57 protein-coding genes (1 of these 57 only partly in view) are annotated in these 55,947 nt (G+C 61.6%); 32 read left to right on the top strand and 25 right to left on the bottom strand.

What is annotated here, in order from left to right; translation table 11 throughout:
- From J1G35_RS00285 to J1G35_RS00265, 5 genes are all read right to left on the bottom strand, one after another.
- Positions 1-98 carry the 5' end (the start) of a fimbria/pilus chaperone family protein gene (locus tag J1G35_RS00285; protein ID WP_053131301.1) on the bottom strand. Its footprint begins 604 nt before the window's first position, so the window shows 98 of its 702 coding nt (coding positions 1-98); the start codon lies at positions 96-98; the stop codon falls past the left edge of the window.
- A gap of 33 nt (positions 99-131) precedes the next feature.
- Complete coding sequence (locus J1G35_RS00280) at positions 132-758, bottom strand: DUF1120 domain-containing protein (RefSeq protein WP_223012882.1); 627 nt, start codon at positions 756-758, stop codon at positions 132-134.
- A gap of 89 nt (positions 759-847) precedes the next feature.
- Positions 848-1,468 carry a DUF1120 domain-containing protein gene (locus tag J1G35_RS00275; protein WP_053131295.1) on the bottom strand — a complete coding sequence of 207 codons (621 nt, stop codon included), beginning with the start codon at positions 1,466-1,468 and terminating at the stop codon, positions 848-850.
- Between the two features lie 38 nt (positions 1,469-1,506).
- Positions 1,507-2,127, bottom strand: coding sequence for a DUF1120 domain-containing protein (locus J1G35_RS00270; RefSeq protein WP_223012880.1), 621 nt, complete (start codon positions 2,125-2,127; stop codon positions 1,507-1,509).
- Between the two features lie 32 nt (positions 2,128-2,159).
- Positions 2,160-2,780 (bottom strand): DUF1120 domain-containing protein, encoded by a 621-nt coding sequence (locus J1G35_RS00265; RefSeq protein ID WP_223012879.1) that lies wholly within the window; start codon positions 2,778-2,780, stop codon positions 2,160-2,162.
- Between the two features lie 398 nt (positions 2,781-3,178).
- Here J1G35_RS00265 and J1G35_RS00260 point away from each other — a divergent pair, with 398 nt between their 5' ends.
- The 7 genes from J1G35_RS00260 (at position 3,179) to dacB (ending at position 10,402) form a co-directional block, all read left to right on the top strand.
- Positions 3,179-3,601, top strand: a complete 423-nt coding sequence (locus J1G35_RS00260) for an Hpt domain-containing protein (RefSeq protein ID WP_223012877.1) — start codon at positions 3,179-3,181, stop codon at positions 3,599-3,601.
- 207 nt (positions 3,602-3,808) lie between these two features.
- Entirely contained in the window at positions 3,809-4,444 is a 636-nt protein-coding gene (locus J1G35_RS00255; RefSeq protein WP_053131280.1) for a response regulator transcription factor, read from the top strand.
- Between the two features lie 97 nt (positions 4,445-4,541).
- Positions 4,542-5,012, top strand: coding sequence for a nuclear transport factor 2 family protein (locus tag J1G35_RS00250; protein WP_053131277.1), 471 nt, complete (start codon positions 4,542-4,544; stop codon positions 5,010-5,012).
- 36 nt (positions 5,013-5,048) lie between these two features.
- Positions 5,049-5,324, top strand: a complete 276-nt coding sequence (locus J1G35_RS00245) for a GIY-YIG nuclease family protein (protein ID WP_053131273.1) — start codon at positions 5,049-5,051, stop codon at positions 5,322-5,324.
- Between the two features lie 75 nt (positions 5,325-5,399).
- On the top strand, positions 5,400-6,335 hold the full coding sequence (locus J1G35_RS00240; protein WP_223012875.1) for a glutathione S-transferase family protein: 936 nt from the start codon (positions 5,400-5,402) through the stop codon (positions 6,333-6,335).
- 109 nt (positions 6,336-6,444) lie between these two features.
- Positions 6,445-8,862, top strand: coding sequence for a TonB-dependent receptor (locus tag J1G35_RS00235; protein WP_223012873.1), 2,418 nt, complete (start codon positions 6,445-6,447; stop codon positions 8,860-8,862).
- A 94-nt stretch (positions 8,863-8,956) separates the two neighbouring features.
- Positions 8,957-10,402: a D-alanyl-D-alanine carboxypeptidase/D-alanyl-D-alanine-endopeptidase gene (dacB, locus tag J1G35_RS00230; protein ID WP_223012870.1), complete on the top strand. Its 1,446-nt coding sequence runs from the start codon at positions 8,957-8,959 to the stop codon at positions 10,400-10,402.
- Between the two features lies 1 nt (position 10,403).
- On the opposite strand, the gene J1G35_RS00225 is transcribed toward dacB, so the two are convergent.
- A complete protein-coding gene (locus J1G35_RS00225) occupies positions 10,404-11,183 on the bottom strand; it encodes an IclR family transcriptional regulator (RefSeq protein ID WP_223012868.1) in 780 nt (259 codons plus the stop codon).
- A gap of 119 nt (positions 11,184-11,302) precedes the next feature.
- On the opposite strand from J1G35_RS00225, the gene hmgA reads away from it, so the two are divergent.
- The 4 genes from hmgA to J1G35_RS00205 are packed head-to-tail and all read left to right on the top strand — an operon-like array spanning position 11,303 to position 15,948.
- On the top strand, positions 11,303-12,586 hold the full coding sequence (hmgA, locus tag J1G35_RS00220) for a homogentisate 1,2-dioxygenase (protein WP_223012866.1): 1,284 nt from the start codon (positions 11,303-11,305) through the stop codon (positions 12,584-12,586).
- A gap of 3 nt (positions 12,587-12,589) precedes the next feature.
- A complete protein-coding gene (gene fahA / locus J1G35_RS00215) occupies positions 12,590-13,876 on the top strand; it encodes a fumarylacetoacetase (RefSeq protein WP_223012864.1) in 1,287 nt (428 codons plus the stop codon).
- 12 nt (positions 13,877-13,888) lie between these two features.
- Complete coding sequence (maiA, locus tag J1G35_RS00210) at positions 13,889-14,524, top strand: maleylacetoacetate isomerase (protein ID WP_053131255.1); 636 nt, start codon at positions 13,889-13,891, stop codon at positions 14,522-14,524.
- 53 nt (positions 14,525-14,577) lie between these two features.
- The gene (locus J1G35_RS00205) at positions 14,578-15,948 is read left to right on the top strand and encodes an aromatic acid/H+ symport family MFS transporter (RefSeq protein WP_053131252.1); all 1,371 of its coding nucleotides are present in this window, start codon (positions 14,578-14,580) and stop codon (positions 15,946-15,948) included.
- Positions 15,949-16,154: 206 nt separating this feature from the next.
- Here J1G35_RS00205 and J1G35_RS00200 read toward each other — a convergent pair whose 3' ends face one another.
- A complete protein-coding gene (locus J1G35_RS00200; protein WP_223012862.1) occupies positions 16,155-16,958 on the bottom strand; it encodes a transglutaminase family protein in 804 nt (267 codons plus the stop codon).
- A gap of 185 nt (positions 16,959-17,143) precedes the next feature.
- On the opposite strand from J1G35_RS00200, the gene J1G35_RS00195 reads away from it, so the two are divergent.
- Complete coding sequence (locus J1G35_RS00195; RefSeq protein ID WP_223012860.1) at positions 17,144-18,163, top strand: Glu/Leu/Phe/Val dehydrogenase dimerization domain-containing protein; 1,020 nt, start codon at positions 17,144-17,146, stop codon at positions 18,161-18,163.
- 55 nt (positions 18,164-18,218) lie between these two features.
- Here the strand turns inward: J1G35_RS00195 and J1G35_RS00190 are convergent, their stop codons facing one another.
- Positions 18,219-18,479, bottom strand: a complete 261-nt coding sequence (locus J1G35_RS00190; protein ID WP_012722374.1) for a YebG family protein — start codon at positions 18,477-18,479, stop codon at positions 18,219-18,221.
- A gap of 248 nt (positions 18,480-18,727) precedes the next feature.
- Between J1G35_RS00190 and J1G35_RS00185 the strand changes: the two genes are divergently transcribed.
- The gene (locus tag J1G35_RS00185; protein ID WP_053131246.1) at positions 18,728-19,216 is read left to right on the top strand and encodes a phosphate-starvation-inducible PsiE family protein; all 489 of its coding nucleotides are present in this window, start codon (positions 18,728-18,730) and stop codon (positions 19,214-19,216) included.
- Here J1G35_RS00185 and J1G35_RS00180 read toward each other — a convergent pair.
- Positions 19,213-19,530, bottom strand: a complete 318-nt coding sequence (locus J1G35_RS00180; protein WP_065924197.1) for a DUF3509 domain-containing protein — start codon at positions 19,528-19,530, stop codon at positions 19,213-19,215. The genes J1G35_RS00185 and J1G35_RS00180 overlap by 4 nt on opposite strands.
- Before the next feature lie 337 nt (positions 19,531-19,867).
- On the bottom strand, positions 19,868-21,244 hold the full coding sequence (locus J1G35_RS00175; protein WP_223012858.1) for an L-serine ammonia-lyase: 1,377 nt from the start codon (positions 21,242-21,244) through the stop codon (positions 19,868-19,870).
- A 137-nt stretch (positions 21,245-21,381) separates the two neighbouring features.
- On the opposite strand from J1G35_RS00175, the gene J1G35_RS00170 reads away from it, so the two are divergent.
- Positions 21,382-22,329, top strand: coding sequence for a LysR substrate-binding domain-containing protein (locus tag J1G35_RS00170; RefSeq protein WP_223012856.1), 948 nt, complete (start codon positions 21,382-21,384; stop codon positions 22,327-22,329).
- Positions 22,330-22,542: 213 nt separating this feature from the next.
- Complete coding sequence (locus tag J1G35_RS00165; protein ID WP_027604683.1) at positions 22,543-22,953, top strand: HPF/RaiA family ribosome-associated protein; 411 nt, start codon at positions 22,543-22,545, stop codon at positions 22,951-22,953.
- A gap of 51 nt (positions 22,954-23,004) precedes the next feature.
- Here J1G35_RS00165 and J1G35_RS00160 read toward each other — a convergent pair whose 3' ends face one another.
- Positions 23,005-24,516, bottom strand: a complete 1,512-nt coding sequence (locus J1G35_RS00160) for an MFS transporter (RefSeq protein ID WP_223012855.1) — start codon at positions 24,514-24,516, stop codon at positions 23,005-23,007.
- Positions 24,517-24,621: 105 nt separating this feature from the next.
- On the opposite strand from J1G35_RS00160, the gene J1G35_RS00155 reads away from it, so the two are divergent.
- Entirely contained in the window at positions 24,622-25,494 is an 873-nt protein-coding gene (locus J1G35_RS00155; RefSeq protein ID WP_223012853.1) for a LysR family transcriptional regulator, read from the top strand.
- 164 nt (positions 25,495-25,658) lie between these two features.
- Here the strand turns inward: J1G35_RS00155 and fecA are convergent, their stop codons facing one another.
- From fecA to J1G35_RS00140, 3 genes are all read right to left on the bottom strand, one after another.
- Complete coding sequence (fecA, locus tag J1G35_RS00150) at positions 25,659-27,998, bottom strand: TonB-dependent Fe(3+) dicitrate receptor FecA (protein WP_223012851.1); 2,340 nt, start codon at positions 27,996-27,998, stop codon at positions 25,659-25,661.
- Between the two features lie 90 nt (positions 27,999-28,088).
- A complete protein-coding gene (locus tag J1G35_RS00145; RefSeq protein WP_223012849.1) occupies positions 28,089-29,030 on the bottom strand; it encodes a FecR domain-containing protein in 942 nt (313 codons plus the stop codon).
- Positions 29,027-29,515, bottom strand: a complete 489-nt coding sequence (locus J1G35_RS00140) for a sigma-70 family RNA polymerase sigma factor (RefSeq protein ID WP_053133780.1) — start codon at positions 29,513-29,515, stop codon at positions 29,027-29,029. The genes J1G35_RS00145 and J1G35_RS00140 overlap by 4 nt, the downstream gene beginning before the upstream one ends.
- A 170-nt stretch (positions 29,516-29,685) precedes the next feature.
- Between J1G35_RS00140 and J1G35_RS00135 the strand changes: the two genes are divergently transcribed.
- Genes J1G35_RS00135 through J1G35_RS00115 form a run of 5 tightly spaced genes read left to right on the top strand, consistent with a single transcriptional unit; the run spans position 29,686 to position 33,448 of the window.
- Positions 29,686-29,988, top strand: a complete 303-nt coding sequence (locus tag J1G35_RS00135; protein ID WP_027604677.1) for a DUF3649 domain-containing protein — start codon at positions 29,686-29,688, stop codon at positions 29,986-29,988.
- A complete protein-coding gene (locus J1G35_RS00130) occupies positions 29,985-31,559 on the top strand; it encodes a PepSY-associated TM helix domain-containing protein (RefSeq protein ID WP_223012847.1) in 1,575 nt (524 codons plus the stop codon). Before J1G35_RS00135 ends, J1G35_RS00130 begins: the two co-directional genes overlap by 4 nt.
- On the top strand, positions 31,560-31,886 hold the full coding sequence (locus J1G35_RS00125; protein WP_223012845.1) for a DUF3325 domain-containing protein: 327 nt from the start codon (positions 31,560-31,562) through the stop codon (positions 31,884-31,886). It begins immediately after the preceding gene.
- Between the two features lie 9 nt (positions 31,887-31,895).
- Complete coding sequence (locus tag J1G35_RS00120; RefSeq protein WP_053133746.1) at positions 31,896-32,474, top strand: RNA polymerase sigma factor; 579 nt, start codon at positions 31,896-31,898, stop codon at positions 32,472-32,474.
- Entirely contained in the window at positions 32,471-33,448 is a 978-nt protein-coding gene (locus J1G35_RS00115) for a FecR family protein (RefSeq protein WP_223012843.1), read from the top strand. Before J1G35_RS00120 ends, J1G35_RS00115 begins: the two co-directional genes overlap by 4 nt.
- Here J1G35_RS00115 and J1G35_RS00110 read toward each other — a convergent pair whose 3' ends face one another.
- Both J1G35_RS00110 and yejK read right to left on the bottom strand, forming a co-directional pair.
- Entirely contained in the window at positions 33,449-33,799 is a 351-nt protein-coding gene (locus tag J1G35_RS00110; RefSeq protein WP_223012841.1) for a glutaredoxin family protein, read from the bottom strand.
- Positions 33,799-34,803: a nucleoid-associated protein YejK gene (yejK, locus tag J1G35_RS00105; RefSeq protein WP_012722392.1), complete on the bottom strand. Its 1,005-nt coding sequence runs from the start codon at positions 34,801-34,803 to the stop codon at positions 33,799-33,801. The genes J1G35_RS00110 and yejK overlap by 1 nt, the downstream gene beginning before the upstream one ends.
- A gap of 395 nt (positions 34,804-35,198) precedes the next feature.
- Between yejK and J1G35_RS00100 the strand changes: the two genes are divergently transcribed.
- Positions 35,199-35,480, top strand: a complete 282-nt coding sequence (locus tag J1G35_RS00100; RefSeq protein WP_003188840.1) for an HU family DNA-binding protein — start codon at positions 35,199-35,201, stop codon at positions 35,478-35,480.
- A 67-nt stretch (positions 35,481-35,547) separates the two neighbouring features.
- Here the strand turns inward: J1G35_RS00100 and rlmF are convergent, their stop codons facing one another.
- The 5 genes from rlmF to J1G35_RS00075 all read right to left on the bottom strand — a co-directional run bounded on the left by rlmF (position 35,548) and on the right by J1G35_RS00075 (position 42,285).
- Positions 35,548-36,564 (bottom strand): 23S rRNA (adenine(1618)-N(6))-methyltransferase RlmF, encoded by a 1,017-nt coding sequence (gene rlmF / locus J1G35_RS00095; RefSeq protein ID WP_223012839.1) that lies wholly within the window; start codon positions 36,562-36,564, stop codon positions 35,548-35,550.
- A gap of 238 nt (positions 36,565-36,802) precedes the next feature.
- On the bottom strand, positions 36,803-39,649 hold the full coding sequence (locus tag J1G35_RS00090; protein ID WP_053133722.1) for a valine--tRNA ligase: 2,847 nt from the start codon (positions 39,647-39,649) through the stop codon (positions 36,803-36,805).
- 149 nt (positions 39,650-39,798) lie between these two features.
- Positions 39,799-40,194 carry a DNA polymerase III subunit chi gene (locus J1G35_RS00085; RefSeq protein WP_082340980.1) on the bottom strand — a complete coding sequence of 132 codons (396 nt, stop codon included), beginning with the start codon at positions 40,192-40,194 and terminating at the stop codon, positions 39,799-39,801.
- 4 nt (positions 40,195-40,198) lie between these two features.
- Positions 40,199-40,627 carry a DNA polymerase III subunit chi gene (locus J1G35_RS00080; RefSeq protein WP_223012837.1) on the bottom strand — a complete coding sequence of 143 codons (429 nt, stop codon included), beginning with the start codon at positions 40,625-40,627 and terminating at the stop codon, positions 40,199-40,201.
- Between the two features lie 167 nt (positions 40,628-40,794).
- Complete coding sequence (locus J1G35_RS00075; RefSeq protein ID WP_223012835.1) at positions 40,795-42,285, bottom strand: leucyl aminopeptidase; 1,491 nt, start codon at positions 42,283-42,285, stop codon at positions 40,795-40,797.
- 283 nt (positions 42,286-42,568) lie between these two features.
- Here J1G35_RS00075 and lptF point away from each other — a divergent pair, with 283 nt between their 5' ends.
- The 10 genes from lptF (at position 42,569) to tadA (ending at position 52,913) form a co-directional block, all read left to right on the top strand.
- Positions 42,569-43,687 carry an LPS export ABC transporter permease LptF gene (gene lptF / locus J1G35_RS00070; RefSeq protein ID WP_053133709.1) on the top strand — a complete coding sequence of 373 codons (1,119 nt, stop codon included), beginning with the start codon at positions 42,569-42,571 and terminating at the stop codon, positions 43,685-43,687.
- Positions 43,680-44,759: an LPS export ABC transporter permease LptG gene (gene lptG / locus J1G35_RS00065; protein ID WP_053133706.1), complete on the top strand. Its 1,080-nt coding sequence runs from the start codon at positions 43,680-43,682 to the stop codon at positions 44,757-44,759. The genes lptF and lptG overlap by 8 nt, the downstream gene beginning before the upstream one ends.
- A gap of 152 nt (positions 44,760-44,911) precedes the next feature.
- Complete coding sequence (lepA, locus tag J1G35_RS00060) at positions 44,912-46,711, top strand: translation elongation factor 4 (RefSeq protein WP_027604664.1); 1,800 nt, start codon at positions 44,912-44,914, stop codon at positions 46,709-46,711.
- Positions 46,712-46,716: 5 nt separating this feature from the next.
- Positions 46,717-47,571, top strand: a complete 855-nt coding sequence (lepB, locus tag J1G35_RS00055; protein WP_053133703.1) for a signal peptidase I — start codon at positions 46,717-46,719, stop codon at positions 47,569-47,571.
- A 147-nt stretch (positions 47,572-47,718) separates the two neighbouring features.
- Positions 47,719-48,408 carry a ribonuclease III gene (gene rnc / locus J1G35_RS00050; protein WP_027604662.1) on the top strand — a complete coding sequence of 230 codons (690 nt, stop codon included), beginning with the start codon at positions 47,719-47,721 and terminating at the stop codon, positions 48,406-48,408.
- Complete coding sequence (era, locus tag J1G35_RS00045; RefSeq protein WP_010564067.1) at positions 48,401-49,303, top strand: GTPase Era; 903 nt, start codon at positions 48,401-48,403, stop codon at positions 49,301-49,303. Before rnc ends, era begins: the two co-directional genes overlap by 8 nt.
- Positions 49,304-49,444: 141 nt before the next feature.
- A complete protein-coding gene (gene recO / locus J1G35_RS00040) occupies positions 49,445-50,134 on the top strand; it encodes a DNA repair protein RecO (RefSeq protein ID WP_223012833.1) in 690 nt (229 codons plus the stop codon).
- Between the two features lie 52 nt (positions 50,135-50,186).
- Positions 50,187-50,930 (top strand): pyridoxine 5'-phosphate synthase, encoded by a 744-nt coding sequence (gene pdxJ / locus J1G35_RS00035; protein ID WP_053133697.1) that lies wholly within the window; start codon positions 50,187-50,189, stop codon positions 50,928-50,930.
- Positions 50,931-51,033: 103 nt separating this feature from the next.
- Entirely contained in the window at positions 51,034-52,416 is a 1,383-nt protein-coding gene (locus J1G35_RS00030; RefSeq protein ID WP_223012831.1) for a multicopper oxidase family protein, read from the top strand.
- Entirely contained in the window at positions 52,416-52,913 is a 498-nt protein-coding gene (gene tadA / locus J1G35_RS00025; protein ID WP_053133694.1) for a tRNA adenosine(34) deaminase TadA, read from the top strand. The genes J1G35_RS00030 and tadA overlap by 1 nt, the downstream gene beginning before the upstream one ends.
- Positions 52,914-52,993: 80 nt before the next feature.
- On the opposite strand, the gene cmoB is transcribed toward tadA, so the two are convergent.
- The 4 genes from cmoB to J1G35_RS00005 are packed head-to-tail and all read right to left on the bottom strand — an operon-like array spanning position 52,994 to position 55,773.
- A complete protein-coding gene (cmoB, locus tag J1G35_RS00020; protein ID WP_053133691.1) occupies positions 52,994-53,950 on the bottom strand; it encodes a tRNA 5-methoxyuridine(34)/uridine 5-oxyacetic acid(34) synthase CmoB in 957 nt (318 codons plus the stop codon).
- Positions 53,947-54,690 (bottom strand): carboxy-S-adenosyl-L-methionine synthase CmoA, encoded by a 744-nt coding sequence (gene cmoA, locus J1G35_RS00015; RefSeq protein WP_223012829.1) that lies wholly within the window; start codon positions 54,688-54,690, stop codon positions 53,947-53,949. The genes cmoB and cmoA overlap by 4 nt, the downstream gene beginning before the upstream one ends.
- Before the next feature lie 35 nt (positions 54,691-54,725).
- Positions 54,726-55,382, bottom strand: a complete 657-nt coding sequence (locus J1G35_RS00010) for a lysoplasmalogenase (RefSeq protein ID WP_053133685.1) — start codon at positions 55,380-55,382, stop codon at positions 54,726-54,728.
- Position 55,383: 1 nt separating this feature from the next.
- The gene (locus J1G35_RS00005) at positions 55,384-55,773 is read right to left on the bottom strand and encodes a protease inhibitor I42 family protein (protein ID WP_053133682.1); all 390 of its coding nucleotides are present in this window, start codon (positions 55,771-55,773) and stop codon (positions 55,384-55,386) included.
- Positions 55,774-55,947 lie beyond the last annotated feature (174 nt).

Here is a 55,947-nt window from a genome sequence, read left to right as displayed (position 1 = left end):
GAGGTGTCCGGGATCATGCCGTCGGCCTGCGCGCCTGTGCCAAACAGCAGGGTCAGGGCAAGCAGGCAGGTGGAGGGTTTGAACGATGTCGTCAGCATGACGGGGTTTTCCATTGGGGCAGCGTGAAGAGGTCAGAGGTAGCGCAGGTCCAGCACGATGGAGCCGTCCAGCGGTACCTCCTGATTCAGGGTCAGGTACTCGGCGAAATTGATGGAGGTGTCGATGCGCAGTTGGGTGCTCAACTGACCGATGAAGTCGGGCTGGCGATCACCGGGAGGCGCAAAGCCCACATAGGACTTGGGGTAGGCATTCGGTTCCGGCGACCAGGTTTCACCGTTGTCACTGGAGGCCAGCACCTGCATGGGCTGCGCATCACCGATGGGGTTGCGGTAGGACAAGGCTACGGATCCCAGGCGCTCGGCCGGCACATGAATGTTCCTGCCCAGGCCATAGAAAAAACCGGGGGCCAGTGACGACTCGGCACGGTTGTCGAGCCCCACCAGGGCAAACAGCATCGGCCTGCTGCATTGCACATTCAGTTGCAGCAACTGGCTGGGCAGCACCGTGAATTTGTTGGCATTCAAGCTGTGCGAGGGGATTTTTCCGTGATCGACCGTGCCTTCGTCTGAGAGCATGACGTGACAGGCGTCCGGCGTTAGCCGCCCGGTCACCGTAAGGTCGACGAAGGATGCGGCGAACACCGCAGGGATAATCGTCAGCAAGAGCAATACAGCCAAGCGTTGAGTGAGCGTGTTCATGGGGAGCGCCACGGGTCGAGTTGAATACGGGCGGTACAAAAACAACGCCCATGCCCGTGAGGGATTGCCAGGCATGGGCGCTCAGGGTGTTACAGGTACTTCACTTCCAGGGTGGCCGAGCCGTCGAGGGTGACCTCGTTGCTCAGGTCCAGGCCGTCGGTGCGGGCGATGTAGGTTTCAACCATTACGTCCAACGACAAGTCCTTGACCGGTACCGGTTGAGTGTCGTCGGCCATGCTGGCCACCGACATGTACAGGCCCGGGTCCCAGAATTTTTCGCGGTACCAATTGTCCCGTCCGTTGAAGGACGCTATTGACTGCACTGCGACACTGTCGGCGACCGGGTTGTCGAGTGTCAGGCCAAACCAGCCGAGCTTCTGGTTGCCGTTGATCAAGCCCAGGCCGTAGTAGGAAGGGGTGATGGACGAACCAGCCCGGTTGTCGACCGAGTGCAGGGCAAAGCTGATCGCGCTGTCGCAGCTGACGACCATGGTCAAGGTGTGGGTCCCGATATGCGTTGGGTTGTTTATGTTCAGGTCCTTGGCGGAAATCTTGCCGTGGTCGATCACGCCCCCGCTGGACAGCACGGGGGTGCAGGCGCTCGGTACGATCAGTCCCTTGACGGTCAGGTCGACGGTGGACGCGGCGTAGCTGGTGGCAGAACCGAGCAGCATCAGGCCGGTGGCGAGTACGGTAAACAGGGGCTTCATGGGCGACGAGTTCCTTTCGATTGAGTCTGAGTGGCGCATTACAGGTAGTTGACTTGGACCGTGGCGTGCCCGTCGACGGGGACTTCGTCGGTCAGGGTCAGGCCGTTGGCGGGGGCGATGTGGGTGAACAGGCGGATTTCGGCATCGAAGTCCTGCACCGCAATGGGCACGAGTTGGTTGCCCCTGGCGATTGCCGTCAGCGTGGAGTGGGTGAGCATGCTGGTGGGCAGCCATGTAACGCCGCCATCGACAGACGTAATGGCGCGTGCAGCGACGCCGTCCGCCACTGGGGCATATAGGTGGAAGGCGGCGCCGCCAAGTTTTTCACCGTCCGATGTCATGCCCAGGCCATGCCAGTTGGCGTGGTTGGCCGAGGAACCGGCGCGGTTGTCGATGGTGCTCAGGGTGAAGAAGGTCGGCGCCTCACAGCGCACACTCAACTGCATGGTTTGGTGGGGCAGTGAGGTGTACTGCTCGGCCTCGAGATCCTTGGCTGCCATTTTTCCGAAGTCCACCGTGCCACCGCCGGAAATCAGCGGCGCACAGGCACTCGGGGTGATGGTGCCTTTGACGGCGAGGTCGGTGGTGCTGGCGGCCAGTGCCAACGGCGAGGCCGCGAGTAACAACACTGCCAACGGGATTGCGTTGAAAACGTGCATGGCTGGAACCTTCCGTGTGAACGGGGTGGGAGTTACAGGTACATCACTTCCAGGGTCGCGGAGCCGTCGATGGGCGCCTCGTCACTGAAATCGAACTGGTCTGCACGGGCGATGCTGGTATTGACGCCCAGGTCCATCACCAGGTTTTTGATCGGCAGCAGTGTGGTGGCGTCATCCGCGGCCCCGGCACCCCATAGGGTTTGCAGTTCCCAGTTACGTTCGCCGTACCAGGTGCGGCCGCCGTCACTGGAGGCAATCGGCTGGGCACTGACGCCGTCGGCGCGCATGTTCAAGGGGGTCAGGTAAAACCGGCCCAGTCGCTTGTTGCCGTTGATCAGGCCCAGGCCGAAGTCCATGGTGCCGGTAGAGGTGCCGCTGCGGTTATCGATGGGCTTGATCGCGAAGGGAATGCTTGCATCGCAGGCGATGCTCAACTGCAGCGTCACTCGGGGCAATGACGTCGGGTTGTTCTGGACCAGGTCCTTGGAGGCCATTTTTCCGTGATCCACCATGCCGCCGGCCGAGACCGTCGGGGTGCAGGCATTCGGGGTGATCAGGCCTTTGACGGTCAGGTCGACGTTGCTGGCAGCAAAGGCGGGTGCAGCACTGGCGAGTAAAAGGGCGATGCTCGACAGCGTCAGGGACTTGCTCATTTCAATACGTTCCACTACAGGGCTGGCTGATAGAAGCGCGCCCGGCATCATCCGGCCTTTCTGTAAGGGCGGCGAGCAAGGCGGCAGGTTGTATTTGGCTGGGATCGCTGAAGATCGCGAGCCCGTTCCGTCTTTGCGGAGTGGCGGCAATTTAGCCGGGGGGTGGGGCGGGGGAAATACAACTATTACGACAATCGAGGTGACAAGTATTTGGGCTTGAGAACGTCAGAATTTATGTTCTTGTTATGTAAGAAAGTTGGGTTTTTCGTAGTTGTTGTATCGTCATTTTTATACCCAGAGGGATATTCATGGTTGCTTGTAGACAGTCTGTGAGTGCCTTGGAGTTTCGATGAACTCACGGGCTGAACAATCACTGTAAGCGCAATGAGGTGACCATGGTGACAAAGGTATTTTTCGATCAAGTACCTGTCCTGAAGTTGGCACCCTCGCCCCCGCCGCCCTGGGTGGCAGAGCCGGTTCATGATGCGGCGGGGATTACGTGGCCGACTCGCGCCAGACTGATCGAAATTTTCGGCAGTGATGAGCTGGTGAGCCGGATACTGGTCAGCCTGATGAATGAAGCCCGGGAGGACAATGCCTTGCTGGACCAGGCGCGGGCCAGTGCCGATGTGCCCCTGGTGGTGGAGCGACTGCATCGTCTGGTGGGCAGCCTGGCGTTCGTCGGTGGCGTCGACCTGGAGCGTGGCGGCGAGCAATTGATTGCTCGGGTCCAAGCCCTTGGGGTGGTGGAAACTGCCCCGCAGTTGCAGGCGTTTCAGCGTAATTTGCGGGTGTATATTGATTATTTGAGTCGGTTGTAAACCCTTTGAATGGAGAGGTTTGTAGGATGTTTTTCCATTGAATTGGAGGTTTTGGATGTAGGTAATTTCTTTTTGTTTTGTAGGTATAAATTTGTTGGCTATCAATTACTGGGCGCGGTGCTGAACAGGCCGCCTCGGGTGGTTGTTGAGGCTTGAGGACAAAGGTATTTTTGCGCCAATTCCAATTGCCATCATTCGTGGGTCTTTATGCTTCGTGTAATTATTGCCGACGATCACCCCATTGTGCGCATCGGTCAGCGCGTGGTGATTGAGGCGGGCGGCAGGTGCAAAGTGGTCGGCGAGGCCGATGGCCCCGATGAGTTACTGCGGTTATTGAGCACGGTGGCCTGTGATGTCCTGGTGACTGACTTCGCCATGCCGGGGGGGCAGCAGGCCGACGGGTATGGATTACTGGGCCTGTTGCGCCGCCAGTACCCGGCATTGCCGGTGATCCTGGTGACCATGTTTGCCAACGTGGCAACGCTGCGTGCGTCGTTTGCCCACGGGGCGCGGGCGATTGTCGCCAAGAGCGCTTCGGCCCGGGAGTTGCCCATTGCGATCAACGCGGTGGTCAAGGGCGAGACGTTTGCCAGTGAGTGCCTGCGGGCGCAACTGGTGGAGGCAGGCACCGGCGACCAGTCGCAACAGCCGCAGTTGTCCGATAAGGAGCGGGAGGTGGTGAGGATGCTGGCCAGCGGCATGACCGTCAGCCAGATTGCGGCACGGGTCAATCGCAGTATTTCCACGATCAGTAAGCAAAAAAGTACCGCCATGAGCCGGCTGTGCATTTCCACCGATGTGGACCTGTTTGCCTACGCGCGCAGCTGCGGCATGGTGCCCTAGGGTTTGTCCGGGCATTGCCACTGTGAATGCCGATAGAGTTTTGCCCGCGCGCAGACTATCTTTGACGGCTTACAACCCCCTGGTTTGGAACCTGCCCATGAGCGACGCACACAACGCCCTGATCACCGAGTTCTACAGCGCTTTCCAACGGCTGGACGCCGAGGCCATGGCGGCCTGCTACACCGACGATGTGCTGTTCAGCGACCCGGCGTTCGGTGAACTGCGCGGCCGCGACGCCGGCGATATGTGGCGCATGCTCACCACGCGGGCCAAGGATTTCTCCCTGACGTTCGACCATGTGCGCAGCGATGAAACTACCGGCAGCGCGCATTGGGTCGCGACCTATTTGTTCAGCGCCACCGGTAACACGGTAGTCAACGACATCGGTGCGCGGTTTGTGTTTCGCGATGGCAAGATCTGCGAACACCACGACCACTTCGATCTGTGGCGCTGGTCGCGCCAGGCACTGGGCTTGAAGGGGCTGCTGCTGGGTTGGTCGCCGGCGCTGAAAAACGCCGTGCGTGCCCAGGCGCGCAAAGGCCTGAAGGCATTTCAGGCCGGTCGTTGATAAACTTGGCATCCCCCTGGTTTGCCGAATTGACCTGTGACTGACCTTCCTGAATCCAAACCCTGGTTCGTCTACCTGGTGCGCGCCGCCAATGGCTCCTTGTATTGCGGCATCAGCAATGACCCGGTGCGCCGCTTTGCCTCCCATCAACGTGGCAAGGGCGCGCGGTTCTTTTTATCCAGCCCCGCAGTGGCGTTGGTGTACACCGAGCAATGCGCGAGCAAGGGCGAGGCGCTGCGCCAGGAGCGGCTGATCAAGAAACTCAAGAAGAGCGCCAAGGAATGCCTGGCAGCCAGTGGTTCATTGATCTGACTGATAGGGTCCCATAGTGCCCACATGCGGTTTGGCGGGCTAAGCTAGCCGCTCACCTATCGAGCGGAGCCTGGCATGTCTGAGTTGATTCTCCACCATTACCCGCAGTCCCCTTTTGCTGAAAAAGCCCGCCTGATGCTGGGCTTCAAGGGCTTGTCCTGGCACTCCGTGCGCATCTCGCCGGTGATGCCCAAGCCTGACCTTACGGCCCTGACCGGCGGCTATCGCAAGACGCCGGTGCTGCAGGTCGGTGCCGACATCTACTGTGACACCGCCTTGATCGCCCGACGCCTGGAGCAGGAAAAGTCCGCCCCGGCGCTGTTCCCCCAAGGCCTGGAACTGGTTACCCAAGGCTTCGCCGCCTGGGCCGACTCGGTGGTGTTTTCCCAAACCGTGGCGCTGGTGTTCCAGCCGGAATCCCTGGCGGTCAAATTTGCCCAGGTGCCGCCGCAAATGCTCCAGGTGCTGGTGGCTGACCGCAGCAAATTGTTCAGCGGTGGCACCGCCGCCCGCGTGCAACTGGACCAGGCCAGGCATCAATGGCCGGCGATCGTCAGCCGCATCGATCAACAATTGCAGCATGCCCCGGGGGACTTCCTGTTCGGTGAACCGTCGATTGCCGACTTTGCCCTGGCCCATCCGCTGTGGTTCCTCAAAGGCTCGTCGGTGACTGCGCCGTTGGTGGATGCGTATCCCGCTGTCGCGGCGTGGTTGGACCGGGTGCTGAGCTTTGGCCATGGCACTGCCAGTGAGATCAGCGCCGAGCAAGCGCTGGAGGTGGCGCGTAACGCAACGCCCGCTGCGCTGCCTGATGAGGTTTTCGAGGACTTGAACGGCTTCAGGGCCGGCCAGCAGGTGACCATCTCGGCCACTGACTACGGCACCGACCCCGTGGCCGGTGAGCTGCTGTTTGCCGGGCGCGAAGAGCTGATCCTGCGCCGTACCGATGAGCGCGCCGGCACCGTGCATGTGCATTTCCCACGCTTGGGTTTTTGCATTCAGGCGCAATAAATAAAAATATTTGCAAATAAAGGTGAGGTAAACCGTCAGCCCATCCGTGTAGTGCTTGAAACTGCGATCTATTCGCATTAACAGCGTTTTCTACACGGGTTCCTACAGCATGAAGTCGACGGCGGGCGGTTGGGTTAAACAGTGGCTGGGAGCCTCGGTATTGGCGGTGTCGGGGTTGGCGTTGCTGCCCCTCAGCGTGGCGCAGGCGCAGGAGCAGCAAAGCGCCCAGTTCACCTTTGCCCAGGCTGCCAAGCCGCTGCCTCAGGCGTTGAGTGATTTCAGCCGGGTCACCGGGATCAGCGTGATCTACACCGATGAGGCGCCCTATGGCCTCAGTGCCCCGGCGGTCAGCGGGCAAATGAGTGCGACCCAGGCCCTGCAACGCTTGCTGGCGAACAGCGGCTTTACCTTCCGCCAGATCGACGCCCGCACCCTGGCCCTGGAACCGATGCCCACCGATGGCGCGCTGAACCTCGGCGCCACCACCATCAGCGGTGTCGGCCAAACCGAGGACAGCACCAGCTACCAGCCCCCGCCCACCAGTTCGGTGATGCGCTCCCGTGCTTTGTTGCTGGAAACCCCGCAAACCGTCAACGTGGTACCCGCCCAAGTGCTGCGCGACCAGACCCCGCGCAACCTGGATGATGCCCTGGCCAACGTCAGCGGCATCACCCAGGCCAACACCTTGGCCAGCACCCAGGACGCGGTGATGCTGCGCGGCTTTGGCGACAACCGTAACGGCTCGATCATGCGCGATGGCATGCCGGTGGTGCAGGGGCGCGCATTGAACTCAACCGCAGAACGGGTCGAAGTGCTCAAGGGCCCGTCGTCGCTGCTGTATGGCATCCAGGACCCGGGCGGCGTGGTCAATATCGTCAGCAAAAAGCCGCAACTGACCCAGGCTACGTCCCTGACCGTGCGCGGCTCGACCTTCGGAGATGGCAAGAACGGCAGCGGCGGCAACCTCGACACCACCGGTCCGATTGGTGATTCGGGCTTGGCCTATCGCCTGATCGTCGACCATGAAGACGAAGACTACTGGCGCAATTTCGGCACCCACCGCGAGACGCTGGTGGCGCCGTCTCTGGCCTGGTTTGGCGATACCACCAAGCTGCTGTTTGCCTACGAACACCGCGAATTTCTCTCGCCGTTCGACCGCGGCACGGCCATCGACAAGTCCAACCACCCGCTGGACATCCCGGCCACCCGCCGTCTGGATGAGCCATTCAATAACATGGAAGGGCGTTCTGACCTGTACCGTTTTGAAGCCGACCACGACTTGAACGACGACTGGAAAGCCCATTTCGGCTACAGCTGGAACCGTGAGACCTACGACGCCAGCCAGGTACGCGTCAGCGCGGTAAACACCAACGGCACACTAACCCGCAAGATGGACGGTACCAAGGGCGCGATCACCACTGACCGTTTCGCCACAGCCAGCCTGGAAGGCAAGGTCAATGTGCTGGGCATGCAGCATGACCTGGTGTTCGGCCTGGACGACGAGTACCGCAAGATCTACCGTGCCGACCTGATTCGCCAGAACTCGCGCGGCACCTTCAACTACAACAACCCGGTGTACGGCAACGAAGTCGCGGGCACCAGCGTCAGTGCGGCCGACAGCGCCCAGACTGACCTGCTGCGCAGCGATTCGCTGTTCTTCCAGGACGCGATTCACCTGACTGACCAGTGGATCTTCGTGGCCGGGGCGCGCTATCAGATGTATGACCAGTACGCTGGCAAAGGCGTGCCGTTCAAGGCCAACACCAACGGCAATGGCCAGGCCTGGGTGCCACGTGCCGGTCTGGTGTATCGCTACACCGACGAGTTGTCGTTCTATGGCAGCTACACCGAGTCATTCAAACCCAACTCCACCATCGCTGCCTTGGCCGATGGCAGCACGCTGACCGGCGACCTCACGCCTGAGGAGTCCAAGTCCTGGGAACTGGGCGCCAAGCTCGACATCCCGGGGCGCATCACCGCCAGTGCGGCGTTGTTCAATATCGACAAGCGCAATGTGCTGGTGTCGGTGGGCTCCGGTGCCAACACCATCTACAGCATCGCGGGGCAGGTACGCTCCCGTGGCCTGGAACTGGACGCCACCGGCCAGTTGACCGACCAGTGGAGCCTGATCGGCAGCTACGCCTATACCGACGCCGAAGACATCAAGGACAACGACCCGACGCTTGAAGGCAACCGCCTGCAAAACGTGGCCAAGCACACCGGCTCGTTGTCGGTGGCCTACGACTTCGGCAACATTTTCGGCGGCGATCAGTTGCGTGTGGGCACCGGTGCGCGGTATGTCGGCGAGCGCGCAGGCGACGCCGCCAACGACTTCAACCTGCCGGGCTACACCGTGGCGGACGCCTTCGCCACCTACGACACCAAGATCGACGGGCAGAAGGTCAAGTTCCAGGTCAACGTGAAGAACCTGTTCGACCGCGTTTACTACACCTCTGCGGCCAGCCGGTTGTTTGTGTCCATGGGCGATGCGCGGCAGGTGTCGGTGTCCAGTACCCTGGAGTTCTAAAACCTGACGGGCTCCCTATGGCAAGCCCGCTCGCCACAAAGGTACGGAGCTGTTAGCGTTGCGGCCATTAATGGCTTTGCGGAACACAGTACTGATGCACTTTGGAAGATGGCTACACCTGCTGTGCCTGAGCGTTTTACTGGGCGGCTGTGCGAGTGTTTCGCCGCCGTCCACGCCTTCAACACTGGATCACCTGCTGGCCGATCCTGCCCTCAACGGCGCCACGGTTTCCGTCATGGTGCGCGACGCCCGCAGTGGCAGCACCCTCTATCAACACAACCCGCGCACGCGCCTGATCCCGGCCTCCAACCTCAAGTTGCTGACCACCGCTGCGGCGATGGATGTGCTGGGGCCGCAATACCGCTTCTCCACCCAACTGTTGAGCAACGGCACCCAGCAAGGTGGGCGCCTGGCCGGCAACCTGTACCTACGCGGTCTCGGCGACCCGACCACGCAGTTCGCCGACTTCCAGGCACTGGCCGCCCAACTGGCGAGCCAGGGCGTGCGCCAGGTGCAAGGCGACCTGGTGTTCGACGACACGTGGTTCGACGCCGAGCGCTTGGGCGTGGACTGGGCCCAGGACGACGAGAGCACTTACTACGGCGCACAGATTTCGGCGCTGACGGTGTCGCCCAACACGGATTTTGATGCAGGCACCTTACTCGTCACGGCAAAGGCTCCCGTCGCCCTCGGCCAGCCAGTGAACGTGGTGGTGAGCCCGTCAACCGACTACGTGCAACTGAGTAACCGCGCCATCAGCGGCCCCGGCAACAGCTACGCGATTACCCGCCAGCACGGCACCAACCTGCTGCAACTCAGCGGCGCGCTGGCGCCGGGCAAGCAAAGCCGGCAGTGGGTGAGTGTGTGGGAACCGACGCAATTGGTGGCCAATCTGTTTGAGCAGGCGCTGGCGCAGCAGGGTATCCAGGTGCTCGGGCGGCGCGTGATCGGGGGGGCCAGCCCTGCGACGGCGACGGTGTTGGCCGAGCATCAATCGGCGCCGTTGCAGGACTTGATCACGCCGCTGCTCAAGCTTTCGAACAACAACATGTCCGAAGCCCTGCTCAAGGCCATGGGCCGCAAAAGGGCCAATGCGGGCACTGCGGCAGCGGGCGTGGCGGCGGTGGCGGCGTTCATGCAGCGCCAGGGCCTGGACCCGGCGACGCTCAGCCAGGTAGATGGTTCCGGTTTGTCGCGACGCAACCTGGTGTCGGCGCAAAATCTCACGGATCTGCTGCTGGCCGCTTCAAAACAACCCTGGTTCGACGCCTGGTACAGCGCCTTGCCGATTGCCGGCAATGCCGATCGTATGAGCGGCGGCAGCCTGCGTTATCGCCTGCGCGGGACGGCTGCCGAAAACAACCTGCACGCCAAGACCGGCTCCATGGCCGGCGTGTCATCGCTGAGCGGCTACATCACCGACGCTGAGGGAAGGCGCCTGGTGTTTTCGATGATCAGCAATAACTACGTCAGCGACGCCGCCCCTATCCGCGCCCTGGAGAACCGCCTGGCGCTGGCCCTGGCCCAGTGGCACGACTAGTTCAGGGCTGGTAACCCATCCGCCAACTTACGGCCTGGGTCGCCGCCAGCAAGCGCTGCGCCGCCGGGCCATCTTCGTCGGCATGGAACAGCGAGGTGGGGCCCACCACGGTCATCACCGCCGCCACGTGCCCGACCGCGTTGAATACCGGTGCCGACAACGCATCCACCCCCGGCATCAGCAGGCCATGCACAAAGTGCAGGCCGCGCTGGCGGATTTGTTCGCAGGTGGTGGCGTAGGCCTGATCGTCCGCGAGGGCATGGGCGATACCGGCCTCGATCTCACGCTCACGCAACTCGACGGTTTCCCGCGACGGCAGGAAGGCACTGAACACCAGCCCGGTCGATGAGCTGAGCAGCGGTAACACTGAGCCCAATTGCGTCACCACCGTGACTGCGCGTACCGCCGGTTCGATCTGCACCACGGTCGCGCCCTGATTGCCCCATACCGCGAGAAAGCAGGTTTCATTCAGTTCGTCGCGCAGCTCGGCCAGGGGCAGGGCACCGACTTTCAGCACATCGATGCTGCCCAGCGCGGCCAGGCCCACGCGCAATGCTTCGCGGCCCAGGCCGTAATGGTTGGTGGCGGTGTTCTGTTCGGCAAAACCCGAAGCGATCAGCGCCTGCAAATAACGATGCACCTTGCTCGCCGGCATCTGCACATGGTCGGCCAGACGCGACAACGACGTGGCCGGCGACAGTTCGGCCAGGGCCTTGAGGATATCGGTGCCCACTTCGGCCGAGCGGACTTTCTGTTTACCGGTGTCGCGGGGCTTTTCCATGGAAGGGCGAGAATCCGAGAGATGAATGGGCGTCTTTATAGCTTGACGGTCGATAGTGATCAAATTACGTTATGCGTAACTGGATTACGATAAAAACAACTTCCGTCAGAGGATGATCCATGAACCTCGAATACCTGTCGGGCTTCGGCAATGAATTCGCCAGCGAAGCCCTGCCCGGCGCGCTGCCGGTCGGCCAGAACTCCCCGCAAAAAGCGCCCTACGGGCTGTACACCGAACTGTTCTCCGGCACGGCGTTCACCATGGCGCGCAGCGAAGCCCGCCGCACCTGGCTGTACCGTATCCAGCCGTCGGCCAATCACCCGGCGTTTATCAAGCTGGAGCGGCAGCTGGCCGGTGGCCCTCTGGGCGCGGTGACGCCCAATCGCCTGCGCTGGAACCCGTTGGATATTCCGACTGAGCCGACGGACTTTGTCGACGGCCTGGTCGCCATGGTCGCCAACTCAGGGTCAGAGAAACCCTCAGGCATCAGCATCTACGACTACTGCGCCAACCGCTCGATGGACCGCGTGTTCTTCAATGCCGACGGCGAGCTGTTGATCGTCCCCGAGCAGGGCCGCCTGCGCATTGCCACCGAATTGGGCGTGCTGGACGTCGAGCCGCTGGACATTGTGGTATTGCCCCGTGGCCTCAAATTTCGCGTGGAGCTGCTGGATGCACAAGCGCGCGGTTACGTCGCCGAAAACCATGGCGCGCCGCTGCGCCTGCCGGACCTGGGGCCTATCGGCAGCAACGGCCTGGCCAACCCGCGTGACTTCCTCACGCCGGTGGCCCACTACGAAGACCTCAAGCAACCGACCACGCTGGTGCAGAAATTCCTCGGTGAACTGTGGGCCTGTGAGCTGGACCATTCACCGCTGAACGTGGTGGCCTGGCACGGCAACAACGTGCCGTACAAATACGACCTGCGCCGCTTCAACACCCTCGGCACCGTGAGCTTCGATCACCCGGACCCGTCGATCTTCACCGTATTGACCTCGCCCACCAGCGTGCACGGCCTGGCCAACCTCGACTTTGTGATTTTTCCGCCGCGCTGGATGGTGGCCGAGAACACCTTCCGTCCGCCGTGGTTCCACCGCAACCTGATGAACGAGTACATGGGCCTGATCCAGGGCGCCTACGATGCCAAGGCCGAAGGCTTCGTGCCCGGCGGTGCCTCGCTGCACAGCTGCATGAGCGCCCACGGCCCGGACGGCGAGACCTGCACCAAGGCCATCAACGTGGACCTCGCGCCGCACAAGATCGATAACACCATGGCCTTCATGTTCGAGACCAGCCAAGTGCTGCGTCCCACCCGGTTCGCCCTGGAGTGCCCGCAACTGCAACCTTCTTATGACGCGTGCTGGGCTTCGCTGCCCGCCACCTTCAACCCGAATCGGAGATAACCCATGACACAGCCAACTCCTATCCGCAGCTGGGTAGCCTCTGCCAACGGCCACCGCGATTTCCCCCTGCAAAACCTGCCGCTGGGGGTGTTCAGCATCAACGGCTCGGCACCGCGCAGTGGCGTGGCGATTGGCGACGCGATCCTCGACCTGCACGCCGCCCTGGATGAGTTTGAAGGCGAAGCCCGCCGCGCCGTTGAAGCCACCGTGGGCGGTCAATTGAACGCCTTTTTCGAGCTGGGCCGTGGCCCGCGCGTGGCCTTGCGCGAGCGCCTGCTGGAACTGTTGGCGGAGGGCAGTAAACTGCAGACCCGTGAAGCGCAGGTGCTGCACCGCGCCGCCGATTGCCAGATGCACGTGCCGGCGAAGATCAACGACTACACCGACTTCTACGTCGGCATCGAGCACGCGCAGAACGTCGGCAAACTGTTCCGCCCGGATAACCCGCTGCTGCCGAACTACAAGTATGTGCCGATCGGTTATCACGGCCGTGCCTCGACCATTCGCACCTCGGGTGCCGACGTCCGTCGTCCCAAAGGCCAGACCTTGCCGGCTGGCCAGACCGAACCAACCTTCGGCCCCTGCGCACGCCTGGACTATGAGCTGGAGTTGGGCATCTGGATTGGCCAGGGCAACGCCATCGGCGAATCGATTGCCATCGGCGATGCAGCTGAGCATATCGCCGGTTTCTGCCTGCTCAATGACTGGTCGGCGCGGGACATCCAGGCCTGGGAATACCAGCCGCTGGGCCCGTTCCTGTCGAAGAGCTTCATCACCAGCATTTCGCCGTGGGTGGTCACGGCCGAAGCCCTGGAACCGTTTCGCAAAGCGCAGCCGTCGCGGCCCGAAGGCGATCCGCAACCGCTGCCGTACCTGCTGGATAACCGCGATCAGGCGGCCGGCGCGCTCGATATTGAGCTGGAAGTACTGATCACCACCGCTTCGATGCGCGAGCAAAACCTGCCGGCTCATCGCCTCGCCCTGAGCAACAGCCTGCATATGTACTGGACCGTCGCGCAGTTGGTGGCGCACCACAGCGTCAACGGTTGCCAACTGCAGGCCGGTGACCTGTTTGGTTCGGGCACCTTGTCCGGCCCTGAAGCCGGGCAGTTCGGCAGTCTGCTGGAGATGACCGAAGGTGGTAAGAAGGTCATCGAACTGCCTTGCGGCGAAGTGCGCAGATTCCTTGAAGACGGCGACGAAATCATCCTGCGCGCCCGTTGCAGTCGTGAAGGCTTCGCCTCCATCGGCTTCGGCGAATGCCGTGGCACTGTGGTCGCGGCGCGCTAAGAGGGCAGGGCGATGGAACTCTATACCTACTACCGCTCAACGTCGTCGTACCGGGTTCGCATCGCCCTGGCGCTCAAGGGCCTGGATTTCACCGCCGTGCCGGTCAACCTGCTGGTGCCGGCGGGCGGCGCCAATCGCCAGCCGGAGTACCTGGCCATCAACCCCCAAGGCCGGGTGCCGGCCTTGCGTACCGATGACGGTGAACTGTTGATTCAGTCGCCGGCGATCATCGAGTACCTCGAAGAACGTTATCCACAGGCACCGCTGCTTTCCAAGGACCTGGCCACCCGTGCCCACGAACGCGCGGTCGCCTCGATCATCGGCTGCGATATCCACCCGTTGCACAACTCCAGCACCCAGAACCTGTTGCGCCAGTGGGGGCATGATGAGGTGCAGGTGCTGGAGTGGATCGGGCATTGGATCAGCCAGGGGCTGGGCGCGGTGGAGCAGTTGATTGGCGATAAGGGCTATTGCTTTGGCGAGCAGCCGGGGATGGCGGATGCATTCCTGATTCCCCAGTTGTATGCGGCAGAGCGCTTCAAGGTGCCGTTGGTGGCGTATCCGCGCATTGCCAGGGTGGCGGCGTTGGCGGCGCAGCATCCGGCATTCGTCCAGGCTCACCCTGCCAACCAACCCGACACCCCCTGAGTGATCATTCCCACGCTCTGCGCGGGAACAATAATAAAAACAGGTACCTTGCGATGCACAACCAGATTGCCAGCTTTCGCGCGGCACTCGATGCCCGTCCGGTGTCGCGCTATCAGTGGTTGATTCTCCTGTTATTGGCGTTGCTGCTGGTGACCGATGGCTACGATGCCCAGGTGCTGGGCTATGTAGTGCCGGCCTTGGCCAAGGATTGGGGCTTGGAGAAGGCCGTGTTCGGCCCGGTGTTCAGTGCCAACCTGCTGGGGCTGACCTTGGGCTCGCTGCTCGTGACCCCCTTGGCGGACCGGTTTGGCGTACGCCGCATCTTGTTGAGCTGCGTGCTGATCTACGCCAGCCTCACGCTCTTGATGGTGTTCGCCAACTCGCTCACCACCCTGATGGCCGCACGGTTTATCTGCGGCATCGGCATGGGCGGTGCGATGCCCTGTGCGATGGCGTTGATGTCGGACTATTCCCCGCCTCGTTTGCGTACCTTGATGGTGACATTGGCCGCGTGTGGCTTTTCGTTCGGCGGGGCGGCCGGTGGGTTTGTGGCGGCGGGATTTATCGACGGCTTCGGCTGGCAGGCGGTGTTTCTTGCCGGCGGCGTGACACCGTTGCTGCTGTTCCCTTTCCTGGTATGGCGGCTGCCGGAATCCCTGCCGCGCCTGTTACGCGATGCGCCGCCGTATGCACGCTTGCACAAGGTCACCGCGCGCATGTTGCCGCAATGGCGTGCGCCTCTGGCGAGGGAGGAAGAAAACCGCCGCGAACAGGGTAGCCAACTGACGGTGGTGGAGCTGTTTCGCCATGGCTATGCACGCCCGACCGTGCTGATCTGGGCGACCTTTTTTGTCAGCCTGATCCTGTTGTATTTCATGATCAGCTGGTTGCCGTCGCTGCTGCTGGAAAGTGGCCTGGCGCTGAATGAAGCCAACCTGGTGACCTCAATGTTCCTGTTCGCCGGCACCTTGGGCGCCATCGGCATGGCCTGGTTTGCCGACCGCTTGCAGCGCAAGGTGCGGCTGCTGTCCGGCGTGCTGGCGGCGGCTGCGGTGTGTACTGTGCTGCTGGGTCTGAACCACGACAACCCGCGTTACCTGGTGGCCTGTGTGTTTGCCGCCGGGTTTTGCATCATCGGCGGGCAACTGACCCTTAATGCATTCGCCAGCAATTTCTATCCACCCCACGTGCGGGCGACCGGCACGGGCTGGGCGCTGGGTGTGGGGCGCTTTGGCTCAATCCTGGGGCCGCTATTTGGCAGCATGCTGCTGGCGATGCAGATTCCGGTGCAGCAGATTTTCTTTTTCTGCGCGATTCCGGCGGTGATCGCGGCGTTGTTGATTATCCAAGTGCGCTCGCCCGCGACTGACGCGCCGAAGAGCCCTTTGCATGGCGATATCCTCAAGGTGCCGGCCAATCACTGACAATATTGCATCTACATCGAGCAGGATCACTGTGGCGAGCGGGCTTCTGTGGAGAACGGGCCTCTGTGGTGAACGGGCTTCTGTGGCGAGCGGGCTTGCCCCGCGTTGAGCTGCGTAGCGGCCCCAGAAATCTTGGGAGCGCTTCGCACTCCAACGCGGGGCAAGCCCGCTCGCCACAGGGAAATATGCGCCTGAAAATAGGCTGTTCAATGCACCACGGAGTTGGGCGGCAGGTGTCCCAGACGTTCAGTCAGGCGCAGTCGCTGGATCGGGTCTTCGCTGAGCATCAGCGCGTGTTCCAGGTCGAAACGCTCGGCGTTGGGGCAGTCCAGGCGTTGATACAGGCTGGCTCGTGCGAGGTAATCGGCAGCGCTGGCATTGCCCAGTTCCAGCACGCGTTCGGCGTCGATCAGGGCGGCCAAGGGGTTGTCATTGGCCAGGTGCAACTGGCGCAGGTTGCGCGACAGCCGTTGCAGGATCGAACGGGGTTCGGCGGTGTGCAGGTGGTCGGCCTGCAGCTTGAGGTTGGGGCCGTATTGGCGTTGCAGCAGTTCGCGGCAATCGTTGGGGTACAGGCGTCGTCCGCCGCAAGGGTCCAGCAGGTGATCAGCGCCGGGCACTCGTAGCAGGAAATGACCCGGGAAGTTGACGCCGACCATGGGGATCCCCAGGCGTCGAGCCAGCTCCATGGCAATCAACCCCATCGCCAGGGGCTGCCCGCGCTTGCGTTGCAACACCTTGTCCAGCAGGGCGGCGGCGGGGCGCAGTGGTGTGAAGTCATCCTGGGCGAAGCCGAGGTCATTCATGCGTCGCAGCAAGGGTTGGCCCAGCTCGTCCGCCGGCAGCAGGGGCATGCCCAGGCTGACCTGTTGCTCAAGCAATTTCAGGTCCTGCAGGACCACCAGCGGTTGCACCGTTGGGTCATGCTCGGCAGCCATCCACAGCGCGGCCTCAAACAGCGCAGGGGGCGAACGTTCCAGGCAGGCGAAAAAGGCTTGGCGGGGATTCATTGCTTTCTCCGGCGGATGCCCCCGTTTTAGCCTTGCTGGGAAATTTCGTCCAGTGTCTTAAGAGATATCCTACGTGCTTATGTCGCAGGGCCCGCAAAACCGGGCGGCTTATTCCAGCGCACTTCGGCAGTTTTCTGCCGCAAGCCTATACTTGGCGACACAAGAAGTGATTCGGGAGCTTGACGATGTTTGCTCTCATGCACAGCACCCGCCTTGAATCGCTGCACCTGAGCATCGACCCGGTGACGGGGTTGAAGGCGGTCATAGCCATCCACAACAGCCGTCTGGGTCCTGCCTTGGGCGGTTGTCGCTACCTTGCTTACCCCGACGACGAAAGCGCCGTGGCAGATGCTGCGCGACTGGCCCAAGGCATGAGCTACAAGGCTGCCCTGGCGGGGTTGCCGGTGGGGGGCGGTACGGCGGTGATCCTGCGCCCCGCCCATGTGGAAAACCGTGCGGCGCTGTTTGAAGCCTTTGGTCGTTGCATCGAGCAACTCGACGGTCGCTACATCACCGCCACCGACAGCGGCACCTCGGTCGCCGACATGGACTGCATCGCCCAACACACCCGTTTCGTCACCAGTACCACCGCTGCCGGCGATCCCTCGCCCCATGCGGCCATGGGCGTGTTCGCCGGTATCCGTACCACCGCCATGGCCCGACTGGGCAGCGACAACCTGGAAGGCTTGCGCGTGGCAATCCAGGGCCTGGGCAACGTAGGGTTCGCCCTGGCCGAACAACTGCATGCCGCCGGCGCCGAACTGCTGGTCAGCGACGTCGACCATGGCAAGGTGCAACTGGCCATGGAACAACTCGGCGCGCACCCCATCGCCAACGACGCGTTGCTCAGCACCCCGTGCGACATCCTCGCGCCCTGTGGCCTGGGCGCCGTGTTCAACCGCCAGAGCGTCGGTCAGCTACGCTGCGCCGCTGTGGCAGGTTCCGCCAGCGCACAACTGACCAACCTGCAAGTGGCCGACCAGCTCGAAGGCCGCGGCATCCTCTACGCCCCGGACTACGTGATCAACTCCGGCGGCCTGATCTACGTCGCCCTCAAACACAGCGGCGCCGAACTGCCGACCATCACCGCGCACCTATCGAACATCGGCACGCGACTGACCGAAATCTTCGCCCACGCCCAAGCCGAAAAACGCTCCCCTGCACGGGTCGCGGACGAACTGGCCGAGCGTTTGCTCTACAAATAGACCAGACATTAAAAAGGCCCTGAATCCAAGATTCAGGGCCTGTTCAATTCGGGCTTTATTCCGCCGGCGCGTTCAGCAGCTCGGACAATGCGTCCGGCTGGCTCTTGAACGCCTTGGCAAACACATCGCGATTCTTCGCCATGTAGATCCCGGCCTCTTCCACCTGCTGCTCGCTCAGGGACGGCACGGCTTTTTGCAACACTTCTGCGAGCAACTCAGCGAGTTCAAGCATCTTGTCATGACGGTCAGCTTCGGCTTTATCCATGAACAAACGCTCCAGATCTCGGCTGCTGCGGTATACCACTTCGACGGCCATTCACCACCTCACATGCCTTCACGATAGTTGTCTTTTGCGACTACTGTATTTATATACAGCGAAAAGGGTAAGCCAAACCGTGGGGTTTGGGTAGCAGTTTTTTAATGTAGCCCGTAAATACCGGTTCGGCGTGCCTCATGTCACCCCGCCATCATCTTATACCCGCCTCTGGCCTTTTTTCTGCATGCAGAACAACCGTCACGTCCAACCCGCATTATCCGGTCGAACCGACCTAAGGAAGCACCATCGTGAAATTTAATTGGGCCGAAAAGCTGCGCCATCAAGTCCATGGGCTGGCCGAGTCCCTGGGCAACCTGTTTGTCGAGTCGTTCCATTACCTGGCGTTGTTCGCCATCGGTGCGGTGACCGCCTGGGCAGCGGTGATGGAGTTTCTGGGGATGCTGGAGAACGGGCATATCAAGATCGATGACATCCTGCTGCTGTTCATCTACCTGGAATTGGGCGCGATGGTCGGGATTTACTTCAAGACCAACCACATGCCGGTGCGCTTCCTGATCTACGTGGCGATCACCGCGCTCACGCGGCTGTTGATCTCCAACGTGTCCCACCACAACCCGCCCGACATCGGCATCATCTACCTGTGCGGTGGGATTCTGCTGTTGGCGTTTGCGATTCTGGTGGTGCGCTACGCGTCGTCGGCGTTCCCGTCGGTGAAGGTCGAAGGCCCGCGTCGCAAGGGCGAGGCGAGCCTGGAGACCGAGAAGGGTGAGCTTTAAAGCCCGACGCTGAAGGGCAGGGGGCGGGTCGGTGGCCGCTGCAGCAATTTGTGGCTGTCGCCGTCCGTCATCACCGCCAGGATCTCCATGGCGCTGTGGCCCTGCTCGATGGCGATGCCGAATTGAATGCTTTGCACCAAGCGTTTGAGCCGTTGCGGATCGTTGCGTTGTTCGGCGCTGATCATGCGTTTGGCCACTACGCCCGTCTCGTCCGAGAGGGTGAGCATGATGCTGCCGTCGAGCCGTTGGATGCTCAGGTTGACACGGTATTTTGGGGTGAAGGTGTCGGTGATGATCTGAAAAGGGTTGTCCATGGTGCGTTACCGCCTGATAAGAACATGCAGTCATTGACGACCGGTATCGGGATTAGTTCGCGTTGCCTGACCACCGGCCACTCCGTCGCTGAGTTTGTACAAATTCCGTTTACCTCATGGGCTGTACAGCAAAGGGCGTGCCGTACAGCGATCTGTCAAACAATGAGGTCCTTATGTGGAAGGGGGCTTGCTCCCGATAGCGGTGCATCAGTCAATGAATACTTGGCTGATGCACCGCTATCGGGAGCAAGCCCCCTCCCACATGGGTTCTATGTTGTTATTGAGATCGGTGATCCGTTTCAGGGCAGCACGGAAAAAACGATCGCAGACAGCGCAATCAGCACTCCACCCAGCTGACCGCCAGGCCGCCCCGTGAAGTTTCTTTGTATTTGTCATGCATGTCGGCGCCGGTATCGCGCATGGTGCGGATCACGCGGTCGAGGGAAATGAAGTGCTTGCCGTCTCCGCGCAGGGCCATCTGCGTGGCGTTGATCGCTTTGACCGCCGCGATGGCATTGCGCTCGATGCACGGCACTTGCACCAGGCCGCCAACCGGGTCGCAGGTCAGGCCGAGGTTGTGTTCCAGGCCGATTTCGGCGGCGTTTTCCAGTTGTTCGGGGGTGGCGCCGAGGATGTCGGCCAGGCCGGCAGCGGCCATGGCGCAGGCTGAACCGACTTCGCCCTGGCAACCCACCTCGGCACCGGAGATCGAGGCATTTTTCTTACACAGAATGCCGACGGCGGCGGCGGCCAGGAAGAAATTGACCACATCGTCGTCGGACGCGTCGGCGTTGAACTTCATGTAGTAATGCAGCACCGCCGGGATGATCCCCGCCGCGCCATTGGTCGGCGCGGTGACCATGCGCCCGCCGGCGGCATTTTCTTCGTTGACGGCGAGGGCGAACAGGTTGACCCATTCCATGGCCGACAAGGTCGAGGTGATTACATTGGGTTTGCCGATTTCCAACAGGCTGCGGTGCAATTTCGCCGCGCGCCGTGGCACATCCAGGCCACCGGGCAGGATGCCTTCATCGCGCAGGCCTTGTTCCACGCATTCGCGCATCACCGACCAGATATGCAGCAGGCCGCTGCGGATCTGTTCATCGCTGCGCCATGCGCGCTCGTTGGCCATCATCAATTCGGAAACCCGCAGGCCGTGCTTGTTGCACAGCGCCAGCAGTTCGACGGCGCTGGAGAAGTCGTAGGGCAATTGCACATCGCTGGTCGGCGCGATGCCCGAAGCCGCTTCAGCGGCTTCGATGATGAAACCGCCCCCCACCGAATAGTAGGTTTGTTCGCTCAGCAAGCCGTTGTCGCCGTAGGCGTGCAGGGACATGGCGTTGGGGTGGTAGGGCAGGCTTTCGTCCAGCAGCAGGAGGTCGCTGTGCCAGTTGAAGGCAATTTCCTGTTGGCCGGCCAATAACAGTTGTCCGGACTCGCGCAGTTGCTGGATTCGGGTGTTGATCGAGGTGGGATCGACCTGATCCGGCCATTCGCCCATCAGGCCCATGACGCAGGCACGGTCGGTGGCGTGGCCGACACCGGTGGCGGACAGTGAGCCATACAGGCGCACTTCGACGCGACGGGTTTCACTCAGCAATTGTTGGTCCGTCAGGGCCTGGGCGAAGGTCGCCGCCGCGCGCATGGGGCCGACGGTATGGGAGCTGGACGGGCCGATGCCCACCTTGAATAGATCGAAAACACTGATAGCCATGCTAAAGCCTTACAAGCAATGGAGTAGGAATCGCTGCCATGTTTTGTAGGACGAGCGCAATTGGCGCGATACTGAGCCTCTGGGTCGACACTGACCAACGAATTATCCTAAGACACCCTTTAGCAGGACTAAACCCTATGGCTCGCCCTCTCCATGGCCAGACTTATGTCTGGCTGCACGTGTTTTCCTGCGCAGCGCGGCATTTGTCGTTCACCCGCTGCGCCGAAGAACTGCACATCACCCCGGGAGCGGTAAGCCAACAAATCCGTCAGTTGGAGGAGCGTTTGGGCTTTCGGCTGTTTCATCGACGGGCGCGCGGTGTGGAGCTGAGCGCCGAGGGGCAGCGGCTGGCGGTAACGGTGGGGGAGGCTTACGGCAGCATCGATGCCGAATTGCAGCGCCTGGACGCGGGGATGATCAGCGGCACCTTGCGCCTGCGCTCGATTCCGTCGTTTCTCGGCAAGTGGCTGACTCCGCGCTTACCCCGCTTGCAGCAGCGTTTTCCGGATATCCAACTGCGCATGGTCGCCGAGGACAGCAGCATCGCCCTGCACGAGGGCGACTTCGACCTGGCCATCGACCTCAATGACGGCAGCTACCCCGGCCTGTTATCCACAGCCCTGCTGGATGAGCAGATTTTCCCGGTCTGCGCCCCCAGCCTGTTGCGCGGTCGACCGCCCTTGCACGGTCCGGCCGACCTCGTGCATTTCCCGCTGCTTCACGACATCACCGCCTGGCGTGGGAGTTATGAGTATGCCGAGTGGGAGTTCTACCTGAATGCCATTGGCTACCACGACGCCGATGTTCGCCGTGGCCACACCTTCAACCGCAACCACCTGACCATCGAAGCTGCCATCGCCGGCATGGGAGTGGCGATTGCGCGACGCACCTTGCTCAACGATGAACTGGAGCGCGGCACCTTGATCGTGCCGTTCGGCCTCGCGGTGCCCAACCACAAACGCTATGTGCTGCTGTACGCGCCGGGCGCGCTGAGCCATCCGGGCGTGCGCGCGGTGCATGACTGGCTGGTAGAGGAAGCAGGGATTTTTCGCGCATTGCACCCCCTGGGAGAGGGGCAATTGTGAGGATCGCGTGGCGTAAGAAGATGTAACTAACTCCCCACCCTAACAGCGTTTTTGCTTGTCGTCAGGGTTAATTTGTAATGTGGGATTTATCTTTGCAAAGGGGTTGAAATGTTTCTCTGGCTGCTCAATTGTGTAATCAAGAGGTCATGGTTTCACCACCCCGGTGTTGCAGTTTGTGATCTCTCGCGAGCTAGCTGAAATAAGGGAAGAACTATGCAAATCCAAGTCAATAGCGATAACCATATTGAAAGCAGCATCCGACTGGAGGAGTGGGTACGTACCACCATTGAGAGCACGCTTGAACGTTATGAAGAAGACCTGACCCGAGTGGAGGTCTACCTGCGGGATGAGAACGGCGACAAGCCCGGTCCCCACGATTTAAGTTGCCGCCTGGAAGCGCGGCCAAAAGGCCATCAACCGCTGTCGGTGTCCGCCAAGGGCGATACCCTGGAACAGGCGATTGACAGTGCGGCCACCAAGCTGGATCACGCGTTGGAACATCTGTTCGGCAGACTGCAAGGCAAGCCCCGCGCTGCCGCGAAAAACCAGCCAATCAACAAAGTGAACGAAGACGCGCTGGAACAGGAATTCCTGGAAAACGAAAACGCTGTCATCAACGGCTAACTTTCTTTTCACCCCCTGCAAACGGGCCTGCATCTGCAGGCCCGTTTTCGTTCAGCGGCCGCGTCGGAAAAAATACCGGCTCAGCATCGCCAGCCCGCCAGCACCCAGACCGGCAAACAGCATCGCCCAACCGGCGCCGTTGCGCAGTGCCGCCTGGGCGTCGTTGACTGTCAGCCCCATCGACTGCAACTTTCCTGCGGCAATCCTTTGGCTGATAACCGGCCAATCCATTGCCGTGGTGGCGGGCAGCACCTCGGCCAACTGATGGCTGATCCCCAGCAATAGCACCAACCCCATCAGCGCAATGTTGAGCGCCAGGGTGATCAGCCGTGCGCTGAGGTCGATGCCTGAGGCCATGCCCGCGCGGTCGGCCGACACCGAACCGGTGGTGGTGTTGGTGGTGGGCGAGTTGGTCAGCGCCAGGCCTACGCCGGCGATCACGCAACTGAGCAGCACCAACTCGATACGTGGATGCTGGGCCCCGTTGACCGCGGCCATGGCCAGGAAACCCGCGCCCATCAGGCCCAGGCCCAGGGGGATGATGCGTTCGGCGCCATAGCGCAGGGCCAGGCGCTCGGCCAGCGGCGGCACCAGCAGGGTCGGCAGGGTGTAGGCGAGCAACGCGGCGCCGGTGGTCAGGGTGTCGTAACCCAGGCCCGCCTGAAAGTACAACGGCAGGTAGATCATGAACGGCCAGAAGCTGAAGTTCATGCCGATCGAGCCCATCAGCGCGCCGTTGAACCGCTGGATGCGGAACACCGAGAAGTCGAACATCGGGTGCGCACTGCGCAACTCGACCGTGATGAACAGCAGCAAGCCGAGCACCGACAACGCCGCCCAACCGAGCATGGCCGGAGCGCCGAAGCCGTGCTCGCTGCCTTGGGTGATGAAGTACACCAGGGCGAACACCGACAGGGTCAAGGTGAGCATGCCGGCGATTTCCAAGCGATGAGCGGCCGGATCGCGGGATTCCTGCACGCTGATGCGCAGCAGCACCAGGGTGAACAGGGTGAGCGGCACATGCACGAGGAACACCCAGCGCCAATCCGCCACCGCCAGGATCAATGCGCCGATCATCGGACCGAAGCCCAGGCCCACTCCGGCAATCACGCCCCATATTGCAAACGCCCGCGCCCGCGCTGCCGGTTCGCGAAACAGGTGCGACAGGATGGCGAACTGGCAAATCATCATCGCCCCGGCGCCGATGCCCTGGACAAACCGCGCCGTGATCAGCAGCGACGCATCCTCGGCCAGCCCGCAGGCCAGCGAGGCCAAGCCGAACACCCACAGGCACAACACCAGCATGCGCCGACGACCAAAGCGATCTGCCAGTGTGCCCGCCGCCATCAACACGCTGGTACAGGCCAGGGTGTAGGCGTTCATGATCCATTGGGCGTCCTGGAAGCCCGTGCCCAATTCTCGTTCCAGGGTGGGCAGGATGACGGGCACGCTGGAGATTTCCAGGCCGAACATCAGTGCCACCAGGCACACAGCGGTGAGTGCCAGGTTGTTTCTGGCGGTGAGCGGGGGGCTGGCAGCCGATAACGTGGCGGCGGGTGGCATGGGATTCTCCTGTGGATGACGTGTCGCGTTATTTTCAGGGGAATCTGGTTCTTTATTCGTGATAAGTTTTCTCTTGATAGGGGAATCAGGAGCGACAATTACCGCATGACCACTCCACGTTTTGATGGTGTTGAACTCTTTCTGCAAATCGTCGAAAGCGGCACCCTGACCGAGGCCGCCGAACGGCTGAATCTCACGCGCTCTGCGGTCGGCAAGGGCCTGGCGCGATTGGAGGCACGCCTGGGCACGTGTCTGCTGCAGCGCTCTACCCGGCGCCAGCGTTTGACCGAGGACGGTCAGGCGTATTACGAACATTGCCTACGTGCGCTGGCGGAACTTGAGGCTGCCGAATCGGTGCTGGAAAGCGGCCGGCAGCAGCCACGCGGCCGTTTGCGGGCCAGCTTGCCGCTGGCTTTCGGGCACCACTACGCGGCCCCTGCGTTGTGGGGGTTGATGGCGCGTTATCCGCAGTTGGAGATCGAGATCAGCTTCGCCGATCGGCTGGTGGACCTGGCACAGGAAGGCTTTGACGTCGCCGTGCGCATCGGCCCGCTGCCCGACACCGACCGCCTCAGTGCGCGTCGTCTGGGCGAGCAGGCCGTGGGACTGACGGCGTCACCGGCGTACTTGCAGCGCGTCGGGCCGATTGAATGCATCGAAGACCTTGCCGGCCATCGCGGTATCGCCTATCGCAGCATTACCCCGCACCGCAACCGCGTGGCCTCGCCGCTGATAATGGATGACATGCAGGCCGTGGCGGATGCCGCCATTGCAGGCGTGGGCCTGGCCTGGTTGCCGAGTTGGTTGATTGCGCACTATGTGCTGCGTGGGCAGTTGGTCGCGGTGTTGCCCGACTATCGCGAGCAACCTGCGCCCATCCATGTGATCTGGCCCACGGCCGTGCATATGCCGGCCAAGACACGTTGTGCAATCGATGCGTTGGTCGCGGCCACCCCCAGTTGCCTGGCGGGCAGTTAGAACCGGCAGGTCAGGGCGAGCAAAACGGGTTTCTTGTGGCGAGCGGGCTTGCCCCGCGTTGGGTTGCGAAGCGACCCCAGCTCTTCGTTTGAAAAGGCCGGGCCTGCTACGCAGTCCAACGCGGGGCGAGCCCGCTCGCCACAGGTTGTGCGTTGCTTGGGCAGTTAGAACGCGATGGAGGTCTGCACGTAAACCGTACGCGGTTCACCGACGTATTTGCCCTTGTTGTTATCGTCGAACGAACGGGTGAAGTACTGCTTGTTGAAGATGTTCTTCACGCCGACCGCCACGTTCAAATCCGACAGTTGCGGGCCGAAATCATAGGCCGCGCGGCTGCTGAACAGCATGTAGCCGGGGATGCGTCCGTTGGCACCGTCGGCGGTCTCGGCCTCGGTGTTGGCGTTATCGGCGAACTGGCTGCTCTGGTAGCTGCTGTCCACATTGAGTTTCCAGCGCCCTTCGGTGTAACCCACGCCGAGGGTGCCTTTGTGCTTGGACGAGAAGGGCACGCGGTTGCCTTTGTTCGGGCCGTCTTCGCGGATGGTGGCGTCGACGTAGGCGTAGGTGGCGTACACATCGAAACCGGCCAACGCCGGGCTCAAACCATCGAGGGCGTAGTTGACGCTGGTTTCGATACCCTGGTGGCGCGTCTCGCCCCTGGCGATTACCGAGTCGTTGGTCTGGTTGCTTTCATACTGGTTATCGAAGTTGATCAGGAACGCGCCGATCTCCGCGCGCAAGGTGCCGTCGTCATAGCGGGTACCCAGTTCCCAGGTGCGGGCTTTTTCCGGTTTGACTTCACCGCTGGTCACACGGTTGGGCATCTGGCTGTACTGCACGCTGCCGAATGAACCTTCGGTGTTGGCGTACAGGTTCCAGTCGTCGGTCAGGTGATAGAGCACGTTCAACGCCGGCAGCGCGGTGTTGTAGTCGCCTTTGTATTTGACGTTGGTCAGGTTGTTGCTCTGCTGGGACTCGATCATCTCGTAGCGGATACCCGGGGTGATGGTCCATTTGCCGATATCAATCCGGTCATCGACGAAGAACGCATTGGCTTCGGTACCACCGCGGGTGTCGCGGTCGTTGCGGCTGTCAGTGCTGGGGATTTGCTGGTTGTTGGCGGAAATCGGCGTGCGGTAGCGCAACTCGTGGCCGGCTTCGTTGATGTAGCGGTAGCCGACGCCCACTTCATGGCTGGTCGGGCCGAGGTCGAAGCCTTGGGCGAAACGGGTTTCCACGCCGCGCACCCAGTATTCACGCGGGGACAGCGACAGGAAGGTGCCCTGATCCAGGTAGCCACTGCGCAGGGTCTTGGTGAAGAAACTGTTGACGGTGAATTCGCGGCGGTCCTGCTCGTAGCGATAGCCGACGTTGAACATCGTACGGCGGCCCCAGAATTTGTCGTAGGGGCGGGTGGACTGATACGGATCGGCCTTGTAGTCCGCAACGTTCAAGCCCCCAGGCATATCGGCCTGGCCTTCGTAGTACTGCGCCATGGCGTTGAAGCTGTTGGCGTCGTCGAGCTGGTATTTGCCTTTGAGGATCAGATCGTCGATGCGCGTGTTGCTGTTTTCGCGCCAGTCGCCGCCACGGGTGCCGGAATACAAAATCGCGCCGCCCAGGCCATTCTCGGCAGTACCGCCGGCCAGCAGGTTGCCGGTGGTCTTGAAGCCGTCATGGCTGGAAGACGGGCTGGTTTCGGTCTGCAAGCCACCTTTGACGGTGGGTGCATCCGGGATCGCACGGGTCACGAAGTTGACCACGCCGCCAACGTTCTGCGGGCCGTAGCGCACCGCGCCGCCGCCACGTACCACATCAACGGCGTCCATGTTGCCCATGCTGATCGGCGCGAAGGACAGCTGCGGCTGGCCGTACGGCGCGAAGGGTACCGGGATGCCGTCCATCAGAACCGTTGAGCGCGATGCCAGGCGCGGGTTGAGACCGCGAATGCCGAAGTTCAGCGCCATATCGTGGCTACCGGTGCCGTTATTGTCCGGCGCGTTGACGCCGGGAATGCGGTTGAGCACGTCCTTGGCCTGGGTGGCGCCCTGGCGTTCGAACTCTTCGCGGCGGATCACGTCACGGGCGCCGGGGTGTTCGAATACATTGGTTTGTGCCGCATCGCCGAGCCAGTCGCCGACCACGCTGGAGGTCGCCAACTCGACAGCCGCCGGCGCTGTTGCCGGTTGCAGGCTGAAGGCATTGTCGCCTTCGGCGCGGGCTTGCAGGCCGGTGCCTTCCAGCAGCTGTTGCAGGCCCTCGGCAGCGCTGTAGTTGCCGGACAGACCACGGCTCTGCATGCCCGCGGTGACCTCGGAGCCGAAGGAAATCAACACGCCGGCTTCACGGCCAAACTGGTTCAGGGCAGCTTCCAGCGAGCTTGGGGCGATGTGATACGGCTTGGCATCGGCCGCCATCACGCCAGGCAGTACGGTGAAGCTGAGGCTGGCGCCCAGTAGCAGCTGGCGCAAGGTGCGAGCGAGAAGGGTCGGTTGCTGGGGCATGGAGGGCGGTCCTGAGAAAGAAGGATCAAGGGAGCTTTCCTTCTCTGTCACGCGAGGTGCGGAAAACGGCTCACGGTGGCTGAAAATAATTTACGCACGGGCCTGGACGGTCACCCAATAGCGGGTAAAACGCCGCACCTTGACCGGCAGGCTGACTTCCAGCAGGTCGAGAATGCGTTCGCTGTCGTCCAGTGGGTAGCTGCCGGACAGCAGCAGGTTGGCGACCTGCGGATCGCAATTGAGCTGGCCACGGCGATAGCGGCCCAGTTCGGCGAGGAAATCTTCCAGGCGCATATGCGTGGCCACCAGCATGCCGTCGGCCCAGGCGCCGCTGTTGGCGTCGGTAGGGCGCGGGGTGTCCCAGCCCTTGCGGGTGAAGTTGACCTGGTGCGAGGTTTCGACCGTCAAGGGCAGGCCGCTGTAGCGGTTGGGCATTACGTCGACACGCCCAGCGAAGACCGCCAGTTGGGTGTGATCGTTGAACTGGCGCACATTCAGGCGCGCCGCCTGACTGCTGAGCAGGCCCTGGCCCGTCAGCACCTGCAGCGGCGCGTTGCCTGCGCTGGCGGTCAGCAGGATCTCGCCTTCGAGCAGGCGTATCAGCCGTTGCTGGCCATCAAAATGCATATCCACCGCACTGCCGGTATTGAGCTGCAATTGGCTGCCATCGGCCAATTGCACCTTGCGCCGTTGGCCGACCGGGCTGCGGTAGTCGGCGGTCAGCGGCGGCAAGATATGTTGCTGGCGCAGGCTCCAGGCCGCAGCCGAACCGGCACCGAGGATCAGCAGCAACTTCAGCGCCTGGCGGCGGCTGGTGGTGGTCGGTGCGTTCAGTGCCGCGTGAGCCAGGGGCGACGGCATGCCGCGCAGGCGTTGGTTGACGCGCTGGATATGGTCCCAGGCGCGCTGATGTTCGCTGTGAGCATTCAGCCATTGCTGCCAGGCCGCTTGCTGGCGTGGGTTGAGCGCGCCTTGCTGCATTTCCATCAGCCAGCGCACGGCTTGTTCGGCGACCTGGGTCGAGACATTCATAGGGCGAAGTAGCAGCGCATGGCGGCTTTATGCAGGTGGCGTTTGACGGTGGCGATGGAGATGCCCAGTTCAGCGCCGATCTGCGCATACGTCAGGCCGTCGAGTTGGGCCAGCAGGAACGCGCGCTTGACCAGCGTGGGCAAGCCGTCGAGCAATTGGTCCAGCTCCAGCAGGGTTTGCAGGATGATCGCGCGGTCTTCTTCTGAGGGCGCCACCTGTTCAGGCATCTGCGCCAATGCGTCGAGGTAGGCGCGTTCGAGGTCCTGGCGGCGGTAGAAATTGAACAACACGCGCTTGGCGACCGTGGTGAGGAAGGCGCGGGGCTCGATCAGCGTCGGCGCTTCGCGTGCGGTCAGGACCCGGATGAAGGTGTCCTGCGCCAGGTCCGCAGCGCTTTGCGGGCAGCCGAGCTTGCGTCGCAACCAGCCGGTGAGCCAGTGGTGATGGTCGTTGTAGAGTACTTCGACAGGGTTGGACGGCTGCAACGCAAACACTCCACAAGCATGGGCATGCTTTAGAGAACAAGAATTGTTCGCATTGTAGGGCGCCGGAAACCGTTCGGCAATGCACGAAGGCAGGTGTTTCATCCGTTCTGTTTTGCTTATGAGAATATTTATCATTAATATTGCGCGCTGATGAACCTGGCGCCTCCCGCATGAAAAGCAAAACCTCACTGCCTGCCTCCTATCGTCTCGCCGTTACGTCGCGCGTGCTGGCTGCTGTCGTCGGCGGTTACCTGATGGCGTCCCTGGCCAGCATCTGCCTGGCACTGTGGATGCCAACGTCCCGCGCCGATGCGGTGATTACCGGGATGATGAGTTCGTTCGTGTTCTACCTGTTGGCAGTGCTGTGGTGCTTCGCCTGCCGTACGGCATGGCGCGCGTGGTGCGGCGTGATGCTACCGAGTGCGGCGTTTGCCACCCTGGCGGGTGTGGGCTTATGGATGGCACGCACATGAAAGAGGGCTTTCGCCAGGCGATGGCCTGGTTGCACACCTGGGCCGGGCTGATCTTTGGCTGGCTGCTGTTTGCGATTTTCCTGACTGGCACCCTGGCCTATTTCAAGGATGAGATCAGCCACTGGATGCAGCCCGAGGTGCAGGCCCATCCCCTGGATGATGCGCGCAGTCTGAGCGTCGCCCAGGACTACCTGCAAAAGGTCGCACCGACGGCCGCACGCTGGTTCATCACCTTGCCGGATAGCCGCGACCCTGGCCTGTCGGTGATGTGGCAAGACAAAGTCGACCCTGGCAAGCGCGGCAATTTCATTCAGAAAACCCTCGACCCCGTGAGTGGGCAAGCCGTAGAGGCCCGTGAAAGCATGGGCGGGGAGTTCTTCTATCGCTTCCACTTCCAACTGCAAATGCCATACCCGTGGGGCCGCTGGCTGTCGACCATCGCAGCGATGGTGATGTTCGTGGCGTTGATCACCGGCATCATCACCCACAAGAAAATCTTCAAGGACTTCTTCACCTTCCGCCCCCGCAAAGGCCAGCGCTCCTGGCTCGATGGGCATAACGCGGTGGGTGTGCTGGTGCTGCCGTTTCACCTGATGATCACCTACAGCAGCCTGGTGATTTTCATGAGCATGGTGATGCCGGCGCCGATCGTGGCCTCCTACGGCAACGACACCCGCGCCTTCTTCAATGAAGTATTCCCGGCCACCAATAATGCGCCGGCGCTGGGACAGCCGGGCAAACTGTTGCCGCTGTTGCCGATGTACGAACAAGCGCGGGCCCAGTGGGCGGGAGGGCATGTCGGGCGCATGGCGGTGAACAACCCGAGCGATGTGAACGCGTCGGTGAATGTGTTCCGCGCCGGTTCCGACAGCGTGGTGCATGGTTTCGGCAGCACCGTGGCGTTCAATGGCACTACCGGCGAACTGCTGCGGGTCAGTGGCGAGCAGTCGCTGCCGGCGGCGATCGGCGGCAGCTTCTATGGCCTGCACATGGGCCATTTCGCCGGTCCGGTGTTGCGTTGGTTGTACTTTATCTGCGGCCTGGCGGGCACGGCCATGATCGGTACGGGGCTGGTGATCTGGCTCGGCAAACGTCAACTCAAGCATGCAAAAACCGGCGTGATGCCGTTTGAACTGCGGCTGGTGGAAGTGCTGAATATCGCCAGCATGTCCGGGCTGCTGATCGCTATTGCGACGTTCTTTTGGGCTAACCGCCTGCTGCCGGTGAGCTTCGCCGCGCGCTCCGATTGGGAAGTGCAGGCCTTTTTTATCGCCTGGGGCCTGAGCCTGTTGCACGCGATCCTGCGCCGGGGTCGCAAGGGGTGGGTTGAGCAATTGAGCTGCGCAGCACTGCTGTTTGCCGCCATCCCGTTGCTCAATGCACTGACCACGCAGCAACATGTGGGCCTATCCCTGGCCCGTGGCGACTGGGCCATGGCCGGCTTCGACCTGACCTGCCTCGCCAGCGGCGTGTTCCTTGCCTGGGCGGCCTGGAAGATGCAACACCGCAAGGCCCCGCAGCCCAAGACCGAGCGTGCGCGGCCACTTCATCTCAAGCAGGAGGCGCACTGAATGCTCCTCGCGCTGCTGATGTGTTACGCCGGGTTCACCGCCTTATGCCTGTCCACCGACCGCCACCACGGCGAACTGCTGCACAGCAAGCCATCGCCTCGGCGGCGCTTTGCTTTGCGCGTCATCGGTTGGCTGCTGCTGAGTGTCTCGATCTGGCCCGCCGTGGCTATCGCCGGTTGGGGCCAAGGCCTGGTGGAGTGGTGCGCGGTGTTGATGCTCAGCGCCCTGTTGCTGGTGCTGTTGTTGCCGTATCGGCCAAGGCTGGCCTTGATCCTGGCAGGCGTCGGCCTGCTGGTCAGCCCTGTTGCCGCCTTCGCAACGTTCTGAGCCGCCGCCATGATGATCAGCACTCCACCCGATTCCCAGGACAGCCCACAGGCTGACGCGGCGGGTGGGCGTGCGCATTTCCTGCAGGTGTTTTTGTCCCAGCGTTCGCAAATGGAAGCGCTGGTCAGCCGGCGGGTGGGCTGCCGCGCTACGGCGGCCGACCTGGTGCAGGACCTGTTCCTGCGGTTTTGGCGTCGGCCCTTGGTGCAGGTTGAAGAACTCAGCACCTACCTGTTGCGCTGCGCCGGCAATATCGCCATCGACCACCTGCGCAGCGAAGGCGCGCGGGTGCGCAGCAGCGAAGGCTGGCTGCCGGAACAGCAGGATAACCAGGGCTCCGAACCCCAGGCGGCGCTTGAGGCGGGCAACGACCTGCGGCACGTCGAAGCCGCCCTGCGCAGCTTGCCGGAGCGCACCCGGCAGATCTTCCTGCTCAACCGCATTCATGGGCGCAAGTACGCGCAAATCGCCAAGGCCATGGGCCTGTCCCAAAGCGCTGTGGAAAAACATATGATGCGTGCCCTCGAAGCCTGCAAAGCCAGCCTTCGCGAACCATCGTCCCCACGCACGCCAGGGAAAGCACCGTGAACGTCACCCCTACGTCCGACCAGGAACAAGCCGCCCTGGCCTGGCTGAGTCGGTTGCATGACCAGCCCAGCAGTGGCGACCAGGCCACCTTCAGCCGCTGGCTTAGGGCTGATCCTGCGCACGTCGAAGCGTACGCCCAGGCTCAGGTGCTCTGGGAGTTGAGCGAAGTGCCGGCGCGCCAGTTGGCGGATGAAGACGCGCAGGCATTACAGGGCTACCTCAATGCGATGAACACCCCGACGCGCTCGCGGGTGGTGCGCTGGTCCGGCGCCTTGGCCATGGCGGCGTGCCTGGTGTTGATGGTGTGCGTGGGCGCCGGTTGGCAGCCATCGCGCTGGGTCGATGACTTCGGCGCCGATTACGTGAGCGCACCGGGAGAAGTGAAGACCGTCATCCTGGCCGATCAATCCCAGGTCACGCTGGATGCGGACAGCGCCATCGCGGTGGATTTCAGCCACGGTGAGCGGCATATCCAATTACGTCGCGGTGCAGGTTTTTTCAGCGTCACCCATACCGGCGAGTCCTTTGTGGTCGGGGCGGGCAGCGGCGAAGCGCGGGTGCTGGGTACGCAGTTCGAAGTGCGCCTGCAACCGGCAGGGGCCGAGGTGACGGTGTTGTCGGGGCGGGTTGGCGTGACGCCGTCGAAACAGGGCCAGCAGCAAATTCTGACGGCGGGCCAGCAAGTGGCCTACGCCGATGGCATCGCCGATCCGCTGCACGCGGTCGACAGCGAATCCCGCCTGGCCTGGCGTGATGGCTGGCTCAACTACTACAAGGCGCCGCTGGCGGAGGTGGTCAAGGACTTGGGGCGTTACTACCCTGGCCGCATCCTGCTGCTCAACGAAGAGATGGGCGCCAGGCGCGTCAGCGGCAGCTTCCCGAGCAAGGACCCGCAGGCGGTACTCAACGCGTTGCAGGCGGTGTTGGGGTTCGAGCAGCACAGCCTGTTGGGGCGGGTGATCGTGGTGCGCTGATTACTTCAGCGCGGCCATGATCGCGTCAGGGTTGTAGTCGCGAATCAGCGTGCCATTGACGTCCACGAACGGAATCCCGCCACCGCCCAGTGCTTCATACGCCTTGCGCGCCTGGGCGTCCTTCTCGATGTCGAAGGCCTGGTACGGAATGCCTTTCTGGTCCAGGAAGCGGCGGATCTGCTTGCAGTAGCCACACCACTCGGTGGTATACAGCGCCACTCGCGCCGATGCCCGCGTCTGCTCCGAGACCACCTGGGAAGGGTTGAACAGCCGCTCGATCTTGCCCCAGTTCTGGATAACCACCACCACCAGCAACACCAGCAGGACTTTCTTGAGAACCCCGCCGAGCATCAGTTACGGCGCTTGAGCTGGTCGGTCAGTTGGGTCGGCAGGCCCTTGATGATGAGGGTGCCGGCGGCTTCGTCGTACTCGATTTTGTCGCCCAACAGGTGCGCTTCAAAACTGATGGAGAGGCCCTCGGCGCGCCCGGTGAAGCGGCGGAACTGGTTGAGGGTGCGTTTATCCGCCGGGATTTCCGGCGACAGGCCGTAGTCCTTGTTGCGGATATGGTCGTAGAACGCCTTAGGCCGATCTTCATCGATCAACCCCGACAATTCTTCAAGGCCCATGGGTTCGCCGAGCTTGGCCTGGCTGCTGGCGTAATCGACCAGAGTCTTGGTTTTTTCGCGGGCGGATTCGTCCGGCAAGTCTTCGCTTTCAACGAAGTCGCTGAAGGCCTTGAGCAGGGTGCGCGTCTCGCCCGGGCCGTCGACGCCTTCCTGGCAGCCGATGAAGTCGCGGAAGTATTCCGAGACCTTCTTGCCGTTCTTGCCTTTGATAAACGAGATGTACTGCTTGGATTGCTTGTTGTTCTGCCACTCGGACACGTTGATACGCGCTGCCAGGTGCAGTTGGCCCAGGTCCAAGTGGCGCGACGGGGTCACGTCCAGCTCGTCGGTCACCGCCACGCCTTCACTGTGGTGCAGCAGGGCGATGGCCAGGTAGTCGGTCATGCCTTGCTGGTAGTGGGCAAACAGCACATGGCCGCCGGTGGAGAGGTTGGACTCTTCCATCAGTTTTTGCAGATGTTCGACGGCGGTGCGGCTGAACGTGGTGAAATCCTGGCCACCCTCGAAATATTCTTTCAACCAGCCGCTGAACGGGTGCGCGCCGGATTCGGCATGGAAGAAACCCCAGGCCTTGCCTTGTTTGGCGTTGTAGCTCTCGTTGAGGTCGGCAAGCATGTTCTCGATGGCGGCCGACTCGGCAAGCTCGGAGTCGCGGGCGTGGAGAACTGCGGGTGTGCCGTCGGGTTTTTTGTCGATCAGGTGGACGATGCAATGACGGATCGGCATAGGCTTCTCGGCTGGTTGAAGGGGAGCGGTTGGCCTCCCCGAAAAGTCGCCCAGTGTACCGCACCCATTGGCCAAGACGTGCTTCGAAGGTGTTTTGGGTGCCTTCCGACGGGCCATATGCCTTTTTTTCACGGTTTAGAGCGATAAAGCTGACCAAATGGGTAGGTAGAGGCGGATATTTCCCCGTCTCTGTGCTAGTTTTGCCCCGTCTTACGCCAAGTCTCGGCGATAAGCGTGCATTCAGCATCTGTCAGGTCGAACCAATCCCCGTTTCAAGCATCTATAACCCCGATCTCCGTGGTTATAGCCGGGGGTGCCAGGCCATGACGGTCGGGCTCGACGGCTGACACTGCACTCTGCAATCCATATGAATTTGATAGGGAAGGAACACCACAATGGCTATTACTAAAGACCAACTGATCGCTGACCTGGCTGAAGCAGTAGACGCACCGAAAACCACCGTGCGCGCTCTGCTGGACCAACTGAGCCAAGTTGTTGCTGATCAGCTGGAAAACGGCGGCGAAATCACTCTGCCAGGCGTTGGCAAACTGAAAGTGACCGAGCGTCCTGCCCGTACTGGCCGTAACCCTTCGACTGGCGCTGCCATCGAAATCGCTGCCAAGAAAGTTATCAAGCTGGTTGTGGCCAAAGGCCTGACCGACGCTGTTAACAAGTAAGACGCAGCAAAAAAAACCGTGCTCCGGAGCGATCCGGGCACGGTTTTTTGTTGCCTGCGATTTGTCTCTATCGCACCCAGCGCTGGCGCCAGATCTGCTGCTCGTTCTTGGTCTGGAACGTCCAGGCCACGAAACGGCTTTGCTTCTGGCCCTGGGACATTTCCACCACCTGGCTTTCCAGCACGCCGGCTTTTTTCAGCGCGGTCTCGATCACTGGCAAGTTTGACGCTTTTGACACCAGGGTGCTGAACCACAACACCTTGTGGGCAAAGTGCGCACTCTCGGCAATCAGTTGCGTCACGAAGCGCGCTTCACCGCCTTCACACCACAGCTCGGCCGATTGGCCACCGAAGTTCAGCACCGGCAATTTGCGCTTGGGATCGGCCCGGCCCAGGGCGCGCCATTTGCGCTCGCTGCCCTTGGTGGCTTCGTCCATGGACGCATGGAACGGCGGGTTGCACATGGTCAGGTCAAAACGCTCACCCGGCTCCAGCAGGCCCAGCAGGATGTGTTTGGGGTTTTCCTGCTGGCGCAACTGGATGACCTTGCTCAGGTCGTTGGATTGCACGATGGCCTTGGCGGCGGCCACGGCGATAGGGTCGACCTCCGAGCCGAGGAAGTTCCAGCGGTACTCCATATAGCCAATCAGCGGGTAGACGCAGTTGGCGCCCATGCCGATGTCCAGCACCTTGACGATTGAACCGCGCGGGATCTTGCCGTCGTTGACACTGGCCAGCAGGTCGGCGAGGAAGTGCACATAGTCGGCACGCCCTGGTACCGGCGGGCACAGGTAATCCGCCGGAATGTCCCAATGCTGGATGCCATAGAAGGCCTTGAGCAGCGCCCGGTTGAACACCCGCACCGCGTCTGGGCTGGCGAAGTCGATGCTCTCTTTGCCATAGGGGTTGATGATCACGAATTGCGCCAGTTCCGGCGTGGTCTTGATCAACGCCTGGAAGTCGTAACGGCCTGTGTGGCGGTTGCGCGGGTGCAGGGTAGCCTCTTTGCGCGGCGCGACGGGTTTGGCCGTTGCAGCGGTTTTAGGCTTCTTGCGTGGAGGTTTGGGCGTAGTGGGGGCGGTCATGATGATTCTGGTGTTGGCTCAAAGTGGCGGCCATTGTCACACATTCCCGAGGATAACTCGGTCAAATGTGGGAGGGGGCTTGCTCCCGATAGCGGTGGATCAGTCAAGGCTAGCCTGGCTGACAGATCGCCATCGGGGTGTAGCCCCTCCCACATTGACTGTATTGCCAGCAAGGGATTGGGAAAATCCAGGCAAAAAAAAGAGACCCGAAGGTCTCTTTCTCCACGCGAATCAAGCCTTAGAGGCTGGAAATCCGCGCATGTTGCTCGGCCAGCTTGCCCAAAGCCTGTTCAGCCTCGGCCAGTTTGGCGCGCTCCTTGTCGATCACTTCAGCCGGTGCCTTGTCGACGAATGCCGCGTTGGACAGCTTGCCGCCCACCCGTTGCACTTCGCCTTGCAGGCGCAGGATTTCCTTGTCGAGACGGGCCAGTTCCGCGCCCTTGTCGATCAGGCCGGCCATCGGTACCAGCACTTCCATGTCGCCGACCAGTGCGGTCGCCGACAGTGGTGCTTCGGCGCCATCGGCCAATACGGTGATCGACTCCAGCTTCGCCAGCTTCTTGAGCAGCGCTTCGTTCTCGGTGAGACGACGCTGGTCTTCGGCGCTGGCGTTCTTCACGAACACCGCCAGAGGCTTGCCCGGGCCGATGTTCATTTCGGCGCGGATGTTGCGCGTGCCGAGCATCAGGGTCTTGAGCCATTCGATATCGCTTTCGGCCGCCTCATCGATGCGTGCTTCGTTGGCCACCGGCCAAGGTTGCAGCATGATGGTCTTGCCTTCGATACCGGCCAGCGGCGCCAGGCGCTGCCAGATTTCTTCGGTGATGAACGGCATGAACGGATGCGCCAGGCGCAGCGCCACTTCCAGCACGCGCACCAGGGTACGACGGGTACCGCGCTGGCGTTCGATCGGCGCGTTTTCGTCCCACAGCACGGGCTTGGACAGTTCCAGGTACCAGTCGCAATACTGGTTCCAGATGAACTCGTACAAGGCTTGTGCGGCCAGGTCGAAACGAAACTGGTCGAGTTGACGGGTCACTTCAGCTTCGGTGCGCTGCAGTTGCGAGATGATCCAGCGGTCGGCCAGGCTCAGTTCGACGGCTTCGCCGTTCTGGCCGCAGTCTTCGCCTTTGTCCAGCACGTAGCGCGCGGCGTTCCAGATCTTGTTGCAGAAGTTGCGATAGCCTTCGACGCGGCCCATGTCGAACTTGATGTCGCGACCGGTGGATGCCAGCGAGCAGAAGGTGAAACGCAAGGCGTCGGTGCCGTAGCTGGCAATGCCGTCGGCGAACTCGTCGCGGGTCTGCTTCTCGATCTTCTTCGCCAGTTTCGGCTGCATCAGGCCCGAGGTGCGTTTCTGTACCAGGGTTTCCAGGTCGATGCCGTCGATGATGTCCAGCGGGTCCAGGACGTTGCCCTTGGACTTGGACATCTTCTGGCCTTGGCCATCACGCACCAGGCCGTGCACGTACACGGTCTTGAACGGTACCTGCGGGGTGCCGTCTTCATTCTTCACCAAGTGCATGGTGAGCATGATCATCCGGGCAACCCAGAAGAAAATGATGTCGAAGCCGGTGACCAGCACGTCGGTGGAGTGGAATTTTTTCAGGAACTCGGTCTGTTGCGGCCAACCCAGGGTGGAGAAGGTCCACAGGCCCGAGCTGAACCAGGTGTCGAGTACGTCGTTGTCCTGCTGCAGCGCAACGTCCGGGCCGAGGTTGTGCTTGGCACGTACTTCGGCTTCGTCGCGGCCGACATAGACCTTGCCCGACTCGTCGTACCAGGCCGGAATGCGGTGGCCCCACCACAGTTGACGGCTGATGCACCAATCCTGGATGTCACGCATCCACGAGAAGTACATGTTTTCGTACTGTTTAGGCACGAACTGGATGCGGCCGTCTTCCACGGCAGCAATCGCAGGTTCTGCCAGCGGCTTCGTGGATACGTACCATTGGTCGGTCAGCCACGGCTCGATAATGGTGCCGGAGCGGTCGCCCTTCGGCACTTTCAGGCCGTGGTCGTCAACGCTGACCAGCAGGCCGGCGGCGTCGAAAGCGGCAACGATCTGCTTACGCGCTTCGAAACGGTCAAGGCCGGCGTATTCGGCCGGGATCTTGCCGTCGATGCTTTCGTTCAGTGTGCCGTCCAGGTTGAACACCTGGCAGGCCGGCAATACGGCGGCGTTCTTGTCGAAGATGTTCAGCAGCGGCAGGTTGTGGCGTTTGCCGACTTCGTAGTCGTTGAAATCGTGGGCTGGGGTGATTTTCACGCAGCCGGTGCCGAATTCAGGGTCGCAGTAGTCGTCCGCAATGATCGGGATGCGGCGGCCAACCAGTGGCAGCTCGACGAACTTGCCGATCAGTGCCTGGTAGCGCTCGTCATTCGGGTTAACCGCGACGGCGGCATCGCCAAGCATGGTTTCCGGACGGGTGGTGGCGACGATCAGGTAGTCGTTGCCTTCAGCGGTCTTGGCGCCGTCGGCCAGCGGGTACTTGAGGTTCCACAGGAAACCTTTCTCGTCGTGGTTTTCCACTTCAAGGTCGGAAATCGCCGTGTGCAGCTTGGTGTCCCAGTTGACCAGGCGCTTGCCACGGTAGATCAGGCCATCTTCATGCAGGCGCACGAAGGCTTCTTTCACCGATTCCGACAGGCCGTCGTCCATGGTGAAACGCTCGCGGCTCCAATCGACGGACGAGCCGAGGCGACGGATCTGACGGCTGATGTTGCCGCCGGACTGGTCTTTCCATTCCCAGATTTTCTCCAGGAATTTCTCGCGACCCAGGTCGTGACGGTTCTGGCCGGTGGCTTCGAGTTGGCGCTCCACCAGCATCTGGGTGGCGATACCGGCGTGGTCGGTACCTGGTTGCCACAGGGTGTTGCGGCCCTGCATGCGGCGGAAGCGGATCAACGCATCCATGATCGCATTGTTGAAGCCATGGCCCATGTGCAGGCTGCCAGTGACGTTCGGTGGCGGAATCATGATGGTGTAGGACTCGCCCGCGCCTTGCGGAGCGAAATAGTTCTCGGACTCCCAGGTGTTGTACCAGGAAGTTTCAATAGCGTGCGGCTGGTAGGTCTTATCCATGCGCGGCGGGACCCTAGTTGGCATTTATTCAGGAAAGCCGGCAAGTATAACGGGGGATAGGGCGCAGGGCGAGGCGAAGACGGGGTTAAGGGCAGGCAAGCAAATGTGGGAGGGGGCAAGCCCCCTCCCACAGGGGATCTATGGACGGTTTAAGACTGGTACTGGCTGAGCAGCCGCTCCATGCGCGCATCCATCCGGCGCTTGATCTCGGTTTCGATATGGGGGGCAAAGTCGTCGATCACGTCTTGCATGATCAGTTGCGCAGCGGCACGCAGTTCGTTGTCCAGGTGCAGCAGCAGGGCGTCGGGGCCCTTTTCAGCGGGCGCAGGGGCAGTGTCCACGACGACGGGAGCTTCAACGACCGGCTCCGGTGCAGCCTGCTTGCTACCGACCATGTCGAACAACAGCGGAATCTGTACCTCGCCATCGGCCTGTTCGGTCAGCAGCGGCGGTTGCAAGCCATCATCACCCAGCAACTGACGGATCGACTCGAGGTCGTCCAGCAGGTGGTCATCTTTTTTTGTCGGGTTGGGAGTGTCCATCATGTACTCAAAGTCGTTGTAGCCGGTGATCTTGCAAAGGATAGCCCTGTTCGCGGTAGAAACGGAAACTCTCCCGCGCGGCCTGACGAATAGCCGGATCTTCCACCACCACTTCCGCCACACGGGCGAAGGCCTTGGCAAACGGCGGTACTTTCAGGTCGAGGTTGACCAGCAGGTCATGGTGATCGCCGCAACTGTTGCCCAAACCCAGGACAACCTGGCCTTCGGGTTCGGATTCTGCGGGGCCGTGGGGCACGAAGCTTTCGCCCTTGAAGCGCCACAGGCGGGCGTCGAGCTCGTCGCGTTGGGTGGCATCGCTGCAATGCAGGTAGATGCGGTGGCCCATGCGCCAGGCTTTTTCGGTGAGTTTGCAGGCAAAGTCCAGGCGCGCAGAGGGATCGGCGCTGGGCAATATATAGAAGTCGACTTGGGTCATTGCGGTTCCTGGGCTGCCGCGCCTGCCGCCGTCATAATGTAGGAGCGAGCTTGCTCGCGAAGAACCTGAGAACAATGCGTTCATCCAGGATGAACGCGTTATCGTTGACGCTCTTCGCGAGCAAGCTCGCTCCTACAGTTGACCGCGGCAGGCAGCCGGGCAGGTGTTTAGGCTTTGGCGCGGTCCAGCAGGTATTGGGTCAGCAGTGGCACCGGACGGCCGGTGGCGCCCTTGTCCTTGCCGCCGCTGGTCCACGCGGTGCCGGCGATGTCCAGGTGCGCCCAGTTGAAGTTCTTGGCAAAGCGCGACAGGAAGCACGCAGCGGTGATGGTGCCGGCTTTCGGGCCACCGATGTTGGCGATGTCGGCGAACGGGCTGTCCAGCTGTTCCTGGTATTCATCGAACAGCGGCAGTTGCCAGGCGCGGTCGTCGGCGGCCTTGCCGGCGCTGAGCAGTTGCTCGATCAACTCGTCGTTGTTGCCCAGCAGGCCCGAGGTGTGGGAGCCCAGGGCAACGATGCAGGCACCGGTCAGGGTGGCGATGTCGATCACGGCCTGCGGCTTGAAGCGCTCGGCGTAGGTCAGTGCATCGCACAGCACCAGGCGGCCTTCGGCGTCGGTGTTGAGGATTTCCACGGTCTGGCCGCTGAGGGTGGTGACGATGTCGCCCGGACGGGCAGCGCCGCCGCTAGGCATGTTCTCCGCGCAGGCCAGGATGCACACCAGGTTGATCGGCAGCTTCAGTTCCAGCACGGCACGCAAGGTACCGAACACGCTGGCGGCTCCGCCCATGTCGTACTTCATCTCGTCCATGCCCAGGCCTGGCTTGAGGCTGATGCCGCCAGTGTCGAAGGTGATGCCTTTGCCGACCAGGGCGTAAGGCTTCTCGGACTTCTTGCCGCCGTTGTATTGCATCACGATCAGGCGTGGCGGCTGGTCGCTGCCCTGGCCCACGGCATAGAACGAGCCCATGCCCAGTTCCTTGATCTTCTTCTCGTCCAGGACTTCGACTTTCAGGCCCTTGAACTCTTTACCCAATGCCTTGGCCTGTTCGCCCAGGTAGGTCGGGTGGCAGATGTTCGGCGGCAGGTTGCCCAGGTCGCGGGTGAACGACATGCCATTGGCGATGGCCTGGGCGTGGGTCACGGCGCGCTCGACTTCAGCCTGGGCGGCCTTGATGGTCAGCAGGGTGATTTTCTTCAGGGCGCGGGGTTCGGCTTTCTGGCTCTTGAACTGGTCGAAGAAGTAGCCGCCGTCCACCAGGGTCTCGGCCAGCAGGCGGGTCTTGCCGTAGCTGTCACGGCCTTTGACCACGATTTCATCGAGCGCCAGCGCTGCATCGCTGCCGCCCAGGCCCTTGAGGGTGTTGAGGATGCCGCTGATGATCTTGCGGAACGGGCGGTCGCCCAGTTCAGCGTCCTTGCCCACGCCCACCAGCAATACGCGGTCGGCCTTGAGGTTGGGCAGGCTTTGCAGCAGCAGGCTCTGGCCGACTTTGCCGGCCAGGTCGCCGCGCTTGAGGACCGCGCTGATGGCGCCGCCGCTGAGTTCGTCGAGTTGCTTGGCGGCCACGCCCAGCGTGCGGCCTTCGCCGATGGCGACCACGAGGGTGGCGGTTTTCAACGTTTCGGGGCTAACGCTTTTTACAACCAATTCCATTTTCGGGTCCCTTATAAAGGTCTGAGAGCCTGCGTTTGTACGCAGGCTTTAAAGCTTGGCAGCTGTGTAAACCGCCAGCGACAAAGGCCGCAGTTTGAACCTCGCCGACGGAGCCTGACAACCCTTGGCGCACGCTTTGTAGGTGTGCGTGAGGTTGCGCAGTGACAGGCGCGGTCAATCACAGGATAATGCGCAATCTTTTTAGCTGGCCCGGTGTAAATGGGCTGACTCGGTATGCTTGCTTGTTTGGCCGCCTTAGCCTGACAACCCTGGAGTGTCTGGTTTGATCGTCTTCCGTTATCTGTCCCGCGAAGTCCTGTTGACCCTGAGTGCCGTGAGTGCGGTCCTGCTGGTCATCATCATGAGTGGTCGTTTCGTCAAATACCTGGCCCAGGCTGCCTCTGGCGCCCTGGACCCAGGCTCGTTGTTCCTGATCATGGGCTTTCGCCTGCCAGGGTTTTTGCAACTGATCCTGCCGCTGGGCCTGTTCCTTGGGATCCTGCTGGCATACGGGCGCTTGTACCTTGAAAGTGAAATGACCGTGCTCTCGGCCACCGGCATGAGCCAGCAGCGCCTGCTGGGCATGACCATGATCCCGGCGGCCGGCGTTGCGCTGATCGTGGCCTGGCTGAGCCTGAGCCTGGCTCCGCAGGGCGCCATGCAATTTCAGCTGGTGCTGAACAAGCAGGACGCGATGACTGAATTCGACACCCTCGAACCCGGGCGTTTCCAGGCGCTCAATGACGGCTCGCGGGTGACCTACACCGAAACCCTGACCGACGACCGCGCCAACCTGGGCGGTGTGTTCATCTCCGAAAAACGTTTTGGTCAAGACAAGAAAGACCGTGGCATTTCCGTGCTGGTGGCGGATTCGGGTCGCCAGGAAGTGCGCCCTGACGGCAGCCGCTACCTGATTCTGGAAAATGGCTATCGGTACGATGGCAGCCCAGGCATGGCGGACTATCGTGCGATCAAGTACGACACCTATGGCGTGATGCTGGCCCGCCCGGACATCAGCGACGAAGTCACCGACCGCGACGCCATCCCCACGACGGACCTGCTCGGTAGCAAGGAACTGCGTTCCATCGCCGAGCTGCAATGGCGGATTTCCCTGCCGCTGCTGGTGTTTATCGTGACCCTGATGGCCGTGCCGCTGTCACGCGTCAACCCGCGCCAGGGCCGTTTCCTCAAGCTGTTGCCGGCGATCCTGCTGTACATGGCTTACCTCACCATCCTGATTTCCGCCCGTGGGTCCCTGGAAAAAGGCAAGTTGTCGCCGGTCCTCGGCCTGTGGTGGGTGCACGGGATGTTCCTGGTGATTGGCCTGGGGCTGCTTTATTGGGAGCCTATTCGTTTGAAAATGATGAGCCGTCGTGGCCAGAAGGAGTTGGCTCGTGGGTAAGCTCGATCGTTATATAGGTAGCAGCGTCCTGATCGCCATCCTGGCGGTACTGGGCATCATCCTGGGCCTGGCCTCGTTGTTCGCCTTCATCGATGAGGTCGGCAACGTCAGTGACACCTATACCGTGTGGGACGTGCTGAGCTACGTGGCGCTGACCGCGCCGCGTCGTCTCTACGACATGATGCCGATGGCCGCGCTGATTGGTTGCCTGATCGGCCTGGGCAGCCTGGCCAGCAACAGCGAACTGACCATCATGCGTGCTGCTGGTGTCTCCATCGGTCGTATCGTCTGGGCGGTCATGAAGCCGATGTTGCTGCTGATGCTGTGCAGCGTGCTGATCGGTGAATACGTCGCGCCGCCGGCCGAAAGCACTGCCCAGGCCAATCGCGCCCTGGCCCAAGGGTCGGGCGATGCACAAAGCGCCAAGCATGGCCTGTGGCACCGTCAGGGTGATGAGTTCATCCATATCAACGCCGTGCAACCGGGCGGGTTGTTGATCGGTGTGACGCGCTACACGTTCGATAAGGAACGTCACATGCTGTCGTCCAGCTTCGCCAAACGCGCGCAGTACAGCGACGAAAAGTGGCAACTGACCGATATCACCACCACCCACTTCCGCAATGTCGGCCAAGGCACCAAGGCCAGCACCGAAGTGATCAATGTGCCAAGTGAAGAGTGGGACATCGCCCTCAAGCCGGAACTGCTCAATACGGTAGTGATGATCCCCGAAAGCCTGCCGATCTCCGGGCTGTGGGGGTATATCCACTACCTGAAGGACCAGGGCTTGAATAACGGTCGTTACTGGCTGGCATTTTGGGTCAAGGTGTTGCAGCCGGTGGTGACCGCCGCACTGGTGCTGATGGCGATCTCGTTCATCTTCGGTCCGTTGCGCTCCGTGACCCTCGGCCAGCGGGTATTTACCGGCGTGCTGGTAGGGTTCACCTTCCGTATCGCCCAGGATCTGCTCGGCCCGTCGAGCCTGGTGTTCGGGTTCTCGCCACTGTTTGCAGTGCTGGTGCCGACGGCCATCTGTGCCCTGGCTGGGTTCTGGCTGCTGCGCCGAGCCGGCTGATACCGTACTTATGCGCAAAAAAATGCCCCGCTCGAATGAGTGGGGCATTTTTGTTCTGGTCAGCAAAGATGACGTCTGGCCTGAGCATCAGGTACAATTCCCGGCTATTTTTCAGCGGGCAATCTGCCTGCAGCCTTTTTGAGTGTTGATCCGTGAGTGATTTGAGTCATATCCGCAATTTCTCCATCATCGCCCACATTGACCATGGTAAGTCGACGCTGGCCGATCGATTCATCCAGATGTGCGGCGGCCTTGCCGAGCGTGAAATGGAAGCCCAGGTGCTGGACTCCATGGACCTCGAACGCGAGCGCGGGATCACCATCAAGGCCCACAGCGTTACCCTGTACTACACCGCCAAAGACGGTATCAAGTACCAGTTGAACTTCATTGACACCCCGGGCCACGTTGACTTCACCTACGAAGTCAGCCGCTCCCTGGCGGCCTGCGAAGGTGCGCTGCTGGTGGTGGACGCGGGCCAGGGCGTTGAAGCCCAGTCCGTGGCCAACTGCTACACCGCCATCGAGCAAGGCCTGGAAGTCATGCCGGTGCTGAACAAGATCGACCTGCCGCAGGCCGATCCAGACCGCGTAAAAGAAGAAATCGAAAAAATCATCGGGATTGACGCCACCGACGCCGTCGAGTGCAGCGCCAAGACCGGCCTGGGCGTCGACGAAGTGCTCGAACGCCTGGTCAAGACCATTCCAGCCCCCACCGGCAACTACGAAGATCCGCTGCAAGCGTTGATCATCGACTCCTGGTTCGACAACTACCTGGGGGTTGTCTCCCTGGTACGCGTGCGCCACGGCCGTGTGAAGAAGGGCGACAAGATCCTGGTCAAGTCCACCGGCAAGATCCACCTGGTGGACAGCGTCGGCGTATTCAACCCCAAGCACACCGCGACCACTGATCTGAAAGCCGGCGAAGTAGGCTTCATCATCGCCGGTATCAAGGACATCCACGGTGCGCCGGTCGGTGACACCCTGACCTTGAGCTCCACCCCTGACGTCGACGTGCTGCCGGGCTTCAAGCGTATCCAGCCGCAGGTCTACGCCGGCCTGTTCCCGGTCAGCTCCGACGACTTCGAAGACTTCCGCGAAGCCCTGCAAAAGCTGACCCTCAACGACTCGTCGTTGCAGTACACCCCGGAAAGCTCCGACGCCCTGGGCTTCGGCTTCCGCTGCGGCTTCCTCGGCATGCTGCACATGGAGATCATCCAGGAGCGCCTGGAGCGCGAATACGACCTGGACCTGATCACCACGGCGCCAACGGTTATTTTTGAGCTGCTGCTCAAAAACGGTGAAACGATTTACGTCGACAACCCGTCCAAGCTCCCAGACCTGTCTTCCATCGAAGACATGCGCGAACCGATCGTGCGGGCCAATATCCTTGTGCCGCAGGAACACCTGGGCAACGTCATTACCCTGTGTATCGAAAAGCGTGGCGTGCAGCACGACATGCTGTTCCTCGGTACCCAGGTGCAAGTGACCTACGATTTGCCGATGAACGAAGTGGTCCTGGACTTCTTCGACCGTCTCAAATCCACCAGTCGCGGCTATGCTTCGTTGGATTATCATTTCGACCGTTACCAATCGGCTAATCTGGTCAAGCTGGATGTGCTGATCAACGGCGATAAGGTCGATGCCCTGGCACTGATCGTGCACAAGGACAACGCGCACTACAAAGGTCGCCAACTGACCGAGAAGATGAAAGAACTGATTCCGCGCCAGATGTTCGACGTCGCGATCCAGGCCGCCATTGGCGGGCAGATCATTGCGCGGACCTCCGTCAAGGCTCTCAGAAAGAACGTACTGGCCAAATGCTACGGCGGTGACGTAAGCCGTAAGCGCAAGCTGCTTGAGAAGCAAAAGGCCGGTAAAAAACGCATGAAGCAAGTGGGCAACGTGGAAATTCCACAAGAAGCCTTCCTTGCGGTGCTCAGGTTGGATAGTTAGGTCCTATGTCGCTAAATTTCCCGCTGTTGCTGGTCATCGCCGTTGCCGTTTGCGGTCTCCTGGCGTTGCTCGATCTGGTGTTCTTCGCCCCGCGTCGGCGGGCGGCTATCGCGGCCTATCAGGGCAGCGTCAGCCAGCCTGATGGCGTGGTGATCGAGAAGCTGAACAAAGAGCCCTTGCTGGTTGAATACGGCAAGTCGTTCTTTCCGGTGTTGTTCATCGTGCTGGTCTTGCGCTCGTTCCTGGTAGAGCCGTTTCAGATCCCGTCGGGCTCGATGAAACCTACCCTGGACGTGGGCGACTTCATCCTGGTGAACAAGTTCTCCTACGGGATTCGCCTGCCGGTGATCGATAAGAAGGTCATTGAAGTCGGTGATCCGCAGCGCGGCGATGTGATGGTGTTCCGCTACCCGAGCGACCCGAACGTCAACTACATCAAGCGTGTGGTAGGCCTGCCGGGCGACGTGATTCGCTACACCAGCGACAAGCGCCTGTTCATCAATGGCGAGTCGGTGGCCGAGAAGTTGATCGGTTCCGAACCGAACAGCCTGGGCAGCGCCGAGCTGTACCAGGAAAAACTCGGGGCGGTAGAGCACGAAATCCGCAAGGAAATGAGCCGCTACCGCGCCATGCCTGATGGCGAGTGGAAAGTGCCGGCCGGGCACTATTTCATGATGGGCGACAACCGCGACAACTCCAACGACAGCCGCTACTGGGATGACCCGAGCATTCCCAAGGATCTGCTGGGCATGGTTCCCGACCAGAATATCGTCGGCAAGGCCTTCGCGGTCTGGATGAGCTGGCCGGAACCCAAGCTCAGCCACCTGCCGAACTTCTCGCGGGTCGGGCTGATCAAGTAATACAAGCGGCGCTGTGAACACAGCGCCGACTGCTTTTCTGGGGCTTGGACATTTTCCGTCCCCATGCAATACCAACCAGGATTTGAATTTGAACACTGCGTCAATCGTCGATGGCCGCCGGTGCCACCACACAGATATGGGTAAACCGTGACCGTTTCTCTGAGTCGTCTCGAGCGCCAGCTCGGCTACACCTTCAAGGATCAGGAATTGATGGTCCTTGCCCTCACACACCGCAGCTTTGCAGGGCGTAATAACGAACGCCTGGAATTCCTCGGTGATGCCATCCTCAATTTTGTCGCCGGTGAAGCGCTGTTCGAGCGTTTCCCCCAAGCCCGTGAAGGCCAGTTGTCACGCCTGCGCGCACGCCTGGTAAAAGGCGAGACCCTGGCCGTGCTGGCCCGTGGCTTTGGCCTGGGCGAGTACCTGCGGTTGGGTTCCGGTGAGTTGAAGAGCGGCGGTTTTCGCCGTGAGTCGATCCTGGCCGATGCGCTTGAAGCGTTGATCGGTGCGATCTACCTCGATGCCGGCATGGAAGCAGCCAAGGAGCGCGTCACCGCGTGGCTGACCTCCGAGATCGAAAGCCTCACGCTGGTCGACACCAACAAAGATCCGAAGACCCGCCTGCAGGAATTCCTGCAGTCGCGCGGTTGTGACCTGCCACGCTACGAAGTGGTGGATATCCAGGGTGAGCCCCATTGCCGCGTGTTCTTCGTGGAATGTGAAATCACCTTACTGAATGAAAAAAGCCGAGGTCAGGGTGTGAGCCGTCGTATTGCCGAACAGGTAGCGGCCGCTGCAGCACTGATTGCCCTGGGCGTGGAGAATGGCCATGACTGATTCAACCGCAACACGCTGTGGCTATGTTGCCATCGTCGGCCGCCCGAACGTGGGCAAGTCGACGCTGCTGAACCACATCCTCGGCCAGAAGCTTGCAATCACCTCGCGCAAGCCGCAGACCACCCGCCACAACATGCTGGGCATCAAGACCGAAGGCAACGTGCAAGCGGTCTACGTCGACACCCCAGGCATGCACAAAGGCGGCGAGAAAGCCCTTAACCGCTACATGAACAAGACCGCCTCGGCAGCGTTGAAAGACGTCGACGTGGTGATCTTCGTGGTCGACCGCACCAAATGGACCGACGAAGACCAGATGGTGCTGGAGCGTGTGCAGTACGTCACCGGCCCGTTGATCGTCGCGCTGAACAAGACCGACCGCATCGAAGACAAAGCCGAGCTGATGCCGCACCTGAGCTGGTTGCAGGAGCAACTGCCGAACGCCCAGATCATGCCGATCTCGGCCCAGCACGGTCACAACCTCGACGCCCTGGAGCGCGTGATCGCCGGCTACCTGCCGGAGAACGAGCACTTCTTCCCGGAAGACCAGATCACCGACCGCAGCAGCCGTTTCCTCGCCGCCGAACTGGTGCGTGAGAAAATCATGCGCCAGATGGGCGCCGAGCTGCCGTACCAGATCACCGTCGAAATCGAAGAGTTCAAGCAGCAGGGCAAGACCCTGCATATCCATGCGCTGATCCTCGTCGAACGTGACGGCCAGAAGAAAATCATCATTGGCGACAAGGGCGAGCGCATCAAGCGCATCGGCACCGAAGCGCGCAAGGACATGGAATTGCTGTTCGATTCCAAGATCATGCTCAACCTGTGGGTGAAGGTTAAAGGCGGCTGGTCTGACGATGAGCGTGCACTGCGCTCCCTCGGCTACGGCGACCTGTAAAGACACCGCAGGGCAAAAATGTGGGAGGGGGCTTGCTCCCGATGGCGGTGGTTCAGTCACTTATCTATCAACTGACCCACCGCTATCGGGAGCAAGCCCCCTCCCACATTAGGTTTGTGTTGTTTTCAAGATAGAGAACCCATGTCCCAATCCCCACCTCCGAGCCAACTCGCCTACGTCCTGCACAGCCGCGCCTACCGCGAGACCAGCGCGTTGGTGGATTTCCTCACGCCCCAAGGCCGCCTGCGCGCGGTGTTGCGTAGCGCGCGGGGCAAGGCGGGGACACTGGCCCGGCCCTTCGTGGCGTTGGATGTGGAGTTTCGCGGCAAGGGCGAGTTGAAGAATGTCGGCCGCCTGGAAAGCGTCGGCACGTCCGCCTGGCTCAATGGCGATGCGCTGTTCAGTGGCCTCTACCTCAATGAGTTGCTGATCCGCCTGCTGCCAGCAGAGGACCCGCACCCGGCTGTCTTCGATCACTACGCCGCCACGTTGCTGGCCCTGGCAGAAGGTCGCCCCCTGGAGCCGCTGCTGCGCGCCTTCGAATGGCGCCTGCTCGACGACCTGGGCTACGGCTTCGAACTGAACAATGACCTGCATGGCGAGCCCATCGCCGCCGACGGCATGTACCGCCTGCAGGTGGATGCAGGCCTGGAGCGTGTGTACCTGCTGCAACCGGGCCTGTTCCAGGGCACCGAGCTGCTGGCCATGAGTGAAGCCGACTGGAGCGCACCCGGTGCGCTGTCCGCCGCCAAGCGCTTGATGCGCCAGGCCCTGGCCGTGCACTTGGGTGGACGGCCGCTGGTCAGTCGCGAGTTGTTTCGAAAGCCCTGACATCCCCGTGTATGCTGTGCAGCGTTTCTTTCCCCTTTTCAGGAGCGCTTCCGTGACCACCAGCAATCGCATTCTTCTTGGCGTCAACATCGACCACGTCGCTACCCTGCGCCAGGCCCGGGGCACCCGTTACCCTGACCCGGTCAAGGCCGCGCTGGACGCCGAAGAAGCGGGCGCCGACGGCATCACCGTGCACCTGCGCGAAGACCGCCGTCACATCCAGGAGCGCGACGTGCTGCTGCTCAAGGACGTGCTGCAAACCCGCATGAACTTCGAGATGGGCGTCACCGAAGAAATGATGGCCTTCGCCGAGCGCATTCGCCCGGCGCACATCTGCCTGGTCCCGGAAACCCGCCAGGAACTGACCACCGAAGGCGGCCTCGACGTGGCGGGCCAGGAAGCGCGGATCAAGGCCGCCGTGGAGCGTCTGTCGAAGATCGGCAGCGAAGTCTCGCTGTTCATCGACGCCGACGAGCGCCAGATCGAAGCGTCCCGCCGTGTCGGCGCGCCGGCCATCGAACTGCACACCGGCCGGTACGCCGACGCCACCACACCGACCGAAGTGGCGGATGAACTGCAGCGCATCATTGACGGTGTGAACTGCGGCCTCACTGAAGGCCTGATCGTCAACGCCGGCCACGGCCTGCACTACCACAACGTCGAAGCGGTGGCTGCGATCAAGGGCATCAACGAGCTGAACATCGGCCATGCGCTGGTAGCCCACGCGCTGTTCGTCGGTTTCAAAGGCGCGGTTGCCGAGATGAAAGCCCTGATCCTGGCCGCCGCCAAGCGCTGACCGCCGATCCGCGGCAATGCGAAGCCTTACTGTTTAGCCAATGCAGGTGTATCGTATCTGCCCTTTGCAGGCCCTGTGCCTGCGGCAGATACGTGAGGTTGTTGTGTCCCGATCCTTTTCCCGTCGACAAATCCTGGGTGGTCTTGCAGGCCTGGCCGTAGTGGGCGTCGGTGCCGGTGGCGCCTACCGCTACTGGCTGGGGAAAGTCGCCGAAGCCGAAGCGGGGCACGATTATGAACTGATCGCCGCGCCGCTCGATGTGGAACTGGTGCCGGGGCACAAGACCGAAGCCTGGGCCTTTGGCCCGTCGGCGCCGGGCACCGAGTTGCGCGTGCGCCAGGGTGAATGGCTGCGCGTGCGCTTTATCAACCACCTACCGGTCGCCACCACCATCCACTGGCACGGCATCCGCCTGCCGCTGGAAATGGACGGCGTGCCCTACGTCTCGCAATTGCCGGTGTTGCCCGGCGAATACTTCGACTACAAATTCCGCGTGCCCGACGCCGGCAGCTACTGGTATCACCCCCATGTGAACAGCAGCGAAGAACTCGGCCGAGGCCTTGTCGGCCCGCTGATCATTGAAGAACGCGAGCCCACCGGGTTCAAACACGAACGCACCCTCAGCCTGAAGAGCTGGCACGTGGACGAAGAGGGCGCCTTTGTCGCCTTCAGCATTCCCCGTGAAGCCGCGCGGGGCGGTACGGCCGGGCGCCTGTCGACGATCAATGGCGTCTCCCAGGCGGTGATCGACTTGCCCGCCGGGCAGATCACCCGCGTGCGCCTGCTCAACCTCGACAACACCCTGACCTATCGCATCAACATCCCCGACGTCGAAGCGCAGATCTACGCCCTTGACGGCAACCCTGTCGAACCGCGCCCGCTGGGCAAGGAATACTGGCTGGGCCCGGGCATGCGTATCTGCCTGGCGATCAAGGCACCGCCGGCGGGCGAGGAACTGTCGATCCGCAACGGCCCGGTGCGCGTGGGCACTTTCCGCTCAGTCGCCAACACCGATGCACCAACCCAATGGCCACCGGCATTGCCCGCCAACCCGATTGCCGAGCCGGACCTGGCCAATGCGGAGAAACTCAACTTCAATTTCGAGTGGGTCGGTTCAGTGTCGGTGAATGTCGATAATGGCAAGCCGCCGAGCCTGTGGCAGATCAACGGCCAGGCCTGGGACATCACCGACAAGACCTGCGCCGACCGCCCGATTGCCAAGCTGGAAAAGGGCAAGAGCTACATTTTCGAATTGAAGAACATGACCCAGTACCAACACCCGATCCACCTGCACGGCATGAGTTTCAAGGTGATCGCCTCGAACCGCCACAAGGTGATCCCGTACTTCACCGACACTTACCTGCTGGGCAAGAATGAACGCGCTCGCGTGGCCTTGGTGGCGGATAACCCGGGGGTGTGGATGTTCCACTGCCACGTGATCGACCATATGGAAACCGGCCTGATGGCCGCCATCGAGGTGGCGTGATGCGCCAGTTTCGCCCCACGGCGATCATCGACCGCAGCCGCGACCAGGATTTCATGCGCGAAGCCCTGGCCCTTGCCGCCCAAGGCGCGGCGCTGGGCGAAGTGCCGGTAGGCGCGGTGCTGGTGCAGGACGGTGAAATCATCGGTCGCGGCTTCAACTGCCCGATCAGTGGCAATGACCCCAGTGCCCACGCCGAAATGGTCGCCATCCGCGCCGCCGCGCAGGCTGTCAGCAACTACCGCCTGCCGGGCAGTACGCTGTACGTGACCCTGGAACCGTGCAGCATGTGCGCCGGCCTGATCGTGCATTCGCGGATTGCACGGGTGGTGTATGGCGCGTTGGAGCCAAAGGCGGGGATTGTGCAAAGCCAGGGGCAGTTTTTTACCCAGGGCTTTCTGAATCATCGGGTGTTGTTTGAAGGCGGCGTGCTGGCCGAGGAGTGCGGCACGGTGTTGAGCGAATTCTTCAAGGCCCGTCGAGCCAAGCCCCCGCTCTAAAGAACACTGATGAGCAAATGTGGGAGGGGGCTTGCCCCCCTCCCACATTTGTATCTCTGTTGTTTCAGGGAGATTAGCGGTTACTTTTTAGCGATGATGACCGCCCGCATCGGTGCCGGCAGCCCTTCAATCGTCTTGCTGTGATCTTCCGGATCGAGGAAGTCGCTGAGGGACTGATACTTCATCCACGCCGTCCCGCGCTGTTCCTCCACCGTAGTCACGCTCACATCCACGCACCTCACATCACTGAACCCGGCACGGCGCAGCCACAGCATCAACGCCGGCACCGAGGGCAGAAACCACACGTTACGCATCTGCGCATAACGGTCTTCCGGCACCAGCACCTGTTGCTGGTCGCCTTCGACCACCAGGGTTTCCAGGACCAGTTCGCCGCCCTTGACCAGGGTGTCCTTCAGCGCCAGCAGATGTTCGATCGGCGAGCGACGGTGATAGAAAACACCCATGGAAAACACGGTGTCGAAGCCTTCCAGGTTCGCTGGCAGGTCTTCAAACGGGAACGGCAGGTGCCAGGCCTTGGGTTCGGACAGGTAACGCTGTACGGCTTGGAACTGGCAGAAGAACAGCCAATTCGGGTCGACGCCAATCACGCTGTCGGCCCCGGCGCCGAGCATGCGCCACATGTAGTAACCGTTGCCGCAACCGACATCGAGAATGCGCTTGCCCTTCAGGTCCAGGTGCGGGGCCACACGCGACCACTTCCAGTCCGAGCGCCATTCGGTGTCCACGTGCACGCCGAACAGGTGGAACGGGCCCTTGCGCCATGGGCTCAAGCCCATCAGCGCGGTGTGCATTTGCGCGCGGGTGGCGTCGTCGCAATCGGTGTCCAGCACCAGGCCATTGAGCAAGTCGACTTCACTGGGCTGGATCTTTGGCAGCGCGTCCAGGGCACTCTGCCAACGCTCCAGGTCGCCATGACCCTTTTCCATCTTGCTATCGAGCTGCGCTTGCAGGCCTTGGGCCCAGACGGCCAGGGGAGTGCCGACCAGATGGCGGGCGAGGGGGGACAGATCAATCATGGCAAGGCAATCAACGAGGCAAAGTTAAGACACTGGAACCACGGCACGACTTTCGAGAACCCGGCCGCCAGCAGGCGTTCGCGGTGTTCTTCGAGGCTGTCGGGCTTCATGACATTTTCGATGGCGCTGCGCTTCTGGGCGATTTCCAGTTCGCTGTAGCCGTTGGCGCGTTTGAACGCGATATGCAGGTCGGTGAGCAGCGCATGTTCTTCAAGGTCGTTGAAGCGCAGCTTTTCCGAGAGGATCAACGCACCGCCGGGCAGCAATGACTGGCGGATACGCCCGAGCAATGCCAGGCGCTCATCCGGGGCGATAAATTGCAGGGTGAAGTTCAACGCCACCACCGAGGCCGGTTGGAACTGCAACGCGAGGATATCGCCCTCGATCACCTCGACCGGCAGCAGCTCCTGGAACATCGAGTCCTGGCCATTGAGGTATTCGCGGCAGCGCTCGACCATGGCCGCCGAGTTATCCACAGCGATCACTCGGCAACCGTCCGTGCGCACATGGCGACGCAAGGCCTGGGTCACCGCACCCAGGGACGAACCCAGGTCGTAGAGCACGCTGTTCGGTTGGGCAAATTGCGCCGCGAGCACGCCGAGGTTTTCGACAATCGTCGGGTAACCGGGCACCGAGCGCTTGATCATGTCCGGGAACACCCGCACCACGTCCTCGTTAAAGGCGAAGTCCGGCACCTGGGGCAGGGGCTGGGCGAATAGGCGATCGGGTTCTTTGCTCACGGTTGTTCCGGCGACGAGGGGGAAAGGCCGGCATTTTAGCCAAGTTGGCCCTCATGTGCGCGGGTTGTCTGATGGAAAGCCGAGGCCGTGATTCCCCATTGGCCGAGCCAGTAAGTTGTGATCAACAAATACGGCGCGGCCTCGAACGACAGCACAAACCGATTGATGCCGATCAGCGTGTCGGAAAACACAAACGACACCGCACCCGCCGCCGCCAGCAGCGCCGAGCGTTTCGGCACCTCGCTGCCCAGGCGTGCCAGCGCGCGCCAGAGCATGGCGCTGATCACCGTCGCGTAAACCACCACCGGTATCAGCAGTTCACCGAGGCCATGGGAGATCAGGATGCTCAGCAGGACCGCGCCCACGCCCAGCGCCAACACCAACGGCAACAGCGCCAAACGGCGGCAGTCACTGAAATAGGCCTTGAGATAGGCCAGGTGCGCAAACAGGAAGGCGCCGAGGCCGAAGATAAACAGGTCGCCCGGCCAGGCGAGCAATACATCGCCGACCAGGGAAAAAATCAGCCCCAGGCTGATCCAGCGTCGATAGTCGGTAGGCGGCGCATCATGCAGCCAGCCCAGCAGCGCCAGCACCGGCAGCGGCTTGACCAGCAGACACAGCAACGTGGCACCGGTGCTCAGGCCGTAGATAAAGGTGCCTGCGCCCATCAACGCAAGAATCAGCCATGGCATATCAGTTCACCGTAATGGCGCAGTCGAAGGTCTCGGCGGGCTCGGCTTCCGGTTCCCAGGGTTGCTGAGAGGTCAGGCGCAAACGACCCTGGCCGGCCGCGAACGCCTGGAAGCGCCAGGTGGACTGGCCACCGCCACCGATCACGCCGGATTCCGAACTGCTGTAGACCTCGGGGCTCAGCGCACGCAACACGCCACCGGCGGAATCCTGGATGGCCCAGCGGTAGCCGGTCGTGGGGTTGCTTGGCAGGGTGAGGATCAGGTTTTGCCCGGTTTTGAGTTGCAGCGGGCAAGCGCCCTGTTCTTCCACAGTGACGTTTTGCTTCGGCGCACTGGCGCAGGCGGCGAGCAGGCAAAGGCTCAGGGGGAGAAGCAGGCGGGCAGCGGTCATGGGGGCTCCGTTGTTTGGCGACGAAGACCGAGCATAACCGAAGATGAGACAAGGTGTGACAAGAGGACCGCAGAGTGCCCCTCGTGGCGAGCAGGCTTGCCCTGCGTTGGGCTGCGCTGCAGCCCCAAAACTAACGACCCCATTCTTCCAGAAAGAATGGGGTCTTTTTAAAAG

The sequence above is a fragment of the Pseudomonas sp. SH10-3B genome (assembly GCF_019891415.1).
Lineage (GTDB): Bacteria > Pseudomonadota > Gammaproteobacteria > Pseudomonadales > Pseudomonadaceae > Aquipseudomonas.
The sequence above is the reverse complement of the archived record's forward strand: the minus strand, read 5'-3'. Positions and strand labels throughout refer to the sequence as shown.

Excerpts from the sequence above, each read along its gene's own strand:
- J1G35_RS00180 (WP_065924197.1), bottom strand. The coding sequence starts at position 19,530 with ATGGACAACCCTTTTCAGATCATCACCGACACCTTCACCCCAAAATAC.
- dacB (WP_223012870.1), top strand. The coding sequence starts at position 8,957 with ATGCACTTTGGAAGATGGCTACACCTGCTGTGCCTGAGCGTTTTACTG.
- J1G35_RS00275 (WP_053131295.1), bottom strand. The coding sequence starts at position 1,468 with ATGAAGCCCCTGTTTACCGTACTCGCCACCGGCCTGATGCTGCTCGGT.
- J1G35_RS00225 (WP_223012868.1), bottom strand. The coding sequence starts at position 11,183 with ATGGAAAAGCCCCGCGACACCGGTAAACAGAAAGTCCGCTCGGCCGAA.
- J1G35_RS00075 (WP_223012835.1), bottom strand. The coding sequence starts at position 42,285 with ATGGAATTGGTTGTAAAAAGCGTTAGCCCCGAAACGTTGAAAACCGCC.
- J1G35_RS00125 (WP_223012845.1), top strand. The coding sequence starts at position 31,560 with ATGCTCCTCGCGCTGCTGATGTGTTACGCCGGGTTCACCGCCTTATGC.
- J1G35_RS00175 (WP_223012858.1), bottom strand. The coding sequence starts at position 21,244 with ATGGCTATCAGTGTTTTCGATCTATTCAAGGTGGGCATCGGCCCGTCC.
- maiA (WP_053131255.1), top strand. The coding sequence starts at position 13,889 with ATGGAACTCTATACCTACTACCGCTCAACGTCGTCGTACCGGGTTCGC.
- J1G35_RS00135 (WP_027604677.1), top strand. The coding sequence starts at position 29,686 with ATGAAAAGCAAAACCTCACTGCCTGCCTCCTATCGTCTCGCCGTTACG.
- J1G35_RS00265 (WP_223012879.1), bottom strand. The coding sequence starts at position 2,780 with ATGAGCAAGTCCCTGACGCTGTCGAGCATCGCCCTTTTACTCGCCAGT.
- J1G35_RS00165 (WP_027604683.1), top strand. The coding sequence starts at position 22,543 with ATGCAAATCCAAGTCAATAGCGATAACCATATTGAAAGCAGCATCCGA.
- J1G35_RS00235 (WP_223012873.1), top strand. The coding sequence starts at position 6,445 with ATGAAGTCGACGGCGGGCGGTTGGGTTAAACAGTGGCTGGGAGCCTCG.
- J1G35_RS00280 (WP_223012882.1), bottom strand. The coding sequence starts at position 758 with ATGAACACGCTCACTCAACGCTTGGCTGTATTGCTCTTGCTGACGATT.
- J1G35_RS00200 (WP_223012862.1), bottom strand. The coding sequence starts at position 16,958 with ATGAATCCCCGCCAAGCCTTTTTCGCCTGCCTGGAACGTTCGCCCCCT.
- J1G35_RS00270 (WP_223012880.1), bottom strand. The coding sequence starts at position 2,127 with ATGCACGTTTTCAACGCAATCCCGTTGGCAGTGTTGTTACTCGCGGCC.
- recO (WP_223012833.1), top strand. The coding sequence starts at position 49,445 with ATGTCCCAATCCCCACCTCCGAGCCAACTCGCCTACGTCCTGCACAGC.
- J1G35_RS00190 (WP_012722374.1), bottom strand. The coding sequence starts at position 18,479 with ATGGCCGTCGAAGTGGTATACCGCAGCAGCCGAGATCTGGAGCGTTTG.
- J1G35_RS00205 (WP_053131252.1), top strand. The coding sequence starts at position 14,578 with ATGCACAACCAGATTGCCAGCTTTCGCGCGGCACTCGATGCCCGTCCG.
- rlmF (WP_223012839.1), bottom strand. The coding sequence starts at position 36,564 with ATGACCGCCCCCACTACGCCCAAACCTCCACGCAAGAAGCCTAAAACC.
- J1G35_RS00160 (WP_223012855.1), bottom strand. The coding sequence starts at position 24,516 with ATGCCACCCGCCGCCACGTTATCGGCTGCCAGCCCCCCGCTCACCGCC.
- J1G35_RS00100 (WP_003188840.1), top strand. The coding sequence starts at position 35,199 with ATGGCTATTACTAAAGACCAACTGATCGCTGACCTGGCTGAAGCAGTA.
- J1G35_RS00250 (WP_053131277.1), top strand. The coding sequence starts at position 4,542 with ATGAGCGACGCACACAACGCCCTGATCACCGAGTTCTACAGCGCTTTC.
- fahA (WP_223012864.1), top strand. The coding sequence starts at position 12,590 with ATGACACAGCCAACTCCTATCCGCAGCTGGGTAGCCTCTGCCAACGGC.
- fecA (WP_223012851.1), bottom strand. The coding sequence starts at position 27,998 with ATGCCCCAGCAACCGACCCTTCTCGCTCGCACCTTGCGCCAGCTGCTA.
- J1G35_RS00170 (WP_223012856.1), top strand. The coding sequence starts at position 21,382 with ATGGCTCGCCCTCTCCATGGCCAGACTTATGTCTGGCTGCACGTGTTT.
- lepB (WP_053133703.1), top strand. The coding sequence starts at position 46,717 with ATGTCGCTAAATTTCCCGCTGTTGCTGGTCATCGCCGTTGCCGTTTGC.
- hmgA (WP_223012866.1), top strand. The coding sequence starts at position 11,303 with ATGAACCTCGAATACCTGTCGGGCTTCGGCAATGAATTCGCCAGCGAA.
- era (WP_010564067.1), top strand. The coding sequence starts at position 48,401 with ATGACTGATTCAACCGCAACACGCTGTGGCTATGTTGCCATCGTCGGC.
- J1G35_RS00255 (WP_053131280.1), top strand. The coding sequence starts at position 3,809 with ATGCTTCGTGTAATTATTGCCGACGATCACCCCATTGTGCGCATCGGT.
- J1G35_RS00120 (WP_053133746.1), top strand. The coding sequence starts at position 31,896 with ATGATGATCAGCACTCCACCCGATTCCCAGGACAGCCCACAGGCTGAC.
- J1G35_RS00085 (WP_082340980.1), bottom strand. The coding sequence starts at position 40,194 with ATGATGGACACTCCCAACCCGACAAAAAAAGATGACCACCTGCTGGAC.
- J1G35_RS00080 (WP_223012837.1), bottom strand. The coding sequence starts at position 40,627 with ATGACCCAAGTCGACTTCTATATATTGCCCAGCGCCGATCCCTCTGCG.
- tadA (WP_053133694.1), top strand. The coding sequence starts at position 52,416 with ATGCGCCAGTTTCGCCCCACGGCGATCATCGACCGCAGCCGCGACCAG.
- J1G35_RS00130 (WP_223012847.1), top strand. The coding sequence starts at position 29,985 with ATGAAAGAGGGCTTTCGCCAGGCGATGGCCTGGTTGCACACCTGGGCC.
- J1G35_RS00090 (WP_053133722.1), bottom strand. The coding sequence starts at position 39,649 with ATGGATAAGACCTACCAGCCGCACGCTATTGAAACTTCCTGGTACAAC.
- J1G35_RS00110 (WP_223012841.1), bottom strand. The coding sequence starts at position 33,799 with ATGCTCGGCGGGGTTCTCAAGAAAGTCCTGCTGGTGTTGCTGGTGGTG.
- J1G35_RS00145 (WP_223012849.1), bottom strand. The coding sequence starts at position 29,030 with ATGAATGTCTCGACCCAGGTCGCCGAACAAGCCGTGCGCTGGCTGATG.
- cmoB (WP_053133691.1), bottom strand. The coding sequence starts at position 53,950 with ATGATTGATCTGTCCCCCCTCGCCCGCCATCTGGTCGGCACTCCCCTG.
- J1G35_RS00010 (WP_053133685.1), bottom strand. The coding sequence starts at position 55,382 with ATGCCATGGCTGATTCTTGCGTTGATGGGCGCAGGCACCTTTATCTAC.
- J1G35_RS00240 (WP_223012875.1), top strand. The coding sequence starts at position 5,400 with ATGTCTGAGTTGATTCTCCACCATTACCCGCAGTCCCCTTTTGCTGAA.
- J1G35_RS00005 (WP_053133682.1), bottom strand. The coding sequence starts at position 55,773 with ATGACCGCTGCCCGCCTGCTTCTCCCCCTGAGCCTTTGCCTGCTCGCC.
- J1G35_RS00195 (WP_223012860.1), top strand. The coding sequence starts at position 17,144 with ATGTTTGCTCTCATGCACAGCACCCGCCTTGAATCGCTGCACCTGAGC.
- J1G35_RS00155 (WP_223012853.1), top strand. The coding sequence starts at position 24,622 with ATGACCACTCCACGTTTTGATGGTGTTGAACTCTTTCTGCAAATCGTC.
- yejK (WP_012722392.1), bottom strand. The coding sequence starts at position 34,803 with ATGCCGATCCGTCATTGCATCGTCCACCTGATCGACAAAAAACCCGAC.